The following is a 55883-nucleotide window of genomic DNA, read 5'->3' on the forward strand; positions in this document are numbered from 1 at the left end:
CGTTCTGGTTAACCGCGCCCGCCAGGCTCGGGTTGTTATTGAAGTAGGCGATGCCAAAGAAGCCGACGGCCACCGCCCCGCCGAGGCAGAGGATCATCCAGGTCATACTAATGCGACGTGCGTGAACGATGCTGTGGTGCGAATCCGCCGCCATAAAGCGCGCCAGAATATGCGGCTGACCGAAATAACCCAGCCCCCAGCCCATCAGCGAGATAATCGCCACGAAGTTCAGCCCTTTCAGCATGTCGATATTTTCGATGCTCTTCTGCTTAATCACTTCCAGCGAATCGCCAAAGCCGCCGACGGAAATAATCACGATCACCGGGGTGAGGATCAGCGCAAAAATCATCAGGCTGGCCTGCACGGTATCGGTCCAGCTAACCGCGAGGAAGCCGCCGACGAAGGTATAGATAATCGTCGCCGCCGCCCCGGCCCACAGTGCGGTTTCATAACTCATGCCGAAGGTGCTTTCAAACAGACGCGCCCCCGCGACAATTCCTGAAGCGCAATAGATGGTAAAGAACAGCAGAATAACCAGCGCCGAAATAATTCTCAGCACCCGGCTTTTATCTTCAAAACGGCCGGTAAAATAATCGGGCAGCGTCAGGGCGTTATTATTCACCTCGGTATGCACGCGCAGGCGACCGGCCACCAGCTTCCAGTTAATCCACGCCCCCAGCGTTAAGCCAATGGCGATCCAGCTTTCGGAAATCCCGGAGAGAAAAATCGCCCCTGGCAGGCCCATCAGCAGCCAGCCGCTCATATCCGACGCCCCTGCGGAAAGCGCGGTCACAAATGGCCCCAGACTCCTTCCCCCGAGAATATAATCATCGAAGTTTTTGGTCGAACGCCAGGCAATAAACCCTATCAATACCATACCAAAAATATAAACAATAAATGTCACCAGCATCGGTGTGCTAATAGCCATGCAAAGTCTCCAGAATTTTTATCGACAGCGTCCAACTTCGTCGTTTTTTTCCACTACCGGAACGGGGTAATGGCGCATTGTTTAATTGGGCGACCGTATCCTGACGGAAGCTTCGGTTTTTCACAAACGATTTAACACAGCATTTACACGAAAAACCGACGGCGCAAAACGTCAATTTGTTAGAGGTTGCACTCTCTCACGTTTTTAAAGGTTGCACCAAACAAAAGTGTTAACTCACGCATACAAATACCCTATGAGCCCGGGGTTAAATTTCTGCTATTTTAGGGGTTATTTTTAACAAATTAGCCATTTCACGGCTTCCGTCACAAGCCACAATTAACAAGGTTGCACAAAGTTGCAACATAGTGGATATTTCCATGCAACCGCATAAGCCTAACGATAAATGACAGGAGTTTTGAGCATGGGCACCACCACCATGGGTGTTAAGCTTGACGACGCAACCCGCGAGCGCATTAAATCCGCCGCGAGCCGTATTGACCGCACGCCGCACTGGCTGATTAAGCAGGCCATCTTTAATTATCTGGAAAAACTGGAGAACGACGAGACGCTGCCTGAGCTGCCGGCCCTGCTCTCCGGGGCCGCCAACGAAAGCGATGACGCCAGCGTACCAACGGAAGAGCCCTATCAGCCGTTCCTCGAATTCGCCGAGCAGATCCTGCCGCAGTCGGTGAGCCGCGCGGCGATCACCGCCGCCTGGCGACGTCCGGAAACCGACGCGGTACCGATGCTGCTGGAGCAGGCCCGTCTGCCGCAGCCGCTGGGCGAACAGGCGCACAAGCTGGCGTATCAGCTGGCGGAAAAACTGCGCAACCAGAAAACCGCCAGCGGCCGCGCCGGCATGGTGCAGAGCCTGCTGCAGGAGTTCTCCCTCTCTTCACAGGAAGGGGTGGCGCTGATGTGCCTGGCGGAAGCCCTGCTGCGTATTCCGGATAAAGCCACCCGCGATGCGCTGATCCGCGACAAAATCAGCAACGGCAACTGGCAGTCGCACATCGGCCGCAGCCCGTCGCTGTTCGTCAACGCCGCCACCTGGGGGCTGCTGTTCACCGGAAAACTGGTGTCGACCCACAACGAGACCAGCCTCTCCCGCTCCCTGAACCGCATCATCGGCAAGAGCGGCGAACCGCTGATCCGCAAAGGCGTGGATATGGCGATGCGCCTGATGGGCGAGCAGTTCGTCACCGGGGAAACCATCGCCGAAGCGCTGGCCAACGCCCGCAAGCTGGAAGAAAAAGGGTTCCGCTACTCCTACGATATGCTCGGCGAAGCCGCCCTGACCGCCGCTGACGCCCAGGCCTATATGGTCTCTTATCAGCAGGCGATTCATGCCATCGGCAAAGCCTCCAACGGCCGCGGCATTTATGAAGGTCCGGGTATCTCCATTAAGCTCTCCGCGCTGCACCCGCGCTACAGCCGCGCGCAGTATGACCGGGTGATGGAAGAGCTTTACCCGCGGCTGAAATCGCTGACCCTGCTGGCGCGTCAGTATGACATCGGCATCAATATTGACGCCGAAGAGGCAGACCGTCTGGAGATCTCCCTCGACCTGCTGGAAAAACTGTGCTTCGAGCCGGAACTGGCCGGCTGGAACGGGATTGGCTTCGTGATTCAGGCCTACCAGAAGCGCTGTCCGTTTGTCATTGATTACCTGATTGACCTCGCCACCCGCAGCCGCCGTCGCCTGATGATCCGTCTGGTGAAAGGCGCCTACTGGGATAGCGAAATTAAACGCGCGCAGATGGAAGGTCTCGAAGGCTATCCGGTATACACCCGCAAGGTTTACACCGACGTCTCCTACCTCGCCTGCGCGAAGAAGCTGCTGGCGGTGCCGAACCTGATTTACCCGCAGTTCGCCACCCATAACGCCCATACTCTGGCGGCTATCTACCAGCTGGCGGGCCAGAACTACTACCCGGGCCAGTATGAGTTCCAGTGCCTGCACGGCATGGGCGAACCGCTGTACGAGCAGGTGGTGGGCAAGGTCGCCGACGGCAAACTGAATCGGCCGTGCCGCATCTACGCCCCGGTGGGCACCCACGAGACGCTGCTGGCGTATCTGGTGCGCCGTCTGCTGGAAAACGGCGCCAATACCTCTTTCGTCAACCGTATCGCGGACAATACCCTGCCGCTGGACGAGCTGGTGGCCGACCCGGTCAGCGCGGTAGAAAAACTGGCGCAGCAGGAAGGCCAGGCCGGCCTGCCGCATCCGAGAATCCCGCTGCCGCGCGATCTCTACGGCAGCGGCCGGAGCAACTCCGCCGGTCTCGATCTGGCGAACGAGCACCGTCTGGCCTCCCTCTCCTCTTCCCTGCTCAACAGCGCGCTGCATAAATGGCAGGCATTGCCGATGCTGGAGCAGCCGGTGGCCGAAGGCGAAATGCAGCCGGTGGTTAACCCGGCAGAGCCGAAAGATATCGTCGGCTACGTCCGCGAAGCCAGCGACGCTGAAGTGCAGCAGGCGCTGACCAGCGCTATCAACAATGCGCCGATCTGGTTCGCCACTCCGCCGCAGGAGCGCGCCGCCATTCTTGAGCGCGCCGCGGTGCTGATGGAAAGCCAAATGCCGACCCTGATGGGGATCCTGGTGCGCGAGGCGGGTAAAACCTTCAGCAACGCCATCGCTGAAGTGCGCGAAGCCGTTGACTTCCTGCACTATTACGCCGGCCAGGTGCGCGACGATTTCGATAATGAAACTCACCGCCCGCTGGGTCCGGTGGTCTGTATCAGCCCGTGGAACTTCCCGCTGGCGATCTTCACCGGCCAGATTGCCGCCGCGCTGGCGGCCGGCAACAGCGTGCTGGCGAAACCTGCCGAGCAGACGCCGCTTATCGCCGCCCAGGGCGTGGCGATTCTGCTGGAAGCCGGCGTGCCGCCGGGCGTTATTCAACTGCTGCCGGGTCGCGGGGAGACCGTGGGCGCCGCGCTAACCACCGATGAGCGCGTACGCGGCGTGATGTTCACCGGCTCCACCGAAGTGGCCACCCTGCTGCAGCGCAATATCGCCAGCCGCCTCGATCCCCAGGGCCGCCCGACGCCGCTGATCGCCGAAACCGGCGGGATGAACGCGATGATCGTCGATTCGTCGGCGCTCACCGAGCAGGTAGTGATCGACGTGCTGGCTTCCGCGTTCGACAGCGCTGGTCAGCGCTGCTCCGCCCTGCGCGTGCTTTGCCTGCAGGAAGAGGTCGCCGATCACACCTTAACCATGCTGCGCGGCGCCATGAGCGAGTGCCGGATGGGCAATCCGGGGCGCCTGACCACCGATATCGGTCCGGTTATCGATGCGGAAGCGAAAGAGAATATCGAACGCCATATTCAGGCGATGCGCGCCAAAGGCCGCACCGTCTACCAGGCGGTGCGCGAGAATAGCGAAGACGCCCGCGAATGGCGTCACGGGACCTTCGTGCCGCCGACGCTTATCGAGCTCGACAGCTTCGACGAGCTGAAAAAAGAGGTCTTCGGCCCGGTACTGCACGTGGTGCGCTATAACCGTAACGAGCTGGACAAACTGGTCGAGCAGATTAACGCCTCTGGCTACGGCCTGACCCTCGGCGTGCATACCCGTATCGACGAAACCATCGCCCAGGTCACCGGCAGCGCCAAGGTGGGCAACCTGTACGTCAACCGCAATATGGTTGGCGCGGTGGTCGGCGTTCAGCCGTTCGGCGGCGAAGGGCTGTCCGGTACCGGTCCGAAAGCCGGCGGTCCGCTGTATCTGTACCGTCTGCTCTCCAGCCGTCCGCAGGACGCGGTTGGCGTAACCTTCGCCCGCCAGGATGCGGAGCGTCCGCTGGACGCCCAGCTGAAAACGCTGCTGGAAAAACCGCTGCAGGCGCTGCAGCAGTGGGCCGCGGGCCGTCCTGAGCTGCAGGCGCTGTGCCAGCAGTACAGCGAGCAGGCGCAAAGCGGCACCCAACGCCTGCTGCCGGGGCCAACCGGCGAGCGCAACACCCTGACGCTGATGCCGCGCGAGCGCGTGCTGTGCGTAGCGGATAACGAACAGGATGCGCTGATCCAGCTGGCGGCTGTGCTGGCGGTGGGTTGTGAAGTACTGTGGCCGGACAGCGCCCTGCAGCGCGATCTGGCGAAGAAACTGCCGCGGGAGGTCAGCGAGCGCATTCGCTTTGCCAAAGCGGAGCAGTTGCCTGGCCAGGCCTTCGACGCGGTTATCTACCACGGCGATTCCGACCAGCTGCGCGAGCTGTGCGAGCAGGTGGCGGCGCGCGACGGGGCGATTGTCTCCGTGCAGGGCTTCGCCCGCGGCGAAACCAATCTGCTGCTGGAGCGGCTGTATATCGAGCGTTCGCTGAGCGTTAACACCGCGGCGGCAGGCGGTAACGCCAGCCTGATGACCATCGGCTAAAACGGGCTCCCCGGTGGCGCTACGCTTACCGGGGCTACCTACCACCGCCAAAGGGTAGCCCGGATAAGGCGCGGTGCGCCGCCATCCGGGCAATCAGTCTGCGCTGCGATCAGCTAATGACAGCCGACGTCAGCTGTGTTTAATTAAGGCTCCCGGACGGGAGCCTTTTTTATGGGAGCAGAACAATGAAACGCACGTTATTTGCCGTGATGGCCCTGCTGGCCAGCGGCGCGGCGCTGGCGGACGAGTGCAGCAGCGCCAACACCCAAACCGAAATGAATCAGTGCGCGGCCGCGCAGTATCAGGCGGCCGATAAAAAACTGAACGACACCTGGCAGCAGGCCCTGCAGCGGGCGGTGGGTAAACAACAAACATTACTGAAGCAGGCGCAGCAGGCATGGATCGCCCTCCGCGACGCCGACTGCGCCTTTCTCGCGTCCGGCGCCGAAGGCGGCAGCATGCAGCCAATGCTGGTCAGCCAGTGCATGACCGATAAGAGCGTGGAGCGGGAGTCTTTCCTCGCCTCGCTGCTACAGTGCGAGGATGGCGATCAAAGCTGCCCGCTGCCGCCCGCCAATTAACGGACGCGAATGCCTTCGATAATCATCCGCTGGACATTATCGACCGTTTGTTCAAAAAAGGCCGCATCCTGCAGCGTGGCGCCGGTGACCGCCTCCACCTGGGTGGCGAAGTCGGCGTAATGCTGGGTGGTAGCCCAGATCATAAAGATTAAATGCTGTGGATCGACCGGCGCCAGCTTGCCGCGGTCGATCCAGCCGGAGACTATCGCCGATTTTTCGTCGACCAGCGCTTTCAGATCCCCGGTCAGTTCGCCCATCAGCAGCGGCGCCCCCTGCAGTATCTCGAGGCAGAAGAGCTTCGAGGCCTGGGGGTGATCGCGGGACACCTCCAGCTTCAGGCGAATATATTCGCGGATCGCCACCAGCGGGCTGATATCCTCACGAAAGGCCTTCAGCGGCGCCAGCCAGATGGCGAGGATCTGCTGCAGGACTGCCACATACAGCGCCTCTTTCGAAGGGTAGTAATAGAGCAGATTGGTTTTCGATACCCCGGCGCGCTCAGCCACCTGCTCCAGCCGCGTACCGTGAATACCAAATTGCGAAAATGCCTCCAGCGCGGCGGCCAGGATGGCCTCCTTTTTGGCGCTGACCGCTTGTGAACGTTTGCCGCTTTTCTTCACCGCGCCCTGTGCCATACATCCTCTCCTTCAGTTGACGCCACCAGCATAGCAAAAGCCCTGCGCCGACACGACCCCATGCACCCTGATTGCGCATGACTGCCGTTTTTTCGTGCACTGATTTTGACCATCCAGTCCACTTTTTTATCGTCCTTTTTAGCAACTCAAAAGTAACACATTAATAACATTAGCATTTATAAAACTGGCATCGCCTTTGCTTTACCTTTTCTGCGAGGTGGTCCAGGGAGAGGCAGGATGCCGCACCATCGCAACCCATCTTCCATGACTGCAGAGAGGTAGGTATGAAAATTGGTGTTTTCGTTCCCATTGGCAACAACGGCTGGCTGATCTCCACCCATGCCCCGCAGTATATGCCGACCTTTGAACTGAATAAGGCCATCGTGCAGAAGGCCGAGCACTACCATTTCGACTTCGCGCTCTCCATGATCAAACTGCGCGGCTTCGGCGGGAAAACTGAATTCTGGGATCACAACCTGGAGTCCTTCACCCTGATGGCCGGCCTGGCCGCGGTGACCTCGAAGATCCAGATCTACGCCACCGCCGCCACCCTGACGCTGCCGCCGGCGATTGTCGCCCGGATGGCCTCCACTATCGACTCCATCTCCGGCGGCCGGTTTGGCGTCAATCTGGTAACCGGCTGGCAAAAACCGGAATATGACCAGATGGGCATGTGGCCGGGAGATGACTATTTCGCCAGCCGCTATGACTATCTCACCGAATACGTCCAGGTGCTCCGTGACCTGTGGGGCACCGGGCGCAGCGATTTCAAAGGCGACTACTTCACCATGAACGACTGCCGTGTCAGCCCGCGCCCGTCGCAGCCGATGAAGGTGATCTGCGCCGGGCAGAGCGATGCCGGGATGGCCTTCTCCGCCCAGCATGCGGACTACAACTTTTGCTTTGGCAAAGGGGTCAACACGCCAACGGCCTTTGCCCCGACCGCCGCACGCATGATGCAGGCGGCGGAAAAAACCGGCCGCGACGTGGGGTCCTATGTGCTGTTCATGGTGATCGCCGACGAAACCGACGAGGCGGCGCGCGCCAAATGGGAACATTACAAAGCGGGCGCCGATGAAGAAGCGCTAGCGTGGCTCACCGAGCAGAGTCAGAAAGATACCCGCTCCGGCAGCGATACCAACGTGCGCCAGATGGCCGACCCCACCTCGGCGGTCAACATTAACATGGGCACCCTGGTCGGATCGTATGCCAGCGTCGCCCGTATGCTTGATGAAGTAGCGAGCGTGCCCGGCACCGACGGCGTGCTGCTGACTTTTGATGATTTTCTTGCCGGCATTGACGCCTTTGGCGAACGCATTCAGCCGCTGATGCGCTGCCGGAACCACATTGCTTCTGTTACCCGTGAGGTGGCCTGATGATTACCCTTCCCGCTCGCCCGGAATCCCTGACCTTCGCGCCGCAGCAGAGCGCGCTGATTGTGGTCGATATGCAGAACGCCTACGCCAGCCAGGGCGGTTATCTGGATCTCGCCGGCTTTGACGTCTCCGCTACCCGGCCGGTTATCGACAATATTAATACCGCCGTCGCCGCCGCTCGCGCCGCGGGTATGTTGATTATCTGGTTCCAGAATGGCTGGGATGATCAGTATGTTGAAGCCGGCGGCCCGGGCTCGCCGAACTATCACAAATCCAACGCGCTGAAAACGATGCGTCAGCGTCCGGAGCTGCAGGGCAAGCTGCTGGCGAAAGGCGGCTGGGATTATCAGCTGGTGGACGAGCTGACGCCGCAGGAAGGCGATATCGTGTTGCCGAAACCGCGCTACAGCGGCTTCTTTAACACCCCGCTCGACAGCATTTTGCGCAGCCGCGGCATACGCCACCTGGTGTTCACCGGGATCGCCACCAACGTCTGCGTCGAATCGACGCTGCGCGATGGCTTCTTTCTCGAATACTTCGGCATCGTGCTGGAGGATGCCACCCATCAGGCCGGCCCGGCCTTCGCCCAGCAGGCGGCGCTGTTCAATATTGAAACCTTTTTCGGCTGGGTCAGCGACGTTGAGAGCTTCTGCCACGCGCTGTCCCCCGCCGCCCCGCTGGCTTTAGCCAAGGAGAAACGTTATGCCTAAACAGGTGATTATTCCGCCAGGCACCACCGCGCCGATTGCCCCCTTTGTTCCGGGGACGCTCGCCGACGGGGTGGTCTACGTCTCGGGCACCCTGCCGTTTGATAAGCAAAACAATGTGGTGCACATCGGCGACCCAAAGGCGCAAACCCGCCACGTGCTGGAGACCATCAGGAGCGTTATCGAAACGGCGGGCGGGAGTATGGCGGATGTGACTTTCAACAGCATCTTTATCACCGACTGGACAAATTACGCCGCGATTAACGAGGTCTACGCCGAGTTCTTCCCCGGCGATAAACCGGCGCGCTTCTGCATTCAGTGCGGACTGGTGAAGCCCGATGCGCTGGTGGAAATCGCCAGCGTCGCCCATATCGGTACCCCGACATGATGAGGCTCAATATTGCTCCGGCTCCGTGGCCCGGCGCGCCGGTGGTGGTCCTCAGCGCCGGTCTGGGCGGGGGCGGCGGCTACTGGCTGGCGCAGCGCGCGGCGCTGGAGGAACAGTATCAGCTGGTGAGTTATGACCATAACGGGACCGGGGAGAACGCCGGTCCGCTGCCCGCCGACTACAGCCTGGCGACGATGGCCGGGGAGCTGTTCAGCGCTCTGCAAGCGGCGGGGATCGCCCGCTTCGCGCTGGTGGGCCACGCCCTGGGGGCGCTGATTGGCCTGCAGCTGGCGCTCGATCGCCCCGAGGCGGTGAGCGCCCTGGCGCTGGTCAACGGCTGGCTGTCGCTGTCGCCGCATACCCGCCGCTGCTTCCAGGTGCGCGAGCGTCTGCTGCATGCCGGCGGCGCGCAGGCGTGGGTCGAAGCGCAGCCGCTATTTCTCTACCCGGCGGAATGGATGGCCGCGCGCCTGCCGCGCCTCGAAGCGGAAGATGCGCTTGCCATCAGCCATTTTCAGGGCAAAGAGAATCTGCTGAAGCGGCTGCAGGCCCTGAAGCAGGCTGATTTTTCACGCCGTGCGTCGGCCATCGCCTGCCCGACTCTGATTATCAGCGCCGCTGACGACCTGCTGGTCCCCGCCTCCTGCTCCCGCGTGCTGCAGACGGCGATCCCCGGCAGCCAGCTCGTGGAAATGCCGTGGGGCGGCCATGCCTGTAACGTCACCGACGCCGATACCTTTAATACCATTTTACGCGACGGGCTGTCCGCTATGCTGCCGGTCGCCACGGAGACCCGATGAACGACGCGATAAACCACACGGCCTGCGAGACGCTGTTTACCCAGGCCCGGACCCACAACGGCTGGCTGGATAAGCCGGTGAGCGATGCGCAGCTGCAGGCCGTCTGGGACCTGATGAAAATGGGGCCGACTTCCGCCAACTGTTCGCCAGCGCGCATCGTGTTCGTGCGCAGCGCGGAAGGCAAAGAGAAACTTCGCCCGACGCTCTCCAGCGGCAATCTGCAGAAAACCATGCAGGCGCCGGTGACCGCCATCGTGGCGTGGGATAGCGCCTTCTACGACCGGCTGCCGACCCTGTTTCCCCACGGTGACGCCCGCAGCTGGTTTACCTCCAGCCCGCAGCTGGCGGAAGAGACCGCGTTTCGCAACAGCTCCCTGCAGGCGGCGTATCTGATTTTTGCCTGCCGGGCGCTGGGCCTCGACACCGGGCCAATGTCCGGTTTTGACCGGGAAAAAGTCGACGCGGCATTTTTTGCCGACAACGGCTGGAAAAGCAATCTACTGGTGAATATCGGCTATGGTGACCCCGGCAAGCTGTACGGCCGCCTGCCGCGCCTGTCCTTTGATGAAGCCTGCCTGCTGGCATAAGGAGTTTACGATGGAGTTAACGGACAAAGCGAGTTTCCGTGACGCCATGGCCCACGTCGGCGCCGCGGTTAACATTATTACCACCGATGGCCCGGCGGGCCGGGCGGGGTTCACCGCCAGCGCGGTCTGCAGCGTTACCGACACGCCGCCGACCCTGCTGGTCTGCCTGAACCGCTCGGCTTCGGTGTGGCCGGTGTTCAGCGAACACCACACGCTGTGCGTCAATACCCTGGCGGCCGGACAGGAGACCCTGTCGACGCTGTTTGGCGGTAAAACGGCAATGGACGAGCGTTTTGCCGCCGCCGACTGGCAGACCGGCGCCACCGGCTGTCCGCGGCTGGAGGCGGCTCTGGTCAGCTTTGACTGCCGCATCGACCAGCGCGTCAGCGTCGGGACGCACGACATTCTGTTTTGTCACGTCGTGGCCATTACCCGTCACCCGGAGCCCCGGGGACTGATGTGGTTTGACCGCGGCTATCACACGCTTATGCGACCCGCTTGTTAACCTTTAACCCGGGATATCATCATGGCACTCTTCGATTTTCCTCGCTGGAAGCTGACCTCTCCTGCCGCCGAATCCGGCGTTGTCGCCCCCGATGAACGCTTGTCGGCCGGGCAAACGCTGGTGATGGGCGTGCAGCACGCCGTTGCGATGTTCGGCGCGACGGTGCTGATGCCGTTGTTGATGGGGCTCGACCCGAACCTGTCTATTCTGATGTCGGGCGTCGGCACCCTGCTGTTCTTTGTCGTCACCGGCGGACGGGTGCCGAGCTATCTCGGCTCCAGCGCCGCTTTTGTCGGGGTGGTGATCGCCATTACCGGCTTTAACGGCCAGGGGCTGAACCCTCATCTGAGCGTCGCCCTTGGCGGGATCATCGCCTGCGGGCTGGTCTACACCCTGATTGGTCTGGTGGTGATGAAGATCGGCACCCGCTGGATCGAGCGCCTGATGCCGCCGGTGGTGACCGGCGCGGTGGTGATGGCTATCGGCCTGAACCTGGCGCCGATTGCCGTGCGCAGCGTCTCCGCCAGCGCCTTCGACAGCTGGATGGCGGTGTTAACTGTGCTCTGCATCGGCATAGTGGCGGTATTTACCCGCGGGATGCTGCAGCGACTGCTGATCCTGGTCGGCCTGATCGTCGCCTGCGCGCTGTACGCCCTGCTGGCTAACGGCCTGGGCCTTGGCAAACCGCTGGACTTCTCCCCCCTCGCCCAGGCGGCGTGGTTCGGGCTGCCGCACTTTACCACCCCATCCTTTAACGGCCAGGCGATGATGTTGATTGCGCCGGTCGCGGTGATCCTGGTGGCCGAGAACCTCGGGCACCTGAAGGCCGTCGCCGGGATGACCGGGCGCAATATGGACCCGTACATGGGGCGCGCCTTCGTCGGCGACGGGCTGGCGACCATGCTCTCCGGTTCGGTGGGCGGCAGCGGGGTCACCACCTATGCGGAGAACATCGGCGTCATGGCGGTGACCAAGGTCTACTCAACGCTGGTGTTTGTCGCCGCGGCGCTGATTGCCATGCTGTTGGGTTTCTCGCCGAAGTTCGGCGCATTAATCCACACCATTCCCGGGCCGGTGATCGGCGGCGCCTCGATCGTGGTATTTGGCTTAATTGCCGTCGCCGGGGCGCGGATCTGGGTGCAAAACCGGGTGGATCTGAGTCAAAACAGCAATTTGATCATGGTGTCGGTGACCCTGGTGCTGGGCGCCGGCGATTTCGCGCTGTCGCTGGGCGGCTTTACGCTGGGCGGGATTGGCACGGCCACCTTCGGGGCGATCCTGCTGCACGCGCTGCTTCATCGCGGGACGCGCGAGGCGAAGGAGGCCAGGGTAACGCCGGTGTAAGCCACATTAGCGCGGCGTTGGCGCAGGGAGCGGTGTGGGCCTGGGTGGTGTGATCCTGTAGGCCGGATAAGGCATTTATGCCGCCATCCGGCACCACCACGGGCACGGAACCTGACCGCCCGGCGGCGCTGCGCTTGCCGGGCCTGGGGACTGCCACGGCCTTTCGGGAATGTCTCAGCGATTTTGAGGCCGTCAGCACCGGCAGTTTCAGCAAGAAAGGTGAATAAATTAACGGCAGGTCGTACGAACGCAGGCCGGGTAAGGCGCAGCCGCCACCCGGCATAAAAGCGACGCCGTGCCTAGAGCCATCGCCCGGCGGCGCTGCGCTTGCGCGGGCCTGGAGACTGCCACGGCCTTTCGGGAATGTCTCAGCGATTTTGAGGCCGTCAGCACCGGCAGTTTCAGCAAGAAAGGTGAATAAATTAACGGCAGGTCGTACGAACGTAGGCCGGGTAAGGCGCAGCCGCCACCCGGCATAAAAGCGACGCCGTGCCTGATGCCATCGCCCGGCGGCGCTGCGCTGGCACGGGCCTGGAGACAATCAGAGCCGGACGAATACCAGCCAGGATAAGCGCCGCTGTCGGGTCAGAAGGAAAATATTATGGCTCGCGGCGATCGGCCAGGTCCGTGAGCGGCTGCGCATCGTCGTTTGTGGAAACCTGCGGCGGCGACTTGCGCTTCCACTTCAGCTCGCTCACCAGCACCCCCGCGAGGATCAAAACGCAGCCGAGCAGGGCCAGCAGCGGCAGACGCTCACCGGCCAGCCGGCCAAAAATACCGGCCCATACCGGTTCACCGGTATAAATAAGGGTGGCCCGCGTCGGCGAGACGCTGCGCTGCGCCCAGTTCATGGTCACCTGAATGATCGCGCTGAAAATCCCCAGCCCCAGCGCGACGCCGAGCAGGGCCGGCGTCAACGACGGCACCGATTCACCCGCCGGCTTCATGGCGGCGAAAGCCACCAGCGACGCGGTCGCCAGCTGCACCACCGTCACCCGGCGGACATCGACTTTTCCGGCCCAGGCGCTGATAAGGATAATCTCCGCCGCGATCGCCACCGCGCTTGCCAGAGTGATCATCTCCCCCACGCCAAGCGCCAGCAGATTATTTTCCGGCCCGGCCAGCAGAATTAAACCAATAAAGGCCAGCACAATCCCCACGCAGGACATCACCCCCGGCATACGTCCCAGGCACAGCCACTGCAGCAGCGGCACCAGCGGCACATACATCGCGGTGATAAAGGCAGATTTACTGCTGGAGATGGTCTGTAGTCCCCAGGTCTGCAGGCCATACCCCAGCGCAATCGCCACGCCAATCGCTACCCCGGCCTTCACCTCCAGCCACGTCAGACCGCGCAGAGTGCGCAGCGAAAGCAGGCCCACCGCCAGCGCGGCGGTCGCAAAACGCAAACCGACAAAAAACAGCGGCCCGCTGAGGCTCACCGCGTACTGTACGGCAAGGAACGTCCCTCCCCAGAACATGGTGATCATGATAAGGAGCGCTTCCTGGCGGCTAACGGAGAATTTTAACGAAGACATAAGACAGCCATGACGATTAACGGGCGACCAGTGTGCAATCCGCCCGGCGGGAGCGCAACCACCGACAGATAAAAAAACCGCCGGCAGATGCCGGCGGCGAGGGCGATGCGGTTGGGTCGGGGAGATTAACACCGCATCAAAGAGAACAGTGCGAGTCGCGCGTTAACTTTCACGACTACCATGACTGTTTTTACCCCCTTTTTTGCCAGCCTCTGAGGCGCGCTGAGGGTCATTTTTAAAATTCCCCCCGCTATGCTGGCCACCTTTACGTCCTGCTTCTGATGCTCTTTCACGGTCTTCGGCAAAGTTGCCGGAACCGCCACGATGGTTTGCCATTACTGACCTCCATTAGGTTAGACATCATAGTGCATTACGCGGGAGCGGCGACGCCGCTGTCCTGCCGCGTATCTATAAGGTTAGTGAATGACTGCGGCTGACGGCGGCGAATGTAATATCCAGAAACAAAGCCGGGCGAAAAAAGCTTCCTCGCGCCGCGAACAGCTCCTAACCGACTCTGCTGGCGAAGAAAAAATAGTCAGCAAAAATGTATCCTGATGCTACATCCTCGCCGCAGCGGCCAAAATAGCAGGCGCAACGCTTCCTCCTTCACTTCCTTTCAGGCCGCGCGGTGCAAGGAAAAGTAAATAACGCTTTGTCATTTTGTTATAAATCAAACAAATGCCCGTTGGATTTGCACTCTCCGGCGGAGGCTTTATCTTTAAAGGTACCAGCTATTTTGCTGGCTTATAATGCAACCGAGGAGTGATGGAAATGGCTAAAATTCTGGTGCTTTATTATTCCATGTATGGACACATTGAAACCATGGCTCACGCCGTCGCCGATGGGGCGAACCGGGTGGACGGCGTTGAGGTGGTTGTGAAGCGCGTGCCGGAAACCATGCAGGCTGAAGCATTCGCCAAAGCAGGCGGGAAAGCGCAAAACGCGCCCGTCGCCACGCCGCAGGAGCTGGCAGAGTATGACGCCATCATCTTTGGTACCCCGACGCGCTTCGGCAACATGTCCGGTCAGATGCGTACTTTCCTCGATCAAACCGGCGGTCTGTGGGCGTCCGGCGCTCTGTATGGCAAAATCGCCAGCGTATTTAGCTCAACCGGTACCGGCGGCGGCCAGGAACAAACCATTACCTCGACCTGGACGACGCTGGCCCACCACGGCATGATCATCGTCCCGATCGGCTATGGCGCCCAGGAGCTATTCGACATCTCCCAGGTACGCGGCGGTACCCCTTATGGCGCAACCACCATCGCCGGCGGCGACGGCTCGCGGCAGCCGAGCGAGGAAGAGTTAGCCATCGCCCGCTATCAGGGTGAACATGTCGCCAAACTGGCCGTTAAACTGCACGGCTAATCTTCTGCAGGAGGAGCACTATGCCAACTCAAGAAGCAAAAGCACATCGCGTCGGCGAATGGGCAAGTTTACGTAACACCTCACCGGAAATTGCCGAGGCGATTTTCGAAGTCGCCCACTACGATGAGAAACTGGCGGAGCAAATCTGGGAGGAAGGCAGCGACGAAGTGCTGGCGCTGGCCTTTGCCAAAACCGATAAAGACAGCCTGTTCTGGGGCGAACAGACGATTGAGCGTAAAAACGTCTAGGAGGTTTATCCCCACCTGGGCTCATCCTAACCTGCTAAAAAAACCCGGAGTGCTCCGGGTTTTTTTCGTTATTTCGCCGCCTCGTTGATCACCTTTTTAAAGGTCTCCAGCGGGCAGAATCCCTGGTCATCAACCGGACAGCCGTTAAGCGCCAGAGTGACCCGCTGCGGCGGGGCCTGCAGGGTTAACGCGTCGGCGTTACGCAGTTGCTCGGTACTTTGATAGACATACTCAATCTTCATCAGATCGCGATTGCCGGCGCTGTCATGCCAGCGCTGAAACAGCAGTTTGCCGCCGATAGGAGTGCGCTCATACTGGCCGGGCAGTTGATAGGGCTTAAAGTCCAGGGCGGTGAGCAGCGAAGCGATATTCGAGTCGTGTCCCACCAGCAGCGTGACTTTCGCCTTGCTGGCTCCCTCGCCCACCAGCGCGTTATCGATATATTTAACCAGCGGTTTGGCGACGTTTTGCGCCACCGCCACCGAGGTAAACAGACTATCCTGATAGCCATTTTTCAGCTTCGACAGCACTTGCCACTGCTTATCGCTGGCGATCTCCCCCCACGCCACCTGATCTTTCGGGAAGCCTTCATAATATTGCAGGGTGAAGGCGTCTACCAGCGAGTTGCCCACCTTCAACGGTCCGGACACTCCCGGCTCCTGCTGATAACCGGCGCTAAAGGTATCTTTACCCTCGCTCAGGGAACAGACCTTCTTCTCTTTGCAGGAGGGCGAGTTGCGGTAATCGATCATCGTCTCCAGCAGCTTGTAGCTCTCGGTCAACTGCATTCCCTGGCGCTCTTTTTCCATCGCCTGCAGCGCTTTCTCGCGAAACACCGGGGAGTCGTCGGTAATAACCGGGTTGAAGGTCGGGTCCATGGTGCCCATCTGCGGCTGGTGATGCACCGGGATGCCGCAGCCCGGGAACGCGCCGGTGATAAAGAACTGCGCGGTGGCGACGGTGCGCTGCAGGCTGTTAGCGTAGGCATAAACCGCGTTTTCCGGCGGGCACTCGCCGCTGGTCACCAGCTTCTGCTGCGCCAGCCATTCGCGCATATAGTGGCCCATATACACCTCCAGCACACCGCCTTTGGTGGTCAGCTGGCCGCCCGGCACATCCCACTGCGGCCAGGCCTTGGCGGTGGACTGCTCCAGCACGCTGCCGTTATTGGCCAACGGCGCACGCAGGTTGTGACGACTCATGATCAGCACCTGCTGCAGCTGATACCCCTCCGGGGCGGCCGTGTCCTGCGCCTGAGCGCCAGCGGATAACATCACCGCGCCGGCAACGGCGGCGGCAAGTAGACGTTTTTTCATCCCTTCATCCTTAGTCATTTATTATCATCGCGTTAATTGTGCCGGATTTATGACATTTTTCCTGGTAATCGCTCGCAAACTTAGACCGTAGCCGGAAATTTCCCCTGCCGGGCAAAGAGTTTTATAATGAAACAATTAACCTGGAGGCTTTCGTGAAACGTACCCGTCTGGAAAACAGCTGTTGCCCTATCGCCCGCTCCCTCGACGTTATCGGCGACTGGTGGTCGCTGCTGATCGTCCGCGATGCTCTGCGCGGGGTGCGCCGTTTTAGCGAATTCCAGAAAAACCTCGGTATCGCCAAAAACATGCTCGCCGGGCGGCTGAAAATGCTGGTGGATGAAGGCATCCTGCGCCTGCAGCCGGCCTCCGACGGCAGCGCCTGGCAGGAGTATGTCCTGACCGATAAGGGCCGTGCCCTGCAGACGGTGCTGGTCGCCCTCTCCCAGTGGGCAGACGACTATCTGTTCGATCCTGACGAACCGGCGACCCGGCTCATTGACCGCCAGCAGCGCCAGCCCCTGCGTAAGCTGGTCCTGCAGGCGGCGGATGGCCGTGAGCTGGCCCCGGCGGACATCACCATCGCTATCCCGCTGAACGACTAAACGCTGCCCGCGACAGGCAAAAATGAAAAAGTCCTGGCAAAATGGTTGCATTATTAAACCTAATATCTCATGCTGAATTTGGTTTAATAATGCAACCTTTTACGAGGCATTTCTCATGACCCAACCATCGCACACAGCTTTTATCACCGGCGCGTCCTCAGGTATCGGCGCGATCTATGCCGAACGACTCGCCGCCCGCGGCTACAACCTGATCCTCGCCGCCCGTCGTGAAGACCGTCTGCAGGCGCTCGCCGACCAGCTGCAGGCGCGCTACGCCATCCAGGCAAGCATCCTCAAAGCCGATCTTAGCGAAGAGCACGGGATTGCCGCCGTAGAGCAGCGTCTGCAGCAGGATCCCGCCATCGACCTGTTCATTAACAACGCCGGCACCGCGAAATTGGCGGGTTTTCTCGCCAGTACGCCACGCGAGCACCAGGCGATTCATACGCTCAACACCACCGCGCTGCTGCGTCTGAGCTATGCCGCGCTGGCCGCTTTCACCCCACGACGCCGGGGGACGCTGATCAATATTGCCTCTATCCTCGCGCTGCATACGCTGCCGGGCAGCGCAGTCTACAGCGCCAGCAAAGCCTGGGTGTTGAGCTTCACCCGCGGCCTGCAGGAGGAGTTTGCCGACAGCGGCGTGCGTATTCAGGCGGTATTGCCGGCGGCGACCGCTACCGATCTGTGGCCGACCTCCGGCGTGGCGCTGGACGCTCTGCCCAGCGGCACGGTAATGACTACCGAGGATCTGGTTGACGCCGCTCTCAGGGGGCTGGAGATGGGGGAACAGGTCACCTTACCACCGGTTCATGACCTGGGACTGTGGGAGACTTTTGAGCAGTCCAGAGTGGCGCTGTTTACCAGCGCGCGAACCGGACAGCCTGCGCCGCGGTATCGATAAGCGGCACCGTGCGGCGGGCGCTACTCCGGTAGCGGAACCGCCGTCAGGGTACAGATCGCCTCGTGCTCGCCGCCGCGGCGATCGGTAATCACCACCTTATCGCCCGCCTTTTTGCCTTCACACGGCTTGAGGACCTGCTCCACGATCCGCTCGCGGCTCGCCTGACGTTCACTTTCAGCCTGACTGGCGAAGGCAGACAGCGCCAACGCTACGCCCAGCAGGCTGAGGGTTTTCTTATACATGACTGACTCTCAGATCGTTCTTATTCGCGGTCAGCGTAACTCGCTGTAGGCCGCACTTCTGTAAAATCACTTAACGGAGTGTTACGCCATTTCAGGTGAAACCCAGGCGGTCACATCCCTGCGGGAAATATTTTATCACAACCCCGCCGCCGGATATTCTCGCGATGAGGCGTCATCTTTCAGACATATCCCGATGTTATCTTCACACAGAGCCCTGTATCTTTTTCCCTTTCCAAACAGAATATTAGGTTGGTCTATGTCGGGTCTTATTCTCTTTATCGTCGCGGTGGCGCTGCTGGGCGTCGCCATCTACAGCCTGGTGTCGTACCTCAAAGAGCGGCGCGCCAGTCAGTTACCTGTCCATAAAAAGAAGAAATAATACCTTCCGTTCCCCACCGTTTTCTGCTGATTTCTTTACCGTCCTGTACTGTCCCTTACCGAAGCCAACACGAAGGCAGGCCTGCGGGCCTGCCTTCGTTCAGTTTATGCCTCAGAACCTATGACTCCCAGGCCTGCTCCGCTTTAGCGGCATCAAACTGCGGCGGCGGTTTGCGGAAGCGTCGGGTCAGATAAGTCAGGTACAGCAGACCAAGCGCCGCCCACACCAGGCCGAGCGTCAGGGAGGTGGCCTCGAGATTGATCCACAATACCCCGACCGTCAACGCCCCGACCATCGGCAGCAGCAGATAATGCAGTCGATCCTTCCAGGTTTTGTTATACCCCTTGCGCCGCCAGAAGTGGTTGAACACCGACAGGTTAACGAAGGTGAAGGCCACCAGCGCACCGAAATTAATCAACGCGGTGGCGGTCACCAGGTCGAAGAACAGCGCCGACAGCGCAACGATGCCCACCATAATCACGTTCAGCGCCGGGGTACGCCATTTCGGATGCACATAGCCAAAAATGCGCTCCGGGAAGACGTTGTCGCGGCCCATCACGTACAGCAGACGGGAGACGCTGGCATGGGAGGCCAGGCCGGACGCCAGGGTGTTAACAAAGGTGGTGCACAGGAAAATCGACTGGAACAGCTTGCCGCCCACGTACAGCGCAATCTCCGGCAGCGCGGCATCGGGGTCTTTAAAGCGATGAATATCCGGGAAGAACAGCTGCATAAAGAACGACGCGACGATAAAGATAATGCCGCCGTACATCGCGGTGAGAAAAATTGCCTTCGGGATCACCCGCGCGGCGTCAGGGGTCTCTTCCGACAGGGTGGTCACCGCGTCGAAACCGAGAAACGAGAAGCAGACAATGGTCGCGCCGGTAATAATCGGGATCAAATGCGCATTCTGGCTGATAAACGGCTGCAGCGACCAGACGGTACCCACCCCCTCGCCTTTATGCAGCCCCTGCACCACCAGAATGACAAACACCACCATGATCGAAATCTGCACCAGCACGAACAGGGTATTGAAGTTGGCCACCAGGTTAACGCTTTTCAGGTTCGCGGCGGTCAGAATAGCGACAAAGGTCACTACCCACACCCACGGCGGCACTTCGGGGAACAAGGCCGAGAGATAGATCTTCGCCAGCAGGACGTTGATCATCGGCAGAAACAGATAATCCAGCAGCGACGACCAACCGACCATAAAGCCGACGTGCGGACTGATGGATTTTTGCGCGTAGGTATAGGCGGAACCGGCTTCCGGAAACTGACGCACCAGTTTGCCGTAGCTGATGGCGGTGAACAGCACGCCAGCCAGCGCCAACAGATAAGACGCCGGAACGTGGCCATTGCTGATGCCGGAGACGATGCCGAAGGTATCAAACACCGTCATTGGCGTCAGATAGGCCAGCCCCATCATCACCACTTGCCAGAGTTTGAGGGATTTACGCAGACGCGGTCTGCCCGCCTGAGCGGCGTTATGCGCCGGAGGATTAATAGCCATCGCCCATACCCCCCTTGCTGTTAACAGTTTGCGGGCCCAACGTCCGCGTGACAAACCTGCTTAGCAAAGGGGTAAGGCATAGATAAAAGGGTAAGACGGACCGGTAAGCGGTAGCTGGCTGGCATCCAATGCGGCCTGAGCGGCCTCCCTCTCCCTGCGGATATTTGAACATCTGCATCATCTCATTTCCTCGTCACACACTGTGTCGTTAACTGAAGCCCCGTTGCCGCCTGCGCTCCTTAACGCGACATCCGGGAAATGGCTGGGCTCCCAGCAAAAACGTCGGCCAGGCTCCGCTCAGGCCGTATGATGCTACTGATTACCAAACTTATGGGCCCCTCGCGGGGCGACCATCAGGCGTTTTTCAACATCCACTCAATTTCGGTTTCTGTGATAAGACGCTCAAACTGCAGTAATTCATCATGCTTACAGGCATGGAAAACATGGCAGAAACGCTCGCCGAGGCGCTCACGCAAGTGATCGTTCTGCATAAACTCCCACAGCGCATCGCTCTGGCGGATCGGGAATGGCAGGCCCTCTTGTTCCAGACCGTTACCTTCCACCTCTTCCTGTAAAGGCAGCTGGGGGTTATCCAGCCCGTGCAGAATGCCGGCAAAAATCGCCGCCATCACCAGATACGGGTTGGCGTCCGCCCCCGCGACGCGATACTCCACGCGGTGGTTCTGCCGCTCGCCGCACGGAATACGCAGCGCGACGGTGCGGTTGTTATGCCCCCACGAAGCCTGCGTCGGGACGTACATCCCCGGCTGGAAGCGGCGATACGAGTTCACGTTCGGCGCCAGCAGCGCCATCGAGGCCGGCATCAGATCGATCATCCCGGCCAGCGCGCGTTTGAGCAGCGCAGAGTCTTCCCCATCGCCGTCCACCAGCACGTTTTCCCCTTTATTGTTCAGCATGCTGATGTGGATATGCATCCCACTGCCGGCATGCTCTTCATAAGGCTTCGCCATAAAAGTGGCGTGCATCTTATGCTTCTCCGCCATCAAACGCACGAGACGTTTTAACGCCAGCGCATCATCGCAGGCGTCCAGCACGTTATCGGTATGGTGAAGGTTGATTTCAAACTGGCCCGGCGAGGCTTCCGCCACCGCGCCATCGGCGGGGATCAGCTGCAGTTTGGCCAGCTCGTCGATGTCGTTGAGCACGTCGGCGAAGTGGTTAAGGTTATCGACCGAGTAGACCTGGCTTTGGGTGTTGCGATCGTCGGTGCCCGGCGCACACGGCGGCTGCAGGTAGCCTTCGGCATCGCGTTTGCGGTCCAGTAAATAGAACTCCAGCTCTACCGCTACCACGGGGAACAGCCCGCGCTGGCGCAACTGCTGCCAGAGGCGGTTGAGTACGTTCCGCGGCTCAACGTCAAAGGGAGCGCCATCTTCATCAACCATGGTTAGCTGTACCTGGGCTATCGATTGTGGGTCAGCCGCCGAAGGGGTTAAGGTGCCGGGTACCGGGATGCAGCTGCGATCCGGCTCGCCCATCTCCTGGCCCAGACCGGCCTCTTCCACCACATTGCCGAGAATATCCATCGCAAACACCGAGGCCGGGAAATAACAACCTTTCTCCAGTTTGCTCAGGCCGGCAACCGGGATGCGCTTGCCGCGGAAGCAGCCGTTCAGGTCAGTGAGGAGGACATCGACATACTGGGTATCAGGGTAGGTTTCGAGGTAGCGCTTCACTTCTTTCGCGAACGCGCTAACCCGTCTCTCTTCCGTTTGCTGAACAAAATTCTCAACTTCTACGATATTGGTTTCCATGATTCACCGCCGTTGGTTGGGTTTCGGTCCTGCACTCAGACCGTTAAATATAATGTCCACCCCATCGACTGTGTATGCAAATAAATTGTTTGTCAAATGTTAAATTAAGTTTGCAAAGGGCTATTTCCACTGCTAGATTGAGAAAATATTGAACGATATGGCCGTTAAACCCGCTATGGCGGTCATAATTTAGTCCACTTTGTGAGGGCGATCATGGAAAATATAATGTACAAGCCAGTTATTGGCGTCGTGATGTGTAGAAACAGGCTTAAGGGTCACCAGACCCAGACCTTGCAAGAAAAGTACCTGAATGCAATTGTTAACGCCGGCGGACTGCCGATTGCCCTGCCTCATGCGCTGGCGGAGCCGGAGCTACTGAACGCGGTCGTTGATAAACTGGACGGGATCTACCTGCCAGGCAGCCCCAGCAATGTGCAGCCGCACCTTTATGGTGAAAACGGCGATGAGCCTGACGCCGACCCCGGGCGTGATCTTCTGAGCATGGCGCTGATTAACGCCGCGCTCGAAAGGCGCATCCCCATTTTCGCCATCTGTCGTGGACTGCAGGAACTGGTTGTCGCCACCGGCGGGACTCTGTATCGTCGTCTGTTCGAGCAGCCTGAGCTCCTTGAACATCGCGAAGATCCTGAACTGCCCGTCGAGCAGCAGTATGCGCCGTCCCATCAGGTTGAGGTTCAGGAAGGAGGATTGCTGTCGCAATTGATACCGGGCTGCAACACGTTTTGGGTAAACTCGCTACATGGGCAAGGGGCAAAAACCCTCAGTCCGCAGCTGCGCGTGGAGGCGCGAGCGCCGGATGGACTGGTGGAAGCGGTCAGCGTGAACGATCATCCTTTCGCGCTGGGCGTACAGTGGCATCCAGAATGGAACAGTAGCGAATACGCCCTGTCGCGTATGTTGTTTGATGGTTTTATCACCGCCTGTCAGGGCCATCATGCTGAAAAGCGGCGGCGCTGACCACTACCGTTAAGGAAATGCAAATATGAGCGATGACGGACTGGCGCCAGGGAAACGTCTGTCAGAGATCCGCCAACAGCTGGGTCTCTCACAGCGTCGTGCCGCCGAACTGTCTGGGTTAACACATAGTGCCATCAGCACCATAGAGCAGGATAAAGTCAGTCCTGCCATCAGTACGCTGCAAAAGCTGCTGAAAGTCTATGGGCTGTCGCTCTCGGAATTCTTTTCTGAACCCGAAAAGCCGGACGAACCCCAGGTGGTCATTAATCAGGATGACCTGATTGAGATGGGAAGTCAGGGCGTTTCCATGAAGCTGGTTCATAACGGAAATCCGAACCGTACGCTGGCGATGATTTTTGAAACTTACCAGCCTGGAACCACGACCGGGGAGAGGATTAAGCATCAGGGTGAGGAGATAGGCACCATACTGGAAGGTGAGATCGTGCTGACCATTAACGGTCAGTCGTACCACCTGGTGGCTGGACAGAGCTATGCCATTAATACCGGCATTCCGCACAGCTTCAGCAACACCTCGGCAGGCATCTGCCGCATCATCAGTGCCCACACCCCCACCACATTCTGATTATTTCGCCTGAACGAAGTTCAGGCTTACTTCAGGCCTGTCGCGACGGAAAATCTATTTTCGTCGCGGCGAAGAACTCGTAGTAATAACGTCTGCGCCGTACGGAATATTATTTCCTGTTGGCCCTGAAATAATTAACGCCAGTGAATGGCGTCTCGCTCCTGAATAATTCGGGTTGCAAACAACCCGTCAAAAATCAGGAGAATAAAACGGTATTCAACTCCGGGGATACGCTATGCCCTGCGCCCGGCGCAGTGCCCCCGTGCAGCCTGAAAACGCCGCACTGATTAATTTGCCGATAATGTTTTTAAGGAGTCATGATGAATTTTCAGCACCTGGCTTACTGGCAGGAAAAAGCGAAAAACCTGGCCATTGAAACGCGCTTATTTATTAACGGCGAATATTGCGCCGCGGCCGATAATACCACCTTTGAGACGATCGACCCCGCCGCGCAGCAGACATTAGCCCAGGTCGCCCGCGGTAAAAAAGCCGACGTCGAACGGGCGGTGAAAGCCGCGCGCCAGACTTTTGATAACGGCGACTGGTCGCAGGCCTCCCCCGCACAGCGTAAAGCGATCCTCACTCGCTTTGCTGATCTGATGGAGGCCCATCGTGAAGAGCTGGCGCTGCTGGAAACGCTGGATACCGGCAAACCGATTCGCCACAGCCTGCGCGACGATATTCCCGGCGCCGCCCGCGCCATTCGCTGGTATGCCGAAGCGCTGGATAAAGTCTATGGCGAAGTGGCCCCCACCGGCAGCAACGAGCTGGCGATGATCGTTCGCGAACCAATTGGCGTGATCGCCGCGGTGGTGCCGTGGAACTTCCCGCTGCTGCTGGCCTGCTGGAAACTCGGCCCGGCGCTGGCGGCGGGCAATAGCGTAATCCTCAAACCCTCGGAAAAATCGCCGCTCACCGCCCTGCGTCTGGCCGGGCTGGCGAAAGAGGCCGGCCTGCCGGACGGCGTGTTGAACGTGGTCAGCGGCTTTGGCCACGAGGCCGGGCAGGCGCTGGCCCTGCATCCTGATGTTGAAGTCATCACCTTCACCGGCTCCACCCGCACCGGCAAGCAGCTGCTGAAAGACGCCGGCGACAGCAATATGAAGCGCGTGTGGCTGGAAGCGGGCGGCAAGAGCGCCAACATTGTCTTCGCCGACTGCCCGGATCTGCAACAAGCGGTTAGCGCCACCGCCGGCGGCATCTTCTACAACCAGGGACAGGTGTGCATCGCCGGGACCCGTCTGCTGCTCGAGGAGAGCATCGCTGACGAGTTCCTGGCGCAGCTGAAAGCTGAGGCGCAACACTGGCAGCCGGGCAACCCGCTCGATCCGGACACCACCATGGGCATGCTGATTGACAATACCCATGCCGACAACGTGCATAGCTTTATTCGCGGCGGCGAAAGCCAAAGCACCCTGTTACTCGACGGACGGAAAAACCCGTGGCCTGCCGCCGTTGGCCCGACCATTTTCGTTGACGTCGACCCGGCATCAACCCTCAGCCGGGAAGAGATCTTCGGCCCGGTGCTGGTGGTGACCCGCTTCAAAAGCGAAGAAGAGGCGCTAAAGCTCGCCAATGACAGCGACTACGGCTTGGGCGCCGCGGTGTGGACCCGCGATCTCTCCCGCGCCCACCGCATGAGCCGCCGCCTGAAGGCCGGCTCGGTCTTCGTCAACAACTATAACGATGGTGATATGACCGTTCCGTTCGGCGGCTACAAGCAGAGCGGCAACGGGCGCGATAAATCGCTGCACGCACTGGAAAAATTCACCGAACTGAAAACCATCTGGATTGCCCTGGAGTCTTGATCATGACTGAACATACCACTAGCTACTACGCCGCCAGCGCCAACAAGTATGAACCGTTCCCGACGCTGGAGGGATCCATCAACTGTGACGTCTGCGTCGTCGGCGGCGGCTACACCGGCCTCTCGTCTGCCCTGCATCTGGCCGAAATGGGCTACGACGTGGTGGTGCTGGAAGGGGCGCGCATCGGCTTCGGCGCCAGCGGCCGCAACGGCGGTCAGCTGGTCAACTCCTATAGCCGCGATATCGACGTCATTGAAAAGAACTACGGCCCGGATGCGGCAAAAATGCTCGGCAGCATGATGTTCGAAGGCGGCGATATCATCCGCGAACGCATCCAGCGGTATCAGATCCAGTGCGATTACCGCCCGGGCGGCCTGTTCGTGGCGATGAACCATAAACAGCTGGAAACCCTGGAAGAGCAGAAAGCCAACTGGGAGCGCTACGGCAACACCCAGCTGGAGTTGCTGGACAGAGAGGCCATTCGTCGCGAAGTGGACAGCGACCGCTACGTCGGCGCCCTGCTCGACCACAGCGGCGGCCATATTCACCCGCTGAACCTTGCCATCGGCGAAGCGGATGCCATTCGCCTGAACGGCGGCCGGGTGTATGAGCAGTCGCCGGTCACCCGCATCCAGCACACCAGCCCGGCGGTGGTCAGCACCGCGCGCGGCCAGGTCACCGCGCGCTACGTGATCGTCGCCGGCAACGCCTATCTCGGCGATAAACTGGAGCCGGAGCTGGCGAAACGCAGCATGCCGTGCGGCACCCAGGTGGTCACTACCGCTCCGCTGTCGGAAGAGGTCGCCCGCTCGCTGATCCCGAAAAACTACTGTGTGGAAGACTGTAACTACCTGCTGGACTACTACCGTCTGACCGGCGACAACCGTCTGCTGTACGGCGGCGGCGTGGTCTACGGCGCGCGCGATCCGGACGACGTGGAGCGGCTGATTATGCCGAAACTGCTGAAAACCTTCCCGCAGCTGCAGGGGGTGAAGATTGACTACCGCTGGACGGGCAACTTCCTGCTAACCCTGTCGCGGATGCCGCAGTTCGGGCGTCTCGATAACAATATTTACTACATGCAGGGCTACAGCGGCCACGGCGTGACCTGTACCCACCTTGCCGGACGCTTGATTTCAGAGCTGCTGCGCGGCGACGCCGAGCGTTTCGACGCCTTCGCCAAACTGCCGCACTACCCGTTCCCGGGCGGCCGCAGCCTGCGCATTCCTTTTACCGCCATGGGCGCCGCCTACTACAGCCTGCGCGACCGCCTTGGGGTTTAATCGCCTCTGCCGACGGCGCTGGCCGTCGGCTCATGCTGCGGATAGTGCAGCTGAAAGTAGTGGCGCAGAAACTCCACGGTGGTGCGGATTTTGGCCGACGTCGCCAGCCGGGAGACGTAAACCGCCCAGACGTTGGCCGGCTGCCAGTAGTCCGGCAGCACCTGCACCAGATGTCCGCTGGCGATATTCTCCCGGACGTCCCACCACGAACGGAGCGCAATCCCCTGCCCGTCCAGACACCACTGATGCACAATTTCACCATGGTTGGAGGAGAGCGGCCCGGTTACCTTGATGGCGTGCTGGCCCTCTTTGCTATGCAATTGCCAGACGCCGAACGGATGATCGCGCTCTTTAATCACCAGGCAGGGTAACGCGGCCAGATCGCTCAGCTGTTTCGGCGGCGCATGGCGGGCAAGGAACTGCGGCGAGGCGCAGAGTACGCGGTGATTGGCCGCCAGCTGGCGGGCAATCAGATTCGGTGCGATATCGTCGCCGACGCGAATATCGAGATCCACCCCTTCATTGACTAAATCCACCAGCCGGTCCTGGACATCGAAACGCAGCTCCAGCTGCGGGTACTGGAGAGCCAGCGCCGACAGCGCCGGGGCGACAACCCGACGGCCAAAGCCGAAGCTACTGATAATACGCAGCGTTCCCTGCGGCACCTGGCGCACGTCGGAAAGCTCATCCATCATCTCATCGACATCCTGCAAAATGCGCTGCGCCCATTCATAGATCCGCTCCCCCTCTTCGGTAATGGTGACCCGACGGGTGGTCCGGTGCAGCAACATCACATTCAGGGTTTGCTCCAGCAGCGAAACCCGCTTGCTGACGAACGCCGGCGATACGCCAAGCTCCTCGGCGGCGGCGGCGAACCCGGCCCGGCGAGCGACCAGCATAAAGACGCGTAAATCATTTAGCAGCGGCAGATTATTCATGATCTGTGTTTTATGTTTCACCAGTTAGCGTGATTAATTATGAACCAGTCAATTATAGGATAGGTAGGTGGTCAAACATCATCGTTAAAAAGTGAGAACCGGAATGAAAAAAACCTGTCGTATTGCCGCCATCCCGGGTGACGGAATTGGCAAAGAAGTGCTGCCTGAAGGGATTCGCGTGCTGCAAGCCGCCGCACAGCGTTGGGATCTGTCGCTGAGATTCGAGCAGATGGAGTGGGCAAGCTGCGAATATTATGCCCATCACGGCAAGATGATGCCGGACGACTGGCGCGAGCAGTTGCAGGGCTTCGATGCTATCTACTTCGGCGCCGTCGGCTGGCCGGATACCGTTCCCGACCACATTTCGCTGTGGGGGTCGCTGCTGAAGTTCCGCCGCGAGTTCGATCAATACGTCAACCTGCGCCCGGTGCGCCTGTTCCCCGGCGTCCCCTGCCCGCTGGCGGGTAAAAAGGCCGGCGATATTGATTTTTACGTGGTGCGCGAAAATACCGAAGGCGAATATTCCGCCCTCGGCGGCCGCGCCAATGAAGGCACCGAGCATGAAGTGGTAATTCAGGAGTCGGTCTTTACCCGCCGCGGCGTGGACCGGATCCTGCGCTACGCCTTCGAACTGGCGCAAAGCCGCCCACGCAAAACGCTGACCTCCGCAACCAAATCCAATGGTCTGGCCATCAGCATGCCCTACTGGGATGAGCGGGTGGAAGAGATGGCCAAAAACTATCCGGATATTCGCTGGGACAAGCAGCATATCGATATCCTGTGCGCCCGCTTCGTGCTGCAGCCGGAGCGTTTCGACGTGGTAGTGGGTTCTAACCTGTTCGGCGATATTCTCTCCGATCTCGGCCCGGCCTGTACCGGCACTATCGGTATTGCGCCATCGGCCAATCTCAATCCGGAGCGCAATTTCCCGTCGCTGTTCGAACCGGTTCACGGGTCGGCGCCGGATATTTACGGTAAAAATATCGCCAACCCGATCGCCACCGTTTGGGCCGGGGCGATGATGCTCGATTTCCTCGGCAACGGCGATGAGCGCTACCACGCCGCTCACGATGGCATTCTGGCGGCGATTGAGCAGACGATCGCCTGCGGACCGAAAACTCCGGACATGAAAGGCAGTGCCTCAACGCAGCAGGTTGGCGAGGCTATCTGTAAGGCCATTTTGGCGTAATTACCCCGCCGCTCCCCGGTGGCGCTGCGCTTACCGGGGCTACAATCGCGCGATAATGTAGTGTGTAGGCCGGGTAAGGCACAGCCGCCACCCGGCAAAAAAAACGGCACAGCAAGTAGCCCGGGTAAGGCGCAGCCGCTACCCGGGAAAACCCGCGCGCCTGGTCCGCCAACTCCCCTCTCTTTTCGCTATGCAGAATCCCCCACGATTGACAAGTGAACCGCATCACAGCGGTAAACTTTATTAATTCCTGAAAGGACAGAACCTGCGCCAATTCACCTTTTATTATTTCCGTTTCGTGTTTTATTGCTTCACGAAACGGCCAATTGTTTAATTCATGTAACGAAGAAATAATCCAATTGTTAATAGCATTTTGCTACGAACCCTGACCCTACAGCGTGATAACAACGACAGGCTAAAGCCACCGACGGGCAATCATGCCCAGGAGATCACTCATGTTGAGCAACGTAAAGAAAAAAGATGTGCCGCTGATTGCCATCAGCCTGGCGGCCATTGTTTTCATCGCCGCTACATTAAGTCTCTTCCCCCAGCAAACCGCGCAGGCGGCTGATTCGATTTTTAACGGCGTGACCCGCCTGCTGGGTTCCACGGTACAGGTACTGGTGCTACTGGCGCTGGGACTGGTGTTGTATCTGGCCACCAGCAAATACGGCAATATCCGTCTCGGCGAAGGTAAAGTCGAATACAGTACCCTCTCATGGCTGTTTATGTTTATCTGCGCCGGTCTCGGCTCCTCCACGCTGTACTGGGGCGTTGCCGAATGGGCTTATTACTACCAGACCCCGGGCCTGAACATTGCTCCGCAATCGCCGAAAGCGCTGGAATACAGCATCCCTTATTCTTTCTTCCACTGGGGGGTTAGCGCCTGGGCGACCTACACTCTCGCTTCGCTGATCATGGCCTATCACTTCCACGTGCGGAAAAATAAAGGCCTCAGCCTCTCCGGGATCATTTCGGCAATCACCGGCGTCAATCCACAGGGTTTCTGGGGCCGTCTGGTTGATCTGATGTTCCTGATCGCCACCGTCGGCGCGTTAACCATTTCGCTGGTAGTCACAGCCGCCACCTTCACCCGCGGCCTGTCAGCGCTGACCGGACTGCCGGATAACTTCACCGTCCAGGCGTTTGTGATCCTGCTCTCCGGCGGTATTTTCTGCATGAGTTCGTGGATTGGCATCAACAACGGCCTGCAGCGCCTGAGCAAAATGGTCGGCTGGGGGGCGTTTCTGCTGCCGTTGGTGGTATTACTGGTTGGCCCGACCGAATTCATCACCAATAACATCATTAACGCCGTCGGCCTGACGACTCAGAACTTCCTGCAGATGAGCCTGTTTACCGATCCCCTCGGCGACGGCGCCTTTACCCGCAACTGGACCGTCTTCTACTGGCTGTGGTGGATCTCCTATACCCCAGGCGTGGCGATGTTCGTCACCCGCGTCTCCCGCGGGCGCAAAATCAAAGAGGTGATCTGGGGACTGCTCCTCGGTAGCACCGCCGGCTGCTGGTTTTTCTTCGGGGTGATGGAAAGCTACGCCATGCACCAGTTCGTTAACGGCGTGATTAACGTACCACAGGTGATGCAGACTCTCGGCGGCGAAACCGCCGTCCAGCAGGTCCTGATGTCGCTGCCGGCAGGTAAGCTGTTCCTCGCCGCCTATCTGTTCGTGATGATTGTATTCCTCGCCTCGCACATGGATGCGGTGGCCTACACCATGGCGGCGACCAGTACCCGCAACCTGCGCGAAGGCGAGGATCCGGATCGCGGCATGCGCCTGTTCTGGTGCGTGGTGATCACCCTCATCCCGCTGTCGATTCTGTTTACCGGCGCTTCGCTTGAGACCATGAAAACCACCGTGGTGCTGACCGCCCTACCGTTCCTGGCCATTTTACTGATTAAAACCGGCGGCTTCGTGCGCTGGTTAAAACAGGACTACGCCCACGTTCCGGTCCATCAGATAGAAACCCATACCCCCGAGCCCATTATTAAAGCCGAGACGCTGCCGGTTGGCGCGGTACTCAAAGGCGACGGCCAGTCGCTGTAAAACCTCTTACTGACAATAATCACAAGGAGACCCTACATGAGCAATTTGAGCCCTGACTTCACCCTGCCGATTAACTTTTGCGCTAATCCGCAGGATGCCTGGACCATTCCGGCCCGTTTTTATACCGACAGCCAGGCGTTTGAGCACGAGAAAGAGCGCATCTTCGCCAATAGCTGGATTTGCGTCGCCCACGGCAGCGAGGTCGCCCGGCCGAACGATTACATTACCCGGGAGATCATCGGCGAAAATATCGTTATCGTCCGCGGCCGCGACAACATTCTGCGCGCCTTCTATAACGTCTGCCCACACCGCGGCCACCAGCTACTGAGCGGCGAGGGCAAAGCCAAAAACGTGATTACCTGCCCCTATCACGCCTGGGCCTTCAAGCTGGACGGCAATCTCGCCCACGCCCGCAACTGCGAAAACGTGGCGAATTTCGATAGCGAAAAGGCAACGCTAGTGCCGGTTCGCCTGGAAGAGTATGCCGGCTTTGTGTTTATCAATATGAATCCGGAAGCGGAGAGTGTGGAAACGCAGCTACCGGGGCTGCAGGACAAAGTGCTGGAAGCCTGTCCGGACGTGCATGATCTGAAACTGGCGGCGCGCTTTACCACCCTCACCCCGGCGAACTGGAAAAATATCGTCGATAACTATCTGGAATGTTACCACTGCGGTCCGGCGCACCCGGGCTTCTCGGATTCCGTCCAGGTTGACCGCTACTGGCACACCATGCACGGCAAATGGACGCTGCAGTATGGCTTCGCCAAACCGTCCGAGCAGTCGTTTAAATTCGAAGAGGGTACCGACGCCGCGTTTCACGGTTTCTGGCTGTGGCCGTGCACCATGTTCAACGTCACGCCGATCAAGGGCATGATGACCGTTATCTATGAATTCCCGGTGGATGAAGAGACCACTCTGCAGAATTACGACATCTATTTCACCAACGAAGAGCTGACTGACGATCAGAAAGCGCTGATTGAGTGGTATCGCGACGTGTTCCGCCCGGAAGATTTACGCCTGGTGGAAAGCGTGCAGAAGGGGCTGAAGTCCCGCGGCTATCGCGGCCAGGGGCGCATTATGGCGGATAACAGCGGCAGCGGTATCTCCGAGCACGGGATCGCGCATTTCCACAATCTGGTCGCCCAGGTGTTCCAGCCGTAATCGTTGAAGGAGCTTGCTATGTCTGTGTTTCACTCAGATCTGTTTCGCCAGCAGGCGCTGATTGCCGGAAGCTGGCGCGACGCCGCCGACGGCACGACGCTTGCCGTCAGCAATCCTTCCACCGGCGCGACGCTCGGCCAGATCCCCAATATGGGGCGTGCGGAAGCGCAACAGGCAGTGGATGCCGCCGCGGCCGCGCTGCCGAACTGGCGCGCGTTCACCGCCGCTCAGCGCGCCGCGCTATTGAAAAACTGGCACCGCCTGATCCTCGAAAACAAAACCGCGCTGGCGCAGATAATGACCGCCGAGCAGGGCAAGCCGCTGGCGGAAGCGGAAGGCGAAATCGCCTATGCCGCCTCGTTTATCGAGTGGTTTGCCGAACAAGGGAAACGCGCCAACGGCGAGATAATCCCCTCCCCCGGCGCCGATAAACGCCTGATGGTGATCCGCCAGGGGGTAGGCGTCTGCGCGGCGATCACCCCGTGGAACTTCCCGGCGGCGATGATCACCCGGAAGGCCGGCCCGGCGCTGGCCGCGGGTTGTACGATGGTGATTAAGCCGGCTAACGAAACGCCGTTTACCGCGCTGGCGATGGCTGAGCTGGCGAATCAGGCCGGGATCCCGCAGGGCGTCATTAACGTCGTTACCGGCCAGTCGCGAGAGATTGGCGCGGTGTTCACCGGCGATGAGCGGGTGCGTAAGCTCTCCTTTACCGGTTCGACCGAAGTTGGCCGCGTGCTGATGCGCCAGTGCGCGGAATCCATCAAAAAGCTCTCTTTAGAGCTCGGCGGTAACGCGCCGTTTATCGTCTTTGACGACGCCGATATCGATAAAGCGGTCGAGGGCGCGCTGATCGCCAAGTTCCGCAACGCCGGGCAAACCTGCGTCTGCGTCAACCGCTTCTATATTCATCGCGCCATCTACGACCAATTCTGCGATAAATTCGTCGCTCGCGTCGCCGCCCTGAAAGTGGGCGATGGCAGCGAGTCCGATGTACAGATTGGCCCGCTGATCAACGCCGACGCCGGGCGCAAAGTGCAGTCCCTGCTCGACGACGCCCTGAGCCGCGGCGCCACGCTGTTAACTGGCGGTAAAGCGCATCCGCTGGGCGGTAATTTCTTCACCCCTACGGTGATCGGCGACGTACAGCCGGGGTCACTGCTGCTGCAGGAAGAGATCTTCGGCCCGGTGGCCGCTTTGGTGAAATTTGACGATGAGCAGCAGGTCATCGAGCAGGCGAATAACACCATCTACGGCCTCGCCTCCTATTTTTACAGTAACGATGCCGCCCGTATCTGGCGCGTCTCCGAGCAGCTGGAATACGGCATGGTCGGTATCAATACCGGGCTAATTTCCAACGAAGTCGCACCGTTTGGCGGGGTAAAGCAGTCCGGTCTTGGCCGCGAAGGGTCGGAACACGGAATCGAAGATTACCTGGAGATGAAGTATCTCTGCCAGGGGTTGTAAATGTGCTCTCCCGGCGATGGCGCTAGCCACGCCGGGATTTTTTGATGGAGTTCAGCGATGTCTGATTATCAAATGTTTGAGGCGGTCGTTCGCGATGTTGAACAGATCACCCCTCTTGTGAAGCGTTTTACGCTGGTGTCGCCGACCGGCGCCCCGCTGCCGGCATTCAGCGGCGGCAGCCATATTATCGTCCAGATGCAGGATGGCGAGCAGCGCTACAGTAACGCCTATTCGCTAATGAGCTCGCCGCTGGATACCACCAGCTGGCAGATTGCGGTGCGTCTTGAGTCGCCTTCCAAAGGCGGCTCGCGTTTTATGCACCAGCGGGTGCGCCCGGGCGATACCCTGACGGTGTCCACGCCCAACAATCTGTTCGCCATCGAACCACAGGCGCGAAAACATCTGCTGATCGCCGGCGGCATCGGCATTACGCCATTCTTATCGCATATTCCGGAACTGGAACAGCGGCAGGCCGACTGGCAGCTGCATTACTGTTTTCACGACGCCGACAGTAATGCTTTCGTCGATACGCTTCGCGCTGCGCCATGGCGCGATCGGGTCAATGTTCATGTATCAGCGCTCGGCAGCCGTCTCGACCTACCGCGCCTGTTCGCCGACCTCGAGCCAGGAACCCACGTGTATACCTGCGGCCCAGCGGCGCTTAACGAGGCGGTGAAAGCCGCCGCCGAACGCCATCAGGTGCCCGCCAGCCAGCTGCACTTTGAGCAGTTTATCCTTGAGGATAAAAGCGGAGAGGCATTTACCCTGGTGCTGGCGCGTTCCGGACGCGAATTTACCATGCCGCAGGATATGACCATTTTGCAGGTGATCGAGAATAACAAAGCGGCGAAGGTCGAATGCCTGTGTCGAGAAGGGGTGTGCGGCACCTGCGAAACGATGATTCTGGAGGGGGAAGCCGACCACCGCGATCAGTATTACAGCGAGGAAGAGAAAGCCAGCCAGCAGAGTATGCTGATCTGCTGCTCGCGCGCCAAAGGCGGCCGGTTAGTGCTGGATTTGTAAAGCGCACACCGGCAAAGCGGCGGTGAGATGGACTGACCCCGCGGAATTGTTCCAACGTACTACCACTCCATGGCGACGAGGTCAGTGGCGCGGATACTATCGGCTTCATCCTCCGCCTGATTAGCTTTCTGTGCGGCACCGGCGATAGCCGGCGCCGCCTGCTCAGGGATTAGCCGCTAAATACCCGCGCCTTGCCGCTGACCGTCAGTCGCACCATCGCGCCGGGCTGCCACGCGGCCTGGCTGACGGTGCGATCGCCAAGAAACAACGCCGTCTCTTCATCCACCGGCTGCGAGTGATTGCCTTTTCCCTGGCGCTGATAGTATTTCTTGCTGGCGTGTTCGTCATTAACTGGCGACCGGGTCCTGACACTTAGCCCTGAGTCTTTGCCTGATGACCCTCTGTTACTGCTCCCGGCCAGAATGATGGTCAATAAGCGGCCGGTGCTGATCTATCAGACGCGCTTAGCGCCGATCAGGGTGATTGTCACGATCAGCGACATCTATCTGCGCGATGCGCTATATAGCGATACCGATGACAACGGGCTGGCACTCTGGGTGCAGAACCAAATGATTGCCAGATATGGCGATGTTAAGCCGCTGGCTGCGGACCCACACCAGGAGGTATTTACCTCGCCCGCTGGCAAAACAGCACGACGCCAGCGCGCTCGCCCGCGGAATTTATTCCGCTGGCCGAACGTACCGGCTTAATTATTCCCCTAACCCGCAGCCTGATGGCGCAGGTCAACGCGCAGATGAGACCACTCTTTAGTAAACTACCGGATGGGTTTCATATTGGCCTGAATATCAGCGTGTCACATATTAACGCGCCGACGTTTATCGATGACTGCCTGCACTATCAGCGCGGCTTTGAGGGTAAAGCGGTGAAGCTGATGCTGGAGATCACGGAGCAGGAGCCGCTGTTGCTCAACGGGGCGGTTGTGGACAAGCTCAATACGTTACACTCCCGCGGATTTTCCATCGCGCTGGACGACTTTGGCACCGGCTATTCCGGGCTTTCCTGTCTCCACGGCTGGTTTTCGACTATATCAAAATCGATCAGAGTTTTGTCGGCCGGATAACCGGGGAGGCGCCGACAAGCAAGCTGCTGGACTGCGTGATAGAGATGGCGCGGACGCTGTCACTGCGCATCATTGCCGAGGGCGTCGAAACCGAGGCCCAACGGGATTATCTTAATCGCCAGAATATTCATCTGCTGCAGGGCTACTATTTCTGGAAGCCGATGCCCTACGTCGCGCTGGTCATGCTCCTGCTGAGCAAACCGAAGGCGCGGATTATCGAAGAATAAGCGGGCGTTGTGAAAAGTCCTGCCATGCGACGGGCTATGTATCCGTCAGCGCTGTGGGAATGAAAACGTCGTCGGTCGCTGTCCGGGTCATGCACGACCGACCGGACAAAGCAAGAAGGGGTTACCTTTCGGTAACCCCTTCTTTTATATGGCGGAAGCGCAGAGATTCGAACTCTGGAACCCTTTCGGGTCGCCGGTTTTCAAGACCGGTGCCTTCAACCGCTCGGCCACACTTCCGGTGTGAGGCGCACTATAAACACCTCGGCGGATGCTGTAAAGCATCATTTTGATCAACTGCCTTAAAAACAAACAATTTTGTGTTATTCGTCTGAATTTCAGGCAGTTTGCACAGAAAATCAACGCCCATCGCCGCTGGCGGATGGGTGTTTTTTAATGTACATGTCTTTGGTGTAGTAATACCCCAGCTTATCCGGCGTGAAGCCCCCTACCCAAGGTTTCACCAGATGGGTACGTACATAGTGATAGACCGGAATGGCGGGAACATCCTGCGCCAGCAGATCTTCCGCCTGCTGATAGTATTTGCCCCGGGTCGCCACGTCGGAGGCTTTCGCCGCGTTGCGCAGCGCCGCGTCGTAAGCCGGGTTGCTGTACTGACTGGTGTTCTCGCTATCCCCGGTACGGAAAGTATTGAGGAAGGTGGCGGCATCGTCGTAGTCGGCAATCCACGCGTAGCGGACGGCGTCGAAGTTATGCGTATGCATGGTATCCAGCATCGTCTTCCACTCCTGGTTCTGTAGCTTCGCCTCGACGCCGAGGTTTTTCTTCCACATAGAGCTGGCGGCAATGGCGATACGCTGGTGCGACTCAGAGGTGTTATAGAGCAGGGTAAAGACCAGCGGATGGCTTTCATCATACCCCGCCTGCGCCAGCAGTTTTTTCGCCTCGGCAATCCGTTTCTCACGCGGCCAGCTGGCGTAGTCCGGGTTATGCAGCGTCACGCCGCCGATATCCGGCTGACCGATCAGCCAGGCCGGGCGCTGGCCCTGGCCCTGGCCAAGCACTTTTCCGGCAATGATATCTTTATCAAGCGCCATATTCAGCGCGCGACGCACACGGGCGTCGTTAAACGGCGGCCGGGTAGTATTGAATTCGTAGTAATAGGTCGCCAACTGCGGCGAAACGTCCAGCTGGTCGCCCATGGTTTTCTGCAACTGCGCAAACTGATTGATCGGCACCGTATAGACAATATCAATCTCCCCTGCTTTGTAGCGGTTGACATCGGCGGCCTCCGAAGAGATTGGCAGGTAAGTCACTTTATTAATAACGGTATGCGCATTATCCCAGTACTTTGCATTACGTTCAGCCACCAGCCGCTCATTCACCACCCATTGGGACAGCTTATACGGGCCGCTGGTGACGATATGCTCTGGTCGGGTCCATTTATCGGCATACCGCTCCACCAGCACTTTGTCGATCGGTACCAGCGAAGGGTGCGCCAGCATCGCCAGGAAGGCGGCATTCGGCTGGGTCAGAGTGACCTGCAGCGTGGTGTCGTTCAGCGCTTTCACCCCCAACGTCTCGGGTCCCTTTTGCCCGAGGGCAATCTCGCGGGCGTTGGCGATATGCATATTGCCAGGGTAGCTCGCGTAGGGGGAGGCTGTTGCCGGCGAGACCAGCCGTTGCCAGCTCCAGACGATATCCTGCGCTGTAATGGCCGTGCCGTCGGACCAGGTCAGACCGGGGCGTAAATGAAAGGTCCATAACAGGTTGTCTTTGTTTTCCCAGCGTTCCGCCAGTCGCGGCTGGATCGCTCCCGCTGGCGACACGTTAACCAGCCCTTCAAAGAGATCGCTAATGATATTAAATTCAACATCGCTCTCGACTTTATGCGGATCGAGTGACGCCGGTTCACTGCCGTTATTTCTGACCAGCTCCTGCTTTTCCGCCAGCTGGGTGCCCGGCGGCACCTGCGCCGCCAGCGCCCCGCCGCTCATAGCCAGCATACTGACAGCCAGGAGTGTTCGGGTGATGTGATTTTTTTTGTGTAATGTCATTTCCCTTTGCCTTTGACGTACGGGGTAATCCCCCTCTTCCACACTTAGTCGCAGAACTGCCATAAGGCAATATTTTTCAGTGACCTATAAGATTTCGATCGGCTCAGCGACGCGAAAAGCGAAAATATATCGCTTTTCCCTATCTATATAGAATTTTATGCCAGGCAAAAGCGGTAAAAACTAAGTAAAGATGGGTAAAAGCATTAGGGCTTCACGCTTGTTTTTCTTATTCTTTATCCCTAATTACATCTGTCATAAGAGAGTGACTCATGGATCGCATAATTACATCATCGCGTGACCGTTCCTCGCTGCTCAGCACGCACAAGGTTCTGCGTAACACCTACTTCCTGCTCAGCCTGACGCTGGCGTTTTCCGCTATCACCGCCACCGCCAGCACAGTGCTGATGCTCCCTTCGCCGGGTCTCATTTTGACCCTCGTGGGGATGTACGGTCTGATGTTCCTGACCTACAAAACGGCGAATAAACCCACCGGGATTATTTCCGCCTTCGCCTTCACCGGGTTCCTCGGCTATATCCTTGGGCCGATGCTGAACGCGTATCTTTCTGCCGGCATGGGCGATTTAATCGGCCTGGCGCTGGGCGGCACGGCGCTGGTCTTCTTCTGCTGCTCGGCCTACGTGCTGACGACGCGTAAAGACATGTCATTCCTTGGCGGGATGCTGATGGCCGGCGTGGTGGTCGTCCTGATTGGTATGGTCGCTAACCTGTTCCTGCAGCTGCCGGCGCTGCACCTGGCGATTAGCGCGGTGTTCATCCTGATCTCTTCGGGTGCCATCCTGTTCGAGACCAGCAACATTATCCGCGGCGGTGAAACCAACTATATCCGCGCGACGGTCAGTCTGTATGTCTCGCTGTACAACATTTTTGTCAGCCTGCTGAGCATCCTGGGCTTCGCCAGCCGGGACTAACCGCTCCCCTGCTTAACAGAGGCCTCGCTTATGCGGGGCCTTTTTTTTTGCTACACTGCGGCCAGTTTCAGGCGGTATGTGAAAAATCATGTTTATTTTTGAAGGCAACGAAATTGAAACGGATAGCGAAGGCTATCTGAAAGATACCACCCAGTGGAGCGAGGCGATGGCGGAAGTCATTGCCGCGCAGGAAGGGATAACGCTCGCCGTTGAACACTGGGAAGTAGTGCGCTTTGTGCGCGAGTTTTACCTTGAATTTAACACCTCTCCGGCGATCCGTATGCTGGTCAAGGCGATGGCCAACAAGTTTGGCGAAGAGAAAGGCAACAGCCGCTATCTCTATCGCCTGTTCCCGAAAGGACCCGCCAAACAGGCGACTAAAATCGCCGGCTTGCCGAAGCCGGTGAAGTGCATCTAATAGAGGATCGCGAATTTGTCCCAGCTGCGGGTGGGTTGATGGGGCTCGGTTAACACTCGGTCAACCCGCGCGCTGCGCGGCCCCCCGGCTTTCAGCCAGGTGATGAGTTTTTCCACCTGCTCCGCCTCGCCGCAGGCAAGCACTTCCACCCCGCCGTCATCCAGATTACGGGCATAACCGGTCACCCCCAGCTGCAGCGCTTCCCGCTGCGTGGAATAGCGAAACCCCACGCCCTGAACCGAACCGTAAACCCATGCCATTGTGCAGATACTGGCCATAATCATCTCCTTTTCGCTCACGCTATACGCTGAGGATAGCAAATTCGCTCAGCGTACATGCTTCGGCAGTAAACCATAATGCTGACGGAAGCGCGCGGTAAAGCGCGATCCCGACTGATATCCGCTGTTCTGCGCAATTTCGCCTATTGGCCGCGAGGTGGTCTGCAGCTGGCCCAGGGCGTGGGCCATCCGCACCTCCTCGACGATCTGGCGAAAACTCTGCGATTCCTGCTGCAGCCGACGGCGCAGCGTGGACTCGCCGAGAAAGAGCATTTTCGCCACCCGCGACACGCTCCATGCCTGCGCCGGCGACAGCATAATCAGCTGCCGCACCTGCGCCGACAGATCCTGCTGCCGCTCGACGAGCAGCGGGCCCGCATAGCCAGCCTCATACAGGGCCAGCAGCAGTCCCATGGTCTGGTGCTGCTGCAGCGCGACGGACAATCCCTCCCGCACCGCCTGCAGAACGCTTTGCCACATAAACGCCAGCTCTGTCGTCACCGGTGCGCAGAGCGAGGTCAGGCGCCCTGGCGGTGGTTCGCTGAGATAACGAGTCTTAAACCTCGTCAGCAGCTCGGGCGTCAGCGATAGCAGATCGGAGCAAAAGAGGCCATTCTCCGGCTGGTTAATCACCTCCAGTTCCACGTCAGCTGGCAAAACAATCAGCTGTTGCGGAGTCGCCAGCACCCGGCTCTCCCCTTGCACAATCACTTTGCTGCCGCGTTTCACCCGACAGAGCGCCGGGGAGAACAGCCGCACGCGATGCAGTCTGCATAGCCGTCGGGTGGTGATCTCCGCCGCGGTTAAGGCGTTATGCTGAAAGTGGATACTCTCCATCAGACCAACCTTTTATTTTAACGCCCGGCCATCGCCGTCAACTGTGCGCTGGCGAGAGCATGGCTATGTAACAGATAGCCGACCAGCGCCCCGCTGGCCCCGGCATCCACCGGCAGCGTGGGGACATCCAGCGCCCATACCGTAAAGCGATAGCGGTGCGGTTTATCTCCCGCCGGCGGACAGGCGCCGCCGAAGCCGGCATAGCCAAAATCGTTGCGGCCCTGGACCGCTCCGCCCGGCAGTGTAGCGCTGTTTTTATCTCCCGCGCCAGCAGGCAGCGAAAAGACGCTGCTGGCGATATTGACCACCGTCCAGTGCCACCAGCCGCTGCCGGTAGGCGCATCGGGATCCCGGACGGTGACCGCGAAGCTGCGCGTGCCCGCCGGGGCGTTTTTCCATGCCAGCTGCGGAGAGACATTGCCTCCGGTACAGCCGAAACCGGCAAACCAGTGCTGCTGGGCCAGCGGCTGCCCGTCACGCATATCATTGCTGCTTACGCTAAACGGCGCGGCCATCGCGCCGCTGCTCACAGCCGCTAACATCGCCACAGCCATGCGGATACCTGTTTTCATCGTCTGCTCCTCGTTGGGGTGAGAAAACAGGGTATGAGAGTCCGCACCAGCTGAATGTGCCGAAGCGCCTGCATTTTGTGCCGAAACGCTCACCTGTGCCTGCCGGGCGAAAGATGCTTGCGTGCGCCAGGTGTGCTAATCTACGCGCCATTTTTCGGTGCCGACATTCCCGTTGCTTAAAGGTAGCCCCATGACAGATTCCCTATTCCCCCGCTTAGTGTTAGCCAAAGGACGCGAGAAATCCCTGCTGCGTCGCCATCCGTGGATATTCTCCGGCGGCGTCGCCCGCATGGAAGGTAAAGCCCGCAGCGGTGAAACCATCGATATCGTTGACCATCAGGGAAAATGGCTGGCCCGCGGCGCTTACTCGCCGTCGTCGCAGATCCGCGCCCGCGTGTGGACCTTCGACCGCAATGAAGCCATCGATAGCGCCTTCTTTGAACGCCGTCTGCAGCAGGCGCAAACCTGGCGTGCCTGGCTGGCCGAGCGCGATGGCCTCGACAGCTACCGCCTGATCGCCGGCGAGTCCGATGGCCTGCCGGGCGTCACTATCGACCGCTTTGGCAACTTTTTCGTGCTGCAGCTGCTCAGCGCAGGCGCCGAATACCAGCGCGCCGCCATCATCAGCGCCCTGCAGAACCTGTTCCCGGACTGCGCCATTTACGATCGCAGCGATGTCGCCGTGCGTAAAAAAGAGGGACTGGAGCTGGCCCAGGGGCCGGTGGTGGGCGAACTGCCCCCGGCGCTGCTGCCGATCACCGAGCACGGCATGAAGCTGTTGGTCGATATCCAGGGCGGGCACAAGACCGGCTACTACCTCGACCAGCGCGACAGCCGCCTGGCCACCCGCCGCTATGTCGCGGATAAACGGGTGCTGAACTGCTTCTCCTACACCGGCGGCTTTGCGGTGTCGGCGCTGATGGGCGGCTGCCGCCAGGTCACCAGCGTGGATACCTCTCAGGAGGCGCTCGACGTTGCCCGCCAGAACGTGGAGATCAACGGACTGGATCTGTCCAAAGCGGAGTTTGTGCGCGACGACGTGTTCAAACTGCTGCGTAAATACCGCGATCAGGGAGAGAAATTCGACGTGATCGTGATGGATCCGCCGAAGTTCGTGGAAAATAAAAGCCAGCTGATGGGCGCCTGCCGCGGCTATAAAGATATCAATATGCTGGCGATCCAGCTGCTGAACCCCGGCGGCGTGCTGCTGACATTCTCCTGCTCCGGGCTGATGACCACCGATTTATTTCAGAAAATCATCGCCGATGCCGCAATTGATGCCGGGCGTGATGTACAATTTATAGAACAGTTCCGTCAGGCTGCCGACCACCCGGTGATCGCAACCTACCCGGAAGGGCTGTATCTGAAGGGGTTTGCCTGTCGCGTCATGTAACTTGAAAAACGAAACATGAGCCTCATATAGGGAGTATTCATGTTTCCCAGGAGGTGCCTATGATAGCCAGCAAATTCGGTATCGGCCAACAGGTCCGCCATACGCTCTTGGGCTACCTGGGCGTCATCGTCGATGTCGATCCCGAGTATTCGCTCGCGGAGCCGGAAGAGGATGAAATTGCCGCCAATGACGAACTGCGCGCGGCGCCCTGGTACCATGTGGTGATGGAAGATGATGATGGCCAGCCGATTCACACCTATCTGGCAGAAGCGCAGCTGAGCAGCGAAACCCGCGACGAACACCCGGAACAGCCGTCCCTCGACGAACTGGCCAAAACGATTCGTCAGCAGCTGCAGGCTCCGCGCCTTCGCAACTAAAACAAAACCCCGCCAGGCGGGGTTTTTTGTTATTTTGCTAATCCCAGTCGCGGTAGCTCAATGGCCGGGCAGCGATCCATCACTACGCTCAATCCGGCTTCCCTGGCCAGCACCGCAGCCTGCTCATTGATCACCCCCAGCTGCAGCCATAGCGTTTTCGCGCCGATGGCTATCGCCTCCTGCGCTACGCCCCACGCCGCTTCTGAATTACGGAAGACATCAACCATGTCGACCTTTTCCGGAACGTCGGCGAGCGTCGCATACCCCTGTTGTCCCAGCAGCGTCTTGCCCGCCACCTTCAGCGAAACCGGGATAACGTGATACCCCTGATCCAGCAGATACTTCATGACCCGGTAGCTCGGACGGTCAGGCTTGTCGCTGGCTCCGACCAGCGCAATCGTCCGTGTCGAGGTCAGGATGCCAGCAATATCATTCTCTTTCATGGTTTCCTCCTGCTATTTCACTTAAGTGTATGCTAATCCGCAGCAGGGGGCCATCCAGCCTAACCCACAGATTCAGCAAAATTTTCATCCCCGATGCTTGCAGCGACAGCCACATTCAGTAATCTGTTTGCAGGTCAAAATGTGGAATGAAAATATGGAACTGACAACACGTACCCTGCCTGCGCAAAAACATATCGCGCTGGTGGCTCACGATCACTGCAAAGATATGCTGATGAAATGGGTTGCTCGCCATCAGGCGCTGCTGGCGCAACATATTTTGTATGCTACCGGCACTACCGGTAATCTCGTCTCCCGGGCTACCGGCCTGGAGGTTAATGCCATGCTGAGCGGTCCGATGGGCGGCGACCAGCAGGTGGGTGCCCTCATTTCAGAAGGCAAAATCGACGTGCTGATCTTCTTCTGGGATCCGCTGAACGCCGTTCCCCACGACCCGGATGTCAAAGCGTTGCTGCGCCTGGCCACCGTCTGGAACATTCCGGTCGCCACTAACGTCTCCACCGCTGACTTTATTATCCAGTCGCCGCACTTCGGTCAACCGCTCGATATTCTGATCCCGGATTATCCACGCTATCTTGCCGAGCGCCTGAAATAATCGAGCCGCGATTACGGCTTCCTGGCCACGGGCACATCCAGCGCCTGCAGGATCTCGACAAACGGCGAAGGTTGCGCCTTGTTAAATAACAGCCATACCCGGTGACGAGCGCGGGTGAGCGCCACGTACAACAGTCTACGCTCCTCCGCATCCGGAAAATCTTCCGGCTGTGGCAGGAGCGCCTGCTCCATAATCGACTCGCGCGCCGGGGCCGGAAACGCATCCTCCCCCTCCTGCAGTCCCAACACAATGACAAAGTCAGCCTGCTGACCTTTGCTGGCATGAATCGTCATAAAATCAAGCTGCAGGTGCGGCCAGCGCGTCGCCGCTTTGTTGAGCGCCTCAGGCTTCAGATGGTGATAACGGGCAAGCAGCAGGATGCGCTGCTCGGGCTTAACGTAACCGCTCAGCTTATCCAGAAGATCGTCCAGCTTGTCGTCGGCTAACAGCGTGACGGCCTTTTTATCACCTGCCATAAGGCTGTTCAGCGGTTTGCTTAACTGATGCGGATTTTGCTGGATAAAGCCATTGGCTATTTCGCCGATACGCCCGTTAAAGCGATAGGTGGTATCCAGCGCACAGCAATCCCCTTCGCCAAAGTAGTGGTTGAATGCGGTGGTCAGAGAAAGCTGCGCCCCGCTGAACCGATAGATCGCCTGCCAGTCATCCCCGACGGCAAAGAGCGTGGTTTGGCTATTCTGCCGGCGTAACGCGGCCAACAGCGAGGCTCGCTGCGGCGAAATATCTTGAAATTCATCCACCAGAATGTGTTTCCATGGGCTGACGAAGCGGCCTTTATCGAGAATATTGACCGCCTGATGGATCAGGCCGGAAAAATCGACCGCATTCTCGGCCTTGAGCGCCGCTTTCCAGTCTTTCATCAGAGGCGACATCAGCTTCACCCGTTTACTGAACAGGTCGCGTACCGCTTCCGGCGCCCCGGCAATCATCTCCGCCTGGGAGCCGCCGTGCATGCGCATCAGGCTCACCCAGCGGTCAAGCCGGCTGGCCATCCGCCGCTGCACCTTTTTGTCCTGCCAGAAGTCCCCCTCCGGCAGTTGCCAGCCCATCTCTTCTTCCAGCCACAGGCGCCAACCTTTCGCCTGCGCTTTTTTCTCCTGGCACTGCTTTTGCCAGCTTTTCAGCAGCAATGCGTGGCGGGCCGCAGTATCGCTTTCCAGCTTACTGATAGTGGGCACTTTTTTGCTGCCCTGCTGAATAATATGCAACGCCAGCGAATGGAAAGTACGCGCGGTAATATCATCTGATGCCAGACGCTCGCGGATCCGCTCATCCATTTCCTGCGCCGCCTGGCGGCCGAATGCCAGCAGCAAAATTTGATCTGCCGCGGCTTCTCCCCGCGCCAGCAGCCAGCCCGCTCGCGCCACCAGTACCGAGGTTTTACCGCTGCCCGCTCCCGCCAGCACCAGCAGGGAGCGCTCGCCGTTCACTACCGCACGCGCTTGTGACGCATTGAGCGGGGACGACTCAACGCTATCAAAAAATTCGCGATATTGCTCCAGCATCGCCTCGGTAAAGGCCTGGTTATGGGCCAGACGCGTCGCTTCAATATCGCCTAACCAGCGCTGACACTCCCGCCACAGCTCCCGGCAGTTATCAAAGGCATCAAGCCGACTGGTGGGCATCGGCAAACCAGTCAACGCATGGCGTATATTATCCTGAACATCCGCCACCTGCTGACGGGTTAGCCACTTGCCTTCTGCGCGAGTGTGCTCGATCGTCGCCAGCTGCTGCTTCAGCACGCCGGCGGCGATATTGCTCATCTCCGTGCTCCACTGCTGCCAGAGTGTGTGTAAATGATGATAAAAGCGCTGCGTTTCGCTCCACTCGGTACCGTGCAAACGCACGACTTTCCCGTCCGGTAGCACAAACTCCAGTTCGCCCCAGACCAGACCGCGCTTACAATGCACTGACAATAACTGATTGAAAGGTATAAGATACTCATGACGATCGCCGGAAACTTTTACCCCGGCGTTCAGTAGCTGCACCCGATCATAAGGGTGCTGAGCCATGCGTTTGCCCAATGTTGTCGCTTTAAGTTCCATATAATGTCGATTTTCAATCAGGGTGGATTGTTTTTCAGTTTAACCGCCCCGGACCAGGTGCTCCAGCGCAAAAAAACGTTACAATCATCAGGTCTTATTATCCACCGGGCAAAACCGAGGCTTTATGCGTACCATTCTGAATATTTTGAACTTTATCCTTGGCGGTTTCGCCACCACTCTAGGCTGGCTACTCGCCACCCTGGTCAGCATCATTCTGATCGTCACGCTGCCGCTGACTCGTTCCTGCTGGGAAATCACTCGCCTTTCGTTATTTCCCTACGGTAACGAGGCGATTCATGTTGACGAGCTCGAGCCGGGGCGCAAAAACGGTCTACTGAACGCCGGCGGTACCGTTCTGAACATTCTGTGGTTCATTTTTTTCGGCTGGTGGCTCTGCCTGATGCACATTTTCAGCGGTATAGCTCAGTGCCTGACTATCATAGGCATCCCGGTGGGGATCGCGAATTTCAAAATCGCCGCCATCGCCCTCTGGCCGGTGGGTCGCCGGGTCGTTTCTGTGGAAACCGCGCGTGCTGCGCGTGAAGCCAATGCGCGTCGTCGCTTTCAGTAACAGAACGGAACACGGACATGATTAGCCCCCTGCTACGCCGCTACACCTGGAACAGCGCCTGGCTTTATAACGTACGAATTTTTATCGCGCTCTGCGGCACAACGCTGTTTCCCTGGTGGATCGGCGAAGTCAAACTGACCATCCCCCTCACCCTCGGCGTCGTGGCTGCGGCTCTGACCGACCTTGACGACCGTCTGGCCGGCCGTCTGCGTAATCTTGCCATTACTCTGGTTTGCTTTTTTATCGCCTCCGCCTCCGTGGAGCTGCTGTTTCCGTGGCCGCCGCTGTTTGCCCTTGGTTTGACCGTGTCTACCATCGGCTTTATTTTGCTTGGCGGCCTCGGTCAGCGCTATGCGACCATTGCCTTCGGCGCCCTGCTTATCGCCATCTACACCATGCTCGGCGTCACGCTGTACGATCATTGGTATCTGCAGCCGTTGTTCCTGCTGGCGGGGGCCGTGTGGTACAATCTGCTGACGCTGTCCGGGCACCTGATCTTTCCGATTCGTCCATTGCAGGACAACCTGGCGCGTAGCTATGAGCAGCTGGCCCGCTATCTTGAGCTCAAATCCCGGCTGTTTGATCCTGACCTTGAGGATGAGAGCCAGGCGCCGCTGTACGATCTGGCGCTCGCTAATGGCCAGCTGGTAGCTACGCTTAACCAAACCAAGGTCTCGCTGCTAACCCGACTGCGAGGCGATCGGGGCCAGCGCGGAACCCGCCGCACCCTGCAGTACTACTTTGTGGCCCAGGATATTCATGAACGCGCCAGCTCATCGCATATTCAGTATCAAACCCTACGCGATCAATTTCGCTATAGCGATGTGATGTTCCGTTTCCAGCGTATGCTTTCGATGCAGGCGCAGGCCTGCCAGAAACTGTCGCGGGCGATTCTGTTACGCGAACCCTATCAGCATGATGCCCATTTTGAACGGGCGTTCATGCATCTCGATGCGGCACTTGAGCGCGTGCGCGCCGGCGGCGCATCCGACGAGCAGCTCAACGCCCTCGGGTATTTACTGAATAACCTGCGCGCTATCGATGCTCAGCTGGCCACCATTGAATCGGTGCAAACCACCGCGCCTGCCGGGAGTAATACCGAGACGCTGCTGGCCGACGACAGACTCGGCGGTCTGAGCGATATCTGGCTGCGCCTGCAGCGCAATATGTCGCCAGAGTCGGCCCTTTTCCGCCACGCAGTACGTATGTCGTTGGTGCTCTGCGCCGGCTATGCCTTTATCCAGTTTACCGGGCTCCAGCATGGCTACTGGATCCTGCTAACCAGCCTGTTCGTCTGTCAGCCGAACTATAACGCCACCCGCCATCGCCTGGCGCTAAGGATTATCGGCACGCTGGTTGGGGTGGCGATCGGCCTGCCGGTCCTGCTGCTGGTTCCCTCTGTTGAAGGGCAACTGCTGTTGATCGTCCTGACCGGCGTGCTGTTTTTTGCCTTCCGTAACGTGCAGTACGCCCATGCCACGATGTTTATTACGCTGCTGGTGCTGCTGTGCTTTAACCTGCTTGGCGAGGGCTTTGAAGTCGCGCTGCCGCGTATCATTGATACGCTGATCGGCTGCGCCATCGCCTGGGCAGCGGTCAGCTTCATCTGGCCGGACTGGAAATTCCGCAACCTGCCGCGGGTGCTGGACCGGGCAATGAACGCGAACTGCCGCTATCTGGACGCGATTCTGGAGCAGTATCATCAGGGCCGCGACAACCGGCTGGCCTACCGTGTCGCGCGTCGTGACGCCTACAACCGTGATGCTGAGCTGGCCTCCGTCGTCTCGAACTTATCGACTGAACCACGCGCGGATGCCACCCAGCGAGAAACCGCCTTTCGTCTGCTATGCCTTAACCACACGTTCACCAGCTACATCTCCGCTCTTGGCGCGCATCGGGAAAAACTGTCCACGCCGGAAATCCTCGCCCTGCTGGATGATGCAGTCTGTTATGTGGATGACGCCTTGCACCATACCCCCGCGGATGAACAGCGGGTGCAACAGGCTTTGAACAGCCTGCAAAGCCGGATCCATCATCTGGAACCGCGCGCGGACAGTAAGGAACCCTTGGTCTTACAGCAGATTGGCCTGCTGCTGGCGCTGCTGCCTGAAATCTGCCGCCTGCAGCAACGGGTCCACGCCCAAACCGAATAACAAGGCTTTTCCGCTACCGGGTAGCCGCCCATTCGAGAAGCTCCTGACGCCGTGGCGTCGGGAGCGCGGCGGCATGTACCCCGGCAATCGCCCCCTCCAGCGCCAGCAATACGCTCAGCGATAAAGAAGCATTATTTACGCGTAGCCTCAGCCATGCCTCCTGCGCACCAACTTCCCGCAACGTCCTAACGTCCGGTATGCCCGCGTGAATCAGCTGCAATTCCATATGAAAGCTGATATTGGGTAAATCCTTCAGGCGGCCCGACGCCCGTCGGCAGTTCTTTTCGCGCTGCGCACTCTGCCACGACAGTAGCGATAGCCGAAAAAGCTGCTGCTCATCGCGCCATAAAGTGTCGTCAATTTGATAATACTTCAGCGGCACTATGCGGCCGTGTCGGCGCAGCGTTAACAGAGGATTACGATGTTCCACCCGATAAGCAGCGCTCTGCTCGCAGGCCTTCAGATAAATGTTCCCCTCGGCCACCATCGCAAATACCGTATCATCAATAGCCAGGCTGTAGCCGCCAAAGAGCGGACGAGTATGCAGTTGACCCAGCGGTGAGACGCAGGCCTGAAATTGCGGGAGCCGCGGACAAACTAGTTTTCTCATGATCATTCCTTTGTTAATCATGTAATTAAACTTAAGTTGTTAACGGATCCGCTAAGAGAAAACATAAGGGACTTCCCGGGCAGCAGCAAGATGATTTTCGCCGACTTTTTCACCAGAATGCGGTTTTGCGAGACGCTTTCAGAAAATCGCAAGCGTTGCAGCAATCGACAGGGAGAAATGAAACCATTAGCGCGCGTTAAGGATTGGATAATGCAGGGGCTTCTTTTGACAGATAAGGAACCACGAGAAGCGATTAAATTCCCGGCAGCAAAATGGCAAATTGCGGTTGATCTTTTCCCCTGGCGAAGATACTGTATATGCATACAGTAACTAAAGGCGGGATAGACTATGTTTACTTCAGCTCACGCAAACCGTTCAGCACAGGCTTCTGCTCCGGCAGGCCACTACGCTCATCGTTCTGGCGAACAGAACACCAATGGGCTGATCAGTGAAATTGTCTATCGTGAAGATCAACCCATGATGACGCAGTTATTGCTGCTACCTTTATTACAGCAGCTGGGTCAACAGTCGCGCTGGCAGCTGTGGCTCACGCCGCAACAAAAGCTCAGCCGCGAATGGGTTCAGTCCGCCGGTCTGCCGCTGTCCAAGGTCATGCAAATTAGCCAGCTCTCTCCCTGCCATACCATAGACTCAATGATCCGTGCCCTGCGCACGGGTAATTATAGTGTGGTTATCTGCTGGCTGGCGGAGGAGTTAACCGCTGACGAACATGAACGTCTCGTTAACGCTGCCCAGGTAGGGTCCGCGATGGGATTCATCATGCGCCCGGTGCGAAATCAGGGCACGCTCGGCAGACAACTCAGCGGGCTAAAAATTCACTCAAATTTGTATCATTGAGTGAAATTAGGATTATTCCTGGAATTTTTTTTACCGCTGGGAAAGGTACAGCGTTTTTTATGGTCTTTTTCGCGGAATGCCTGCCACACGGGGATTTCTGTCTTTTTTTCGTGTACGAAAATCAACCATATTTGTTAAATATTGTGTACACAACCCTTTTTTTTCATATGCCTGACAGAGTTCACACTTGTAAGTTTCGAACTAAGTTGTAGACTTTACATCGCCAGGGGTGATCGGCTTACGCTGCATGTATCAGCATAGTTAACAACAAGTCACGCCCCCGGTGAAGGATTTAACCGTGAGGTCTTTTGTAACTTCATGGCGAATTTTGGATGATAATGAGGCGCAAAAAATGAAAAAGACAGCTATCGCGATTGCAGTGGCACTGGCTGGCTTCGCTACCGTAGCGCAGGCCGCTCCGAAAGATAACACCTGGTATGCAGGTGGTAAACTGGGTTGGTCCCAGTATCACGACACCGGTTTCTACGGTAACGGTTTCCAGAACAACAACGGTCCGACCCGTAACGATCAGCTTGGTGCTGGTGCGTTCGGTGGTTACCAGGTTAACCCGTACCTCGGTTTCGAAATGGGTTATGACTGGCTGGGCCGTATGGCATATAAAGGCAGCGTTGACAACGGTGCTTTCAAAGCTCAGGGCGTTCAGCTGACCGCTAAACTGGGTTACCCGATCACTGACGATCTGGACATCTACACCCGTCTGGGCGGCATGGTTTGGCGCGCTGACTCCAAAGGCAACTACGCTTCTACCGGCGTTTCCCGTAGCGAACACGACACTGGCGTTTCCCCAGTATTTGCTGGCGGCGTAGAGTGGGCTGTTACTCGTGACATCGCTACCCGTCTGGAATACCAGTGGGTTAACAACATCGGCGACGCGGGCACTGTGGGTACCCGTCCTGATAACGGCATGCTGAGCCTGGGCGTTTCCTACCGCTTCGGTCAGGAAGATGCTGCACCGGTTGTTGCTCCGGCTCCGGCTCCGGCTCCGGAAGTGGCTACCAAGCACTTCACCCTGAAGTCTGACGTTCTGTTCAACTTCAACAAAGCTACCCTGAAACCGGAAGGTCAGCAGGCTCTGGATCAGCTGTACACTCAGCTGAGCAACATGGATCCGAAAGACGGTTCCGCTGTTGTTCTGGGCTACACCGACCGCATCGGTTCCGAAGCTTACAACCAGCAGCTGTCTGAGAAACGTGCTCAGTCCGTTGTTGACTACCTGGTTGCTAAAGGCATCCCGGCTGGCAAAATCTCCGCTCGCGGCATGGGTGAATCCAACCCGGTTACTGGCAACACCTGTGACAACGTGAAAGCTCGCGCTGCCCTGATCGATTGCCTGGCTCCGGATCGTCGTGTAGAGATCGAAGTTAAAGGCTACAAAGAAGTTGTAACTCAGCCGGCGGCTTAAGTTATAACCGATAAAAAAACCCGCTTCGGCGGGTTTTTTTTATGCCCTCTCGCCCACTTCAGCGGCTGAGAGCTGTGAAGCAGCCCCCGGCCAGGGCAACCACCAGCAGGCGGGTCGACGATCCTACCTGGCTATTCTTTCCCTAACAGTACCTGCAGATCGTGCTTCAGGCTCGACATTTTGCTGGCATATTTCTCTTTGTGCTCGGCATCTTCAATCAGCTGGACGATGGTTTCAGACAAGGTTTTGCCCCGCCGCTGCGCCAGGCCAGCAAGACGCTGCCAAACGACAAACTCAAGGTCGATAGACTTCTTACGCGTATGCTGATGCTCAGCGTTAAAATGGCGTTTCCGTCGCGCGCGGATAGTCTGCTTCATGCGGTTCATCAGCGCCGGATTCATATGCTGCTCAATCCAGGCATGCACCAGCACAGGTTCATTCTCGAGCGTCAGCAAGTCATCTACCGCAGCTTGCGCAGCGCTGGCCTCAATGTAGCGGGTAATCAGCTCACCTTCCCGGTGCTTCTTTACCAGATATTTCCATTTCCAGCCGCTTTCAAGATTTTCCAGTTGTTGATATTTCATTGCGATCTCAATGTGACCGTGTAACTCATTTCAGGATATCAGTTTTTTTCTGATGTGCTGAATATAAATCATTATTCGTGAAGTCTGCGACCGGGTAATCATCAGGGTAACCATAATCCTCCGTGTGCTCGGTCGCGGCATCAGGTATAATTGCGCGCTTTACATCTAACTAAAAAACAGCGACTTTGACCATTACGAAACTGACCCGAACCGACCTTGCGCCTGATCTGGAAGCTTACCAGGCGCTGTTTGCTCAAGCTGAACTTTCCCATCCGGCCCCCTCCCTCTCGGGCGATCTGCAGCCGCGTTTGTTCTATGGGCTTGAGCAGCTGCTGTACACGCCGGCAGTCTCCTCCTTCATGCTGGTGAAAGCCCCTGAAGAGCCGGAATATCTGCAATGGCTGGCGGCTGAAACCCGGACTCTGCACGAGCCTGCCGCACCGCTTTACGGCGTCCGCTATGAGGTAACCGACGCTCAGGTGACGCTCGCACCGGCGCAGGGCGCTGAGGATAATTTCGCCAGTACTGCCCCGGTCGTGATGGCCGATTGGGTAGAAGCGGAACAGCTGTTTGGCTGCGTACGCCAGTTTAACGGTGCAATCACCCTCCAGCCTGGGCTGGTCCATCAGGCCAACGGCGGCGTGCTTGTGCTTTCGCTACGTACACTGCTGGCGCAACCGCTGCTGTGGGTGCGTCTGAAAAATATGGTGACTCGTCAGCGCTTTGACTGGCTTTCTATGGATGAATCGCGTCCGCTGCCGGTCAGCATTCCCTCCATGCCGCTGAGTCTGAAAATCATCCTGGTGGGCGAACGCGAATCGCTGGCCGATTTCCAGGAAATGGAGCCGGAGCTGGCTGCGCAGGCGATCTATAGCGAGTATGAAGACACTCTGCAGTTTGCTGACGCCGACACGCTAAAGGCCTGGTGCCAGTGGGTATGGCAGAATGCGCAGCAGCTGGAGCTGCCGGGCCCGGCAGCCGATGCCTGGCCTCTGCTGATCGATGAGGGAACGCGCTATACCGGCGATCAGGAGACCCTGCCGCTCAGTCCGCTATGGATAACCCGCCAGCTGCGGGAAGCCGCCGCCTTCTGCGAAGGCGAGGAGATTACCGGCGAAGCGATGCAGACCATGCTGGCGCGCCGGGTATGGCGTGAAGGCTACCTGGCGGAGCGTATGCAGGATGAAATCCTGCAGGAACAGATCCTGATTGAAACCGAAGGCGAATGCGTCGGGCAGATCAACGCCCTGTCGGTGATCGAATTCCCCGGTCATCCACGCGCGTTCGGTGAACCTTCACGCATCAGCTGCGTCGTGCACATTGGCGATGGCGAATTTATCGACGTCGAACGTAAAGCCGAGCTGGGCGGTAACATTCATGCGAAAGGCATGATGATCATGCAGGCTTTTCTGATGTCCGAGCTGGAGCTGGAGCAGCAGCTTCCCTTCACTGCTTCGCTGGCCTTTGAGCAGTCCTACAGTGAAGTGGATGGCGACAGCGCCTCCATGGCGGAACTCTGCGCCTTAATCAGCGCCCTGGCCAACGTACCGATAAATCAGAGCATCGCGATCACCGGCTCCGTCGACCAGTTTGGTCGCGTGCAGCCGGTCGGCGGCCTGAACGAGAAAATTGAAGGCTTCTTCACTATCTGTCAGCAGCGCGGTTTAACCGGCAAACAGGGAGTGATTATCCCTGCCGCCAACGTTCGTCATCTCAGCCTGAGCCACGAGCTACGTCAGGCCGTTGCCGACAACCAGTTTGCTATCTGGGCCATTGACGATATTACCGAAGCGCTGCCGATGTTGACCCAGCTGATGTGGGACGGTGAAGGACAGACGCTGCGACAAACCATTCAGGAGCGGATAGCGCAGGCGACCCAGCAAGAGACTCGCCATCGTTTTCCGTGGCCGCTACGCTGGTTAGGTGGGACAAGTTCTAACTGATCGGACTTGTTCAGCTTACACGTGTTAGCTATCCTGCGTCCCGAACTTAAAATAAGGCTTACTGAAAACATGGTAGATAAACGCGAATCCTATACAAAAGAAGATCTTCTTGCCTCTGGTCGTGGTGAACTGTTCGGCGCGAAAGGCCCGCAGTTACCGGCACCAAACATGCTGATGATGGACCGCGTCATCAAAATGACCGAAACCGGTGGTAACTACGATAAAGGTTATGTTGAGGCAGAACTCGACATCAATCCTGACCTGTGGTTCTTCGGTTGCCACTTTATCGGCGATCCGGTGATGCCGGGCTGCCTGGGCCTGGATGCTATGTGGCAGCTGGTCGGGTTCTATCTTGGCTGGCTGGGCGGCGAAGGCAAAGGCCGCGCGCTGGGCGTTGGCGAAGTGAAATTTACCGGTCAGGTTCTGCCGACCGCGAAAAAAGTCACCTACCGTATCCACTTCAAGCGCATTGTTAACCGTCGTCTGATTATGGGACTTGCGGATGGTGAAGTGCTGGTTGACGATCGTCTGATCTACACCGCGAACGATCTGAAAGTGGGTCTGTTCCAGGATACTTCCGCTTTCTGATAACATTCAGTAGCGATTAAAAGGCGAAGCCCCCGCTATGCGGAGGCTTCTTTTTTAAAGAGACAGTGTCAGGCCGTTAGTACCCTGTCCTCCATGGCTTCTCGCCAGCCTCCCAGCCACCATGAGCGTTGATTCAGGCTCTGGTATGGACACATTTCTTTCGATCTTCCCGCGATACCCGCCTGATATCCGCGTTGATGTGCCCGTTCCAGGCGATCTCGTTTTTGTCTCTTCATGCCTCGTTTCCCTCATTCTTTGATCTGGTGGAAAAGAAAACAGTGGTCGCAAATTGTGCAGCCACGAGTTACGAATACCGCGAAAAGAAGGCAACGTCAATGCGCAAAATTCACGCCAGTGTCATATTTGTGACCTATATAAGAGTTCATTTTTTGTTCGCTCGGCGCAGCCGCCGGTAACAAACTGACCTGGCAAAAAAAATGCCGCGCGGCCCAGGTGAACCGCGCGGCAGATCATTATGATGAATTTTACTTATGGCAGACGATTAAGCTCGCTGGCAATGGCAGCCGCCTCCTGGCTCCACGCCTGCGCCAGGGTCTTGACCATCGCGTCATAACCATCCTGTTCCTGCCTGAGGACGATGTTAAACGGGCGCTTAATCAGCTGTCCCTGATGCTTCAGCAGCCACTCACCGCTAACGATAACCCGCCCGTCATAGCGACCATGAAAGCCATTGACCGCAACGTTGAGGGTATCCTGCTCGCTCCCCAGCGGCTGGGACGACACTACCCAGCCGGGCAACTGCTGGCTGAGATTTGCCACCAGCGTAGTGCGCAGCTGCTGATCCAGCGGACTGGCCCACAGATTATTATTGGCGATCACATACTGCACGTCGGTGGTCTGATAGACCACCCCGTTACCCGCCAGATAATCCGGGATGCTGACCTGCTCTACCCACAGCAGACGTGCCCCCTGACTGGCGGCGCTCTGCGCGCCGCCCTGCACAACCGGTAGCTGATAGTATGTCTTGCTTTCCCCGCCGCTACTGCACGCCGTCAGTACGCATACGGCTGCCGCCAGTAACCATTTTTTCATTGTTTCGCTCCCTTCGGCTGTGGATCTTTTTTATCCTTCGCCTCAAATACCAGCGCATTGCTCTTATCATTTAGCGTTTTCAGAACCGGCTGCAGCTCACGCAGCACCTGATCCAGACGCTGCATATCGGCCACCATCTTATTGTAGGCCGCAGAGCCAGGCTGGAAGCCCTGCATGCTACGGTTCAGCTCACGCAGCGTCGTCTGCATATCGGCGGGCAGCTGCTGCATTGACTGGCTGG

57 protein-coding genes, 1 tRNA gene and 1 pseudogene (2 of these 59 only partly in view) are annotated in these 55883 nt (G+C 58.4%); 37 read left to right on the top strand and 22 right to left on the bottom strand.

Features of this window, described 5'->3' with window-relative positions; genetic code table 11:
• On the bottom strand, positions 1–928 hold the 5' portion of the coding sequence (gene putP / locus OHJ17_RS16215; RefSeq protein WP_023312931.1) for a sodium/proline symporter PutP. Its footprint begins 581 nt before the window's first position; only the first 928 of its 1509 coding nucleotides appear in the window; it begins with the start codon at positions 926–928; the stop codon falls past the left edge of the window.
• A 421-nt stretch (positions 929–1349) separates the two neighbouring features.
• On the opposite strand from putP, the gene putA reads away from it, so the two are divergent.
• Positions 1350–5312 carry a trifunctional transcriptional regulator/proline dehydrogenase/L-glutamate gamma-semialdehyde dehydrogenase gene (putA, locus tag OHJ17_RS16220; RefSeq protein WP_032432879.1) on the top strand — a complete coding sequence of 1321 codons (3963 nt, stop codon included), beginning with the start codon at positions 1350–1352 and terminating at the stop codon, positions 5310–5312.
• A 185-nt stretch (positions 5313–5497) separates the two neighbouring features.
• Entirely contained in the window at positions 5498–5893 is a 396-nt protein-coding gene (locus tag OHJ17_RS16225; RefSeq protein ID WP_002898886.1) for a lysozyme inhibitor LprI family protein, read from the top strand.
• Here the strand turns inward: OHJ17_RS16225 and rutR are convergent.
• On the bottom strand, positions 5890–6528 hold the full coding sequence (gene rutR, locus OHJ17_RS16230) for an HTH-type transcriptional regulator RutR (protein ID WP_032432876.1): 639 nt from the start codon (positions 6526–6528) through the stop codon (positions 5890–5892). The two genes, OHJ17_RS16225 and rutR, sit on opposite strands and share 4 nt — an antisense overlap.
• A 284-nt stretch (positions 6529–6812) precedes the next feature.
• Between rutR and rutA the strand changes: the two genes are divergently transcribed.
• The 7 genes from rutA to rutG are packed head-to-tail and all read left to right on the top strand — an operon-like array spanning position 6813 to position 12235.
• Positions 6813–7904, top strand: a complete 1092-nt coding sequence (gene rutA / locus OHJ17_RS16235; protein ID WP_004179293.1) for a pyrimidine utilization protein A — start codon at positions 6813–6815, stop codon at positions 7902–7904.
• Complete coding sequence (gene rutB, locus OHJ17_RS16240; RefSeq protein ID WP_004176609.1) at positions 7904–8614, top strand: pyrimidine utilization protein B; 711 nt, start codon at positions 7904–7906, stop codon at positions 8612–8614. Before rutA ends, rutB begins: the two co-directional genes overlap by 1 nt.
• The gene (gene rutC / locus OHJ17_RS16245; protein WP_002898877.1) at positions 8607–8999 is read left to right on the top strand and encodes a pyrimidine utilization protein C; all 393 of its coding nucleotides are present in this window, start codon (positions 8607–8609) and stop codon (positions 8997–8999) included. Before rutB ends, rutC begins: the two co-directional genes overlap by 8 nt.
• Positions 8996–9799, top strand: a complete 804-nt coding sequence (gene rutD, locus OHJ17_RS16250) for a pyrimidine utilization protein D (RefSeq protein WP_032432874.1) — start codon at positions 8996–8998, stop codon at positions 9797–9799. The genes rutC and rutD overlap by 4 nt, the downstream gene beginning before the upstream one ends.
• Entirely contained in the window at positions 9796–10386 is a 591-nt protein-coding gene (locus tag OHJ17_RS16255; protein WP_002898814.1) for a malonic semialdehyde reductase, read from the top strand. The genes rutD and OHJ17_RS16255 overlap by 4 nt, the downstream gene beginning before the upstream one ends.
• A gap of 10 nt (positions 10387–10396) precedes the next feature.
• Positions 10397–10891: an NADH-dependent FMN reductase RutF gene (gene rutF, locus OHJ17_RS16260; protein ID WP_002898812.1), complete on the top strand. Its 495-nt coding sequence runs from the start codon at positions 10397–10399 to the stop codon at positions 10889–10891.
• A gap of 21 nt (positions 10892–10912) precedes the next feature.
• A complete protein-coding gene (rutG, locus tag OHJ17_RS16265) occupies positions 10913–12235 on the top strand; it encodes a pyrimidine utilization transport protein G (protein WP_004211313.1) in 1323 nt (440 codons plus the stop codon).
• Between the two features lie 599 nt (positions 12236–12834).
• On the opposite strand, the gene OHJ17_RS16270 is transcribed toward rutG, so the two are convergent.
• Positions 12835–13773, bottom strand: a complete 939-nt coding sequence (locus tag OHJ17_RS16270) for a DMT family transporter (RefSeq protein ID WP_004183619.1) — start codon at positions 13771–13773, stop codon at positions 12835–12837.
• 162 nt (positions 13774–13935) lie between these two features.
• On the bottom strand, positions 13936–14109 hold the full coding sequence (locus OHJ17_RS16275; RefSeq protein WP_002898708.1) for a con-10 family general stress protein: 174 nt from the start codon (positions 14107–14109) through the stop codon (positions 13936–13938).
• An 87-nt stretch (positions 14110–14196) separates the two neighbouring features.
• Between OHJ17_RS16275 and OHJ17_RS16280 the strand changes: the two genes are divergently transcribed.
• From OHJ17_RS16280 to OHJ17_RS16290, 3 genes are all read left to right on the top strand, one after another.
• Positions 14197–14328: a hypothetical protein gene (locus OHJ17_RS16280; protein ID WP_004224058.1), complete on the top strand. Its 132-nt coding sequence runs from the start codon at positions 14197–14199 to the stop codon at positions 14326–14328.
• 216 nt (positions 14329–14544) lie between these two features.
• Positions 14545–15141, top strand: coding sequence for an NAD(P)H:quinone oxidoreductase (wrbA, locus tag OHJ17_RS16285; protein ID WP_032427942.1), 597 nt, complete (start codon positions 14545–14547; stop codon positions 15139–15141).
• A gap of 20 nt (positions 15142–15161) precedes the next feature.
• Positions 15162–15389 (top strand): YccJ family protein, encoded by a 228-nt coding sequence (locus tag OHJ17_RS16290; RefSeq protein WP_002898701.1) that lies wholly within the window; start codon positions 15162–15164, stop codon positions 15387–15389.
• A gap of 68 nt (positions 15390–15457) precedes the next feature.
• Here OHJ17_RS16290 and agp read toward each other — a convergent pair whose 3' ends face one another.
• Positions 15458–16705 (bottom strand): bifunctional glucose-1-phosphatase/inositol phosphatase, encoded by a 1248-nt coding sequence (gene agp / locus OHJ17_RS16295; protein ID WP_032432872.1) that lies wholly within the window; start codon positions 16703–16705, stop codon positions 15458–15460.
• A 152-nt stretch (positions 16706–16857) separates the two neighbouring features.
• On the opposite strand from agp, the gene OHJ17_RS16300 reads away from it, so the two are divergent.
• Both OHJ17_RS16300 and OHJ17_RS16305 read left to right on the top strand, forming a co-directional pair.
• On the top strand, positions 16858–17307 hold the full coding sequence (locus OHJ17_RS16300) for a winged helix-turn-helix transcriptional regulator (RefSeq protein WP_004141456.1): 450 nt from the start codon (positions 16858–16860) through the stop codon (positions 17305–17307).
• Positions 17308–17422: 115 nt separating this feature from the next.
• Positions 17423–18211 (top strand): SDR family NAD(P)-dependent oxidoreductase, encoded by a 789-nt coding sequence (locus OHJ17_RS16305; protein ID WP_004214503.1) that lies wholly within the window; start codon positions 17423–17425, stop codon positions 18209–18211.
• Between the two features lie 20 nt (positions 18212–18231).
• On the opposite strand, the gene OHJ17_RS16310 is transcribed toward OHJ17_RS16305, so the two are convergent.
• The gene (locus tag OHJ17_RS16310; protein ID WP_002898602.1) at positions 18232–18453 is read right to left on the bottom strand and encodes a hypothetical protein; all 222 of its coding nucleotides are present in this window, start codon (positions 18451–18453) and stop codon (positions 18232–18234) included.
• Positions 18454–18709: 256 nt separating this feature from the next.
• On the opposite strand from OHJ17_RS16310, the gene OHJ17_RS16315 reads away from it, so the two are divergent.
• Positions 18710–18832: a small membrane protein gene (locus OHJ17_RS16315; RefSeq protein ID WP_002898600.1), complete on the top strand. Its 123-nt coding sequence runs from the start codon at positions 18710–18712 to the stop codon at positions 18830–18832.
• A 118-nt stretch (positions 18833–18950) separates the two neighbouring features.
• Here the strand turns inward: OHJ17_RS16315 and OHJ17_RS16320 are convergent, their stop codons facing one another.
• Together OHJ17_RS16320 and OHJ17_RS16325 are read right to left on the bottom strand one after the other, a co-directional pair.
• Positions 18951–20342 (bottom strand): APC family permease, encoded by a 1392-nt coding sequence (locus OHJ17_RS16320; protein WP_004141463.1) that lies wholly within the window; start codon positions 20340–20342, stop codon positions 18951–18953.
• Between the two features lie 353 nt (positions 20343–20695).
• The gene (locus OHJ17_RS16325; protein WP_002898595.1) at positions 20696–22117 is read right to left on the bottom strand and encodes a glutamine synthetase family protein; all 1422 of its coding nucleotides are present in this window, start codon (positions 22115–22117) and stop codon (positions 20696–20698) included.
• Between the two features lie 225 nt (positions 22118–22342).
• On the opposite strand from OHJ17_RS16325, the gene puuD reads away from it, so the two are divergent.
• From puuD to OHJ17_RS16345, 4 genes are all read left to right on the top strand, one after another.
• The gene (puuD, locus tag OHJ17_RS16330) at positions 22343–23095 is read left to right on the top strand and encodes a gamma-glutamyl-gamma-aminobutyrate hydrolase (protein WP_020802183.1); all 753 of its coding nucleotides are present in this window, start codon (positions 22343–22345) and stop codon (positions 23093–23095) included.
• A 25-nt stretch (positions 23096–23120) separates the two neighbouring features.
• Positions 23121–23678 carry an HTH-type transcriptional regulator PuuR gene (gene puuR, locus OHJ17_RS16335; protein ID WP_002898590.1) on the top strand — a complete coding sequence of 186 codons (558 nt, stop codon included), beginning with the start codon at positions 23121–23123 and terminating at the stop codon, positions 23676–23678.
• Positions 23679–23998: 320 nt separating this feature from the next.
• Complete coding sequence (gene puuC, locus OHJ17_RS16340) at positions 23999–25486, top strand: aldehyde dehydrogenase PuuC (RefSeq protein ID WP_032432870.1); 1488 nt, start codon at positions 23999–24001, stop codon at positions 25484–25486.
• 2 nt (positions 25487–25488) lie between these two features.
• Positions 25489–26769: an NAD(P)/FAD-dependent oxidoreductase gene (locus OHJ17_RS16345; RefSeq protein ID WP_002898585.1), complete on the top strand. Its 1281-nt coding sequence runs from the start codon at positions 25489–25491 to the stop codon at positions 26767–26769.
• On the opposite strand, the gene OHJ17_RS16350 is transcribed toward OHJ17_RS16345, so the two are convergent.
• Positions 26766–27728, bottom strand: coding sequence for a LysR substrate-binding domain-containing protein (locus tag OHJ17_RS16350; RefSeq protein ID WP_004221441.1), 963 nt, complete (start codon positions 27726–27728; stop codon positions 26766–26768). The genes OHJ17_RS16345 and OHJ17_RS16350 overlap by 4 nt on opposite strands.
• An 82-nt stretch (positions 27729–27810) precedes the next feature.
• On the opposite strand from OHJ17_RS16350, the gene OHJ17_RS16355 reads away from it, so the two are divergent.
• From OHJ17_RS16355 to OHJ17_RS16375, 5 genes are all read left to right on the top strand, one after another.
• Positions 27811–28896: a tartrate dehydrogenase gene (locus OHJ17_RS16355; protein ID WP_032432869.1), complete on the top strand. Its 1086-nt coding sequence runs from the start codon at positions 27811–27813 to the stop codon at positions 28894–28896.
• A gap of 455 nt (positions 28897–29351) precedes the next feature.
• Positions 29352–30959 carry a BCCT family transporter gene (locus tag OHJ17_RS16360; RefSeq protein ID WP_032432868.1) on the top strand — a complete coding sequence of 536 codons (1608 nt, stop codon included), beginning with the start codon at positions 29352–29354 and terminating at the stop codon, positions 30957–30959.
• A 36-nt stretch (positions 30960–30995) separates the two neighbouring features.
• Positions 30996–32120 carry a carnitine monooxygenase, oxygenase subunit YeaW gene (yeaW, locus tag OHJ17_RS16365; protein ID WP_002898571.1) on the top strand — a complete coding sequence of 375 codons (1125 nt, stop codon included), beginning with the start codon at positions 30996–30998 and terminating at the stop codon, positions 32118–32120.
• Between the two features lie 18 nt (positions 32121–32138).
• Positions 32139–33587 (top strand): NAD-dependent succinate-semialdehyde dehydrogenase, encoded by a 1449-nt coding sequence (locus OHJ17_RS16370; protein ID WP_004150833.1) that lies wholly within the window; start codon positions 32139–32141, stop codon positions 33585–33587.
• A 57-nt stretch (positions 33588–33644) separates the two neighbouring features.
• A complete protein-coding gene (locus OHJ17_RS16375) occupies positions 33645–34610 on the top strand; it encodes a PDR/VanB family oxidoreductase (RefSeq protein WP_032432866.1) in 966 nt (321 codons plus the stop codon).
• Positions 34611–34779: 169 nt separating this feature from the next.
• On the opposite strand, the gene OHJ17_RS16380 is transcribed toward OHJ17_RS16375, so the two are convergent.
• Positions 34780–35043: a hypothetical protein gene (locus OHJ17_RS16380; protein WP_032421162.1), complete on the bottom strand. Its 264-nt coding sequence runs from the start codon at positions 35041–35043 to the stop codon at positions 34780–34782.
• Here OHJ17_RS16380 and OHJ17_RS16385 point away from each other — a divergent pair.
• Positions 34997–35320, top strand: coding sequence for a hypothetical protein (locus OHJ17_RS16385; protein ID WP_370919390.1), 324 nt, complete (start codon positions 34997–34999; stop codon positions 35318–35320). The two genes, OHJ17_RS16380 and OHJ17_RS16385, sit on opposite strands and share 47 nt — an antisense overlap.
• Positions 35299–35918, top strand: a pseudogene (locus tag OHJ17_RS16390) (EAL domain-containing protein). The gene OHJ17_RS16385 and the pseudogene OHJ17_RS16390 overlap by 22 nt, the downstream one beginning before the upstream one ends.
• A gap of 149 nt (positions 35919–36067) precedes the next feature.
• Here the strand turns inward: OHJ17_RS16390 and OHJ17_RS16395 are convergent.
• Positions 36068–36155, bottom strand: a tRNA-Ser gene (locus OHJ17_RS16395).
• Positions 36156–36274: 119 nt separating this feature from the next.
• Positions 36275–37933 carry an ABC transporter substrate-binding protein gene (locus OHJ17_RS16400; RefSeq protein WP_114505219.1) on the bottom strand — a complete coding sequence of 553 codons (1659 nt, stop codon included), beginning with the start codon at positions 37931–37933 and terminating at the stop codon, positions 36275–36277.
• A gap of 269 nt (positions 37934–38202) precedes the next feature.
• Between OHJ17_RS16400 and yccA the strand changes: the two genes are divergently transcribed.
• Positions 38203–38862, top strand: a complete 660-nt coding sequence (gene yccA / locus OHJ17_RS16405; RefSeq protein ID WP_002898458.1) for an FtsH protease modulator YccA — start codon at positions 38203–38205, stop codon at positions 38860–38862.
• Positions 38863–38950: 88 nt separating this feature from the next.
• Entirely contained in the window at positions 38951–39280 is a 330-nt protein-coding gene (gene tusE, locus OHJ17_RS16410) for a sulfurtransferase TusE (RefSeq protein ID WP_002898457.1), read from the top strand.
• Here tusE and yccX read toward each other — a convergent pair.
• Genes yccX through OHJ17_RS16425 form a run of 3 tightly spaced genes read right to left on the bottom strand, consistent with a single transcriptional unit; the run spans position 39277 to position 40967 of the window.
• Positions 39277–39558 carry an acylphosphatase gene (gene yccX / locus OHJ17_RS16415; protein ID WP_004176632.1) on the bottom strand — a complete coding sequence of 94 codons (282 nt, stop codon included), beginning with the start codon at positions 39556–39558 and terminating at the stop codon, positions 39277–39279. The two genes, tusE and yccX, sit on opposite strands and share 4 nt — an antisense overlap.
• Positions 39559–39606: 48 nt before the next feature.
• A complete protein-coding gene (locus tag OHJ17_RS16420) occupies positions 39607–40395 on the bottom strand; it encodes an AraC family transcriptional regulator (RefSeq protein WP_002898450.1) in 789 nt (262 codons plus the stop codon).
• Between the two features lie 17 nt (positions 40396–40412).
• A complete protein-coding gene (locus OHJ17_RS16425) occupies positions 40413–40967 on the bottom strand; it encodes a YbhB/YbcL family Raf kinase inhibitor-like protein (protein WP_004141627.1) in 555 nt (184 codons plus the stop codon).
• A 190-nt stretch (positions 40968–41157) separates the two neighbouring features.
• Between OHJ17_RS16425 and rlmI the strand changes: the two genes are divergently transcribed.
• Both rlmI and hspQ read left to right on the top strand, forming a co-directional pair.
• A complete protein-coding gene (rlmI, locus tag OHJ17_RS16430; RefSeq protein ID WP_004141630.1) occupies positions 41158–42360 on the top strand; it encodes a 23S rRNA (cytosine(1962)-C(5))-methyltransferase RlmI in 1203 nt (400 codons plus the stop codon).
• A 59-nt stretch (positions 42361–42419) separates the two neighbouring features.
• Positions 42420–42737: a heat shock protein HspQ gene (hspQ, locus tag OHJ17_RS16435; RefSeq protein ID WP_002898441.1), complete on the top strand. Its 318-nt coding sequence runs from the start codon at positions 42420–42422 to the stop codon at positions 42735–42737.
• 29 nt (positions 42738–42766) lie between these two features.
• Here the strand turns inward: hspQ and OHJ17_RS16440 are convergent, their stop codons facing one another.
• The gene (locus OHJ17_RS16440; RefSeq protein WP_032432864.1) at positions 42767–43180 is read right to left on the bottom strand and encodes a CoA-binding protein; all 414 of its coding nucleotides are present in this window, start codon (positions 43178–43180) and stop codon (positions 42767–42769) included.
• 154 nt (positions 43181–43334) lie between these two features.
• Here OHJ17_RS16440 and mgsA point away from each other — a divergent pair, with 154 nt between their 5' ends.
• Positions 43335–43793, top strand: a complete 459-nt coding sequence (mgsA, locus tag OHJ17_RS16445; RefSeq protein WP_002898432.1) for a methylglyoxal synthase — start codon at positions 43335–43337, stop codon at positions 43791–43793.
• 11 nt (positions 43794–43804) lie between these two features.
• Here the strand turns inward: mgsA and helD are convergent, their stop codons facing one another.
• The gene (gene helD, locus OHJ17_RS16450) at positions 43805–45859 is read right to left on the bottom strand and encodes a DNA helicase IV (RefSeq protein ID WP_009485779.1); all 2055 of its coding nucleotides are present in this window, start codon (positions 45857–45859) and stop codon (positions 43805–43807) included.
• 124 nt (positions 45860–45983) lie between these two features.
• Between helD and OHJ17_RS16455 the strand changes: the two genes are divergently transcribed.
• Complete coding sequence (locus tag OHJ17_RS16455) at positions 45984–46430, top strand: YccF domain-containing protein (protein WP_002898425.1); 447 nt, start codon at positions 45984–45986, stop codon at positions 46428–46430.
• A 17-nt stretch (positions 46431–46447) separates the two neighbouring features.
• On the top strand, positions 46448–48583 hold the full coding sequence (gene yccS, locus OHJ17_RS16460) for a YccS family putative transporter (RefSeq protein ID WP_002898422.1): 2136 nt from the start codon (positions 46448–46450) through the stop codon (positions 48581–48583).
• Positions 48584–48596: 13 nt separating this feature from the next.
• On the opposite strand, the gene OHJ17_RS16465 is transcribed toward yccS, so the two are convergent.
• Complete coding sequence (locus OHJ17_RS16465; protein ID WP_004179217.1) at positions 48597–49193, bottom strand: TfoX/Sxy family DNA transformation protein; 597 nt, start codon at positions 49191–49193, stop codon at positions 48597–48599.
• A 348-nt stretch (positions 49194–49541) separates the two neighbouring features.
• Here OHJ17_RS16465 and sulA point away from each other — a divergent pair, with 348 nt between their 5' ends.
• Together sulA and ompA are read left to right on the top strand one after the other, a co-directional pair.
• Entirely contained in the window at positions 49542–50051 is a 510-nt protein-coding gene (sulA, locus tag OHJ17_RS16470; protein WP_004179215.1) for an SOS-induced cell division inhibitor SulA, read from the top strand.
• Between the two features lie 352 nt (positions 50052–50403).
• The gene (gene ompA, locus OHJ17_RS16475; protein ID WP_002898408.1) at positions 50404–51474 is read left to right on the top strand and encodes a porin OmpA; all 1071 of its coding nucleotides are present in this window, start codon (positions 50404–50406) and stop codon (positions 51472–51474) included.
• 131 nt (positions 51475–51605) lie between these two features.
• Here ompA and matP read toward each other — a convergent pair whose 3' ends face one another.
• A complete protein-coding gene (gene matP, locus OHJ17_RS16480) occupies positions 51606–52058 on the bottom strand; it encodes a macrodomain Ter protein MatP (protein ID WP_002898404.1) in 453 nt (150 codons plus the stop codon).
• Between the two features lie 185 nt (positions 52059–52243).
• On the opposite strand from matP, the gene OHJ17_RS16485 reads away from it, so the two are divergent.
• Both OHJ17_RS16485 and fabA read left to right on the top strand, forming a co-directional pair.
• Positions 52244–54001, top strand: coding sequence for an AAA family ATPase (locus tag OHJ17_RS16485; protein ID WP_114504149.1), 1758 nt, complete (start codon positions 52244–52246; stop codon positions 53999–54001).
• 69 nt (positions 54002–54070) lie between these two features.
• Positions 54071–54589 (top strand): bifunctional 3-hydroxydecanoyl-ACP dehydratase/trans-2-decenoyl-ACP isomerase, encoded by a 519-nt coding sequence (gene fabA / locus OHJ17_RS16490; RefSeq protein WP_002898398.1) that lies wholly within the window; start codon positions 54071–54073, stop codon positions 54587–54589.
• Between the two features lie 68 nt (positions 54590–54657).
• On the opposite strand, the gene rmf is transcribed toward fabA, so the two are convergent.
• The 3 genes from rmf to pqiB form a co-directional block, all read right to left on the bottom strand.
• A complete protein-coding gene (gene rmf / locus OHJ17_RS16495; RefSeq protein ID WP_002898396.1) occupies positions 54658–54825 on the bottom strand; it encodes a ribosome modulation factor in 168 nt (55 codons plus the stop codon).
• A gap of 253 nt (positions 54826–55078) precedes the next feature.
• Positions 55079–55642 carry a membrane integrity-associated transporter subunit PqiC gene (pqiC, locus tag OHJ17_RS16500; RefSeq protein WP_002898392.1) on the bottom strand — a complete coding sequence of 188 codons (564 nt, stop codon included), beginning with the start codon at positions 55640–55642 and terminating at the stop codon, positions 55079–55081.
• A protein-coding gene (pqiB, locus tag OHJ17_RS16505) for an intermembrane transport protein PqiB (protein ID WP_004179201.1) crosses the window boundary here: on the bottom strand, positions 55639–55883 show its 3' end. The gene runs 1396 nt beyond the window's last position; only the last 245 of its 1641 coding nucleotides appear in the window; its start codon lies beyond the right edge, outside the window; it ends in the stop codon at positions 55639–55641. The genes pqiC and pqiB overlap by 4 nt, the downstream gene beginning before the upstream one ends.

Source organism: Klebsiella sp. KP20-425-1, from assembly GCF_025813515.1.
Classification (GTDB): Bacteria; Pseudomonadota; Gammaproteobacteria; order Enterobacterales; family Enterobacteriaceae; genus Klebsiella; species Klebsiella pneumoniae.

Excerpts from the sequence above, each read along its gene's own strand:
- OHJ17_RS16360 (WP_032432868.1), top strand. The coding sequence starts at position 29,352 with ATGTTGAGCAACGTAAAGAAAAAAGATGTGCCGCTGATTGCCATCAGC.
- rutA (WP_004179293.1), top strand. The coding sequence starts at position 6,813 with ATGAAAATTGGTGTTTTCGTTCCCATTGGCAACAACGGCTGGCTGATC.
- OHJ17_RS16425 (WP_004141627.1), bottom strand. The coding sequence starts at position 40,967 with ATGAAAACAGGTATCCGCATGGCTGTGGCGATGTTAGCGGCTGTGAGC.
- yccS (WP_002898422.1), top strand. The coding sequence starts at position 46,448 with ATGATTAGCCCCCTGCTACGCCGCTACACCTGGAACAGCGCCTGGCTT.
- yccX (WP_004176632.1), bottom strand. The coding sequence starts at position 39,558 with ATGGCCAGTATCTGCACAATGGCATGGGTTTACGGTTCGGTTCAGGGC.
- OHJ17_RS16305 (WP_004214503.1), top strand. The coding sequence starts at position 17,423 with ATGACCCAACCATCGCACACAGCTTTTATCACCGGCGCGTCCTCAGGT.
- OHJ17_RS16375 (WP_032432866.1), top strand. The coding sequence starts at position 33,645 with ATGTCTGATTATCAAATGTTTGAGGCGGTCGTTCGCGATGTTGAACAG.
- OHJ17_RS16370 (WP_004150833.1), top strand. The coding sequence starts at position 32,139 with ATGTCTGTGTTTCACTCAGATCTGTTTCGCCAGCAGGCGCTGATTGCC.
- puuC (WP_032432870.1), top strand. The coding sequence starts at position 23,999 with ATGAATTTTCAGCACCTGGCTTACTGGCAGGAAAAAGCGAAAAACCTG.
- OHJ17_RS16255 (WP_002898814.1), top strand. The coding sequence starts at position 9,796 with ATGAACGACGCGATAAACCACACGGCCTGCGAGACGCTGTTTACCCAG.
- OHJ17_RS16355 (WP_032432869.1), top strand. The coding sequence starts at position 27,811 with ATGAAAAAAACCTGTCGTATTGCCGCCATCCCGGGTGACGGAATTGGC.
- rutR (WP_032432876.1), bottom strand. The coding sequence starts at position 6,528 with ATGGCACAGGGCGCGGTGAAGAAAAGCGGCAAACGTTCACAAGCGGTC.
- OHJ17_RS16455 (WP_002898425.1), top strand. The coding sequence starts at position 45,984 with ATGCGTACCATTCTGAATATTTTGAACTTTATCCTTGGCGGTTTCGCC.
- rutC (WP_002898877.1), top strand. The coding sequence starts at position 8,607 with ATGCCTAAACAGGTGATTATTCCGCCAGGCACCACCGCGCCGATTGCC.
- agp (WP_032432872.1), bottom strand. The coding sequence starts at position 16,705 with ATGAAAAAACGTCTACTTGCCGCCGCCGTTGCCGGCGCGGTGATGTTA.
- putA (WP_032432879.1), top strand. The coding sequence starts at position 1,350 with ATGGGCACCACCACCATGGGTGTTAAGCTTGACGACGCAACCCGCGAG.
- OHJ17_RS16400 (WP_114505219.1), bottom strand. The coding sequence starts at position 37,933 with ATGACATTACACAAAAAAAATCACATCACCCGAACACTCCTGGCTGTC.
- OHJ17_RS16270 (WP_004183619.1), bottom strand. The coding sequence starts at position 13,773 with ATGTCTTCGTTAAAATTCTCCGTTAGCCGCCAGGAAGCGCTCCTTATC.
- OHJ17_RS16315 (WP_002898600.1), top strand. The coding sequence starts at position 18,710 with ATGTCGGGTCTTATTCTCTTTATCGTCGCGGTGGCGCTGCTGGGCGTC.
- hspQ (WP_002898441.1), top strand. The coding sequence starts at position 42,420 with ATGATAGCCAGCAAATTCGGTATCGGCCAACAGGTCCGCCATACGCTC.
- yccA (WP_002898458.1), top strand. The coding sequence starts at position 38,203 with ATGGATCGCATAATTACATCATCGCGTGACCGTTCCTCGCTGCTCAGC.
- puuR (WP_002898590.1), top strand. The coding sequence starts at position 23,121 with ATGAGCGATGACGGACTGGCGCCAGGGAAACGTCTGTCAGAGATCCGC.
- wrbA (WP_032427942.1), top strand. The coding sequence starts at position 14,545 with ATGGCTAAAATTCTGGTGCTTTATTATTCCATGTATGGACACATTGAA.
- OHJ17_RS16465 (WP_004179217.1), bottom strand. The coding sequence starts at position 49,193 with ATGAGAAAACTAGTTTGTCCGCGGCTCCCGCAATTTCAGGCCTGCGTC.
- matP (WP_002898404.1), bottom strand. The coding sequence starts at position 52,058 with ATGAAATATCAACAACTGGAAAATCTTGAAAGCGGCTGGAAATGGAAA.
- OHJ17_RS16290 (WP_002898701.1), top strand. The coding sequence starts at position 15,162 with ATGCCAACTCAAGAAGCAAAAGCACATCGCGTCGGCGAATGGGCAAGT.
- yeaW (WP_002898571.1), top strand. The coding sequence starts at position 30,996 with ATGAGCAATTTGAGCCCTGACTTCACCCTGCCGATTAACTTTTGCGCT.
- rutF (WP_002898812.1), top strand. The coding sequence starts at position 10,397 with ATGGAGTTAACGGACAAAGCGAGTTTCCGTGACGCCATGGCCCACGTC.
- mgsA (WP_002898432.1), top strand. The coding sequence starts at position 43,335 with ATGGAACTGACAACACGTACCCTGCCTGCGCAAAAACATATCGCGCTG.
- rutG (WP_004211313.1), top strand. The coding sequence starts at position 10,913 with ATGGCACTCTTCGATTTTCCTCGCTGGAAGCTGACCTCTCCTGCCGCC.
- OHJ17_RS16345 (WP_002898585.1), top strand. The coding sequence starts at position 25,489 with ATGACTGAACATACCACTAGCTACTACGCCGCCAGCGCCAACAAGTAT.
- ompA (WP_002898408.1), top strand. The coding sequence starts at position 50,404 with ATGAAAAAGACAGCTATCGCGATTGCAGTGGCACTGGCTGGCTTCGCT.
- rmf (WP_002898396.1), bottom strand. The coding sequence starts at position 54,825 with ATGAAGAGACAAAAACGAGATCGCCTGGAACGGGCACATCAACGCGGA.
- helD (WP_009485779.1), bottom strand. The coding sequence starts at position 45,859 with ATGGAACTTAAAGCGACAACATTGGGCAAACGCATGGCTCAGCACCCT.
- rutB (WP_004176609.1), top strand. The coding sequence starts at position 7,904 with ATGATTACCCTTCCCGCTCGCCCGGAATCCCTGACCTTCGCGCCGCAG.
- puuD (WP_020802183.1), top strand. The coding sequence starts at position 22,343 with ATGTACAAGCCAGTTATTGGCGTCGTGATGTGTAGAAACAGGCTTAAG.
- rlmI (WP_004141630.1), top strand. The coding sequence starts at position 41,158 with ATGACAGATTCCCTATTCCCCCGCTTAGTGTTAGCCAAAGGACGCGAG.
- OHJ17_RS16440 (WP_032432864.1), bottom strand. The coding sequence starts at position 43,180 with ATGAAAGAGAATGATATTGCTGGCATCCTGACCTCGACACGGACGATT.
- rutD (WP_032432874.1), top strand. The coding sequence starts at position 8,996 with ATGATGAGGCTCAATATTGCTCCGGCTCCGTGGCCCGGCGCGCCGGTG.
- OHJ17_RS16325 (WP_002898595.1), bottom strand. The coding sequence starts at position 22,117 with ATGGAAACCAATATCGTAGAAGTTGAGAATTTTGTTCAGCAAACGGAA.
- OHJ17_RS16320 (WP_004141463.1), bottom strand. The coding sequence starts at position 20,342 with ATGGCTATTAATCCTCCGGCGCATAACGCCGCTCAGGCGGGCAGACCG.
- fabA (WP_002898398.1), top strand. The coding sequence starts at position 54,071 with ATGGTAGATAAACGCGAATCCTATACAAAAGAAGATCTTCTTGCCTCT.
- OHJ17_RS16275 (WP_002898708.1), bottom strand. The coding sequence starts at position 14,109 with ATGGCAAACCATCGTGGCGGTTCCGGCAACTTTGCCGAAGACCGTGAA.
- OHJ17_RS16225 (WP_002898886.1), top strand. The coding sequence starts at position 5,498 with ATGAAACGCACGTTATTTGCCGTGATGGCCCTGCTGGCCAGCGGCGCG.
- OHJ17_RS16310 (WP_002898602.1), bottom strand. The coding sequence starts at position 18,453 with ATGTATAAGAAAACCCTCAGCCTGCTGGGCGTAGCGTTGGCGCTGTCT.
- pqiC (WP_002898392.1), bottom strand. The coding sequence starts at position 55,642 with ATGAAAAAATGGTTACTGGCGGCAGCCGTATGCGTACTGACGGCGTGC.
- sulA (WP_004179215.1), top strand. The coding sequence starts at position 49,542 with ATGTTTACTTCAGCTCACGCAAACCGTTCAGCACAGGCTTCTGCTCCG.
- OHJ17_RS16420 (WP_002898450.1), bottom strand. The coding sequence starts at position 40,395 with ATGGAGAGTATCCACTTTCAGCATAACGCCTTAACCGCGGCGGAGATC.
- OHJ17_RS16280 (WP_004224058.1), top strand. The coding sequence starts at position 14,197 with ATGACTGCGGCTGACGGCGGCGAATGTAATATCCAGAAACAAAGCCGG.
- tusE (WP_002898457.1), top strand. The coding sequence starts at position 38,951 with ATGTTTATTTTTGAAGGCAACGAAATTGAAACGGATAGCGAAGGCTAT.